Raw genomic sequence first — 56028 nt, forward strand, 5'->3', positions numbered from 1 at the left:
GGTGAAACCTCTAGCCTATCCGGTGTGTGCGGGTAAAGGTTCCCTGAACTCGGCGTCCGCAATCCGCCAAACGTGGCTCGTCGTTCCCCCGGCGCATGGGCGGTTTCGGGTGGTCCAGCCCGGTCATGCCTTGCTCATGCCTTGCGGCAGTCATGGATCCGGGCGCCGGTGGCACGCCGCGGTGTCGTCAGCGTCTCTGTCTCCTTGACGCTGGACTTCCCTGCCGGGACGGAGACCTCCTTCTTCGCGAGGATCGCGAAGTCGGTGTCGTAGGCGTCCACCGTGCAGCGCACGTCGTCGCCCTTGGCCTTGGCCACCGTGAAGGTGATCTTCACCGAGGTGTCGGTGATGTCGTAGGCGATCGTCTGCGGGACGATCCCGGGGGTCTGTCCCGTGTGCGCGGCGAGGATCCCCATCCCGACCGCCATCAGCGCCGACAGCAGCCCGACGACCACCAGCCCGAACCGGCCGCCCCGCCGGGTCCCGGCGGGCGCCGCTGTTTTCGACACGCTCGTCGTCATGGCGGGGAATCTCCGTGCGGTGGGCGGACGTTGTCAGGGACAATTCTCGTCTGTGCCGGCGCGTGCCTCGAACCGGGGGCCGCAAAGTGAGTCCCGAGAGGAAGAACCGTGTCCGAGGTCATCGACGGTACGACGCTCGACCGGCAGTGCGGTGGCGATGGGCCGCTGCGGCTCATGGCGGTGCACGCCCATCCCGACGACGAGTCCAGCAAGGGCGCCGCCACGATGGCCAGGTACGTCGCGGAAGGCGTCGAGGTCCTCGTCGTCACCTGCACGGGCGGGGAGCGCGGCGACATCCTGAACCCGGCGATGGACCGCCCGGAGATCAAGGCGGACATCGGCAAGGTCCGCGAGGCGGAGATGGCGCGGGCCCGCGAGATCCTCGGCGTCGAGCAGCGCTGGCTCGGCTTCGTCGACTCCGGCTTCCCGGAGGGCGACCCGCCGCCGCCGCTGCCGGAGGGCTGCTTCGCGCTGGAGCCGCGGGAGACCGCGGCCGAGCCGCTGGTGCGCGCCGTCCGCGACTTCCGTCCGCATGTGATGCTCACCTACGACGAGAACGGCGGGTACCCCCACCCCGACCACGTGAAGTGCCACGAGGTGTCGGTCGAGGCGTTCGAGGCCGCGGGCGACCCGGAGCGCTACCCGGGCACGGGCGAGCCCTGGCAGCCGCTCAAGCTCTACTACCACATGACCTTCAACAAGGGACGCATCCTTGCCCTGCACGCCGCCATGGAGAAGGCCGGCCTGGAGTCGCCCTACGCCGACTGGCTGAAGCGCTTGGAGGAGGAAAAGCGCCCCAAGTGGGAGGTGACCACACGCGTCCCGTGCGCCGACCACTTCGAGACCAGGGACCGCGCCCTGCTCGCCCATGCCACCCAGATCGACCCCGACGGCTTCTGGTTCGTCGTCCCGATGGACGTCCAGCGCGAGGCATGGCCGACCGAGGACTACCATTTGGCCAGGTCCCTCGTCGATACCGAGGTGCCGGAGGACGACTTGTTCGCCGGTATCCGGGAGAAGGTGTGTCTGTGATGTCTCCGCTCATCGCCTTGCCGCTGAACGATGACACGGTCAGTCCCGGCTTCCTCGGTTTCGGGGTCTTCCTCGCCCTGCTGGCCGCGACGGTCTTCCTGATCCGCTCGATGAGCAAGCAGATGAAGAAGATCCAGGCGCCTCGCGAGGAGGACCTCAGGCAGCAGGAATGGGAACGCACCCAGGCGAAGAAGAGCGGCGCGGCCACCGGGCCCGACGGCGACGACGCCTGACCGCCGGCCGGGCGCGGGCCCCGTGCCCGGCCGGTTCGATCCGGCCGCGTCCGGGGAGGACCCCGACGTGCGCGCGAACTTCGAGGACGCCTACCGGGAGCTCGACCCGGCGGCGGCCCGGCTGCTCCGGCTGCTGAGCCTGCCGCCCGGTGACGAGTTCGGGCCCGCGGCGGCCGGCGCCCTCGCGGGCGTCCCCGGGACCGAGGCCCGCGAACTGCTGGAGACGCTGACGGCACGCGGGCTCGTCACGGCGTCCGGCGACCGGTTCCGGCTCCCCGAAGCGGTGCGCGGCCACGCGCGGCGGCAGGCCGACCGTGCGGAGACCGAGGCGGAGCGGAACGCCGCGCTGCACCGCCTCCTCGACCACGCCCTCGCCTCCGCGACCGCGGGCGGCGAACCCCGGAGCCTGGCTCTGCTGGACCGCGAACGCTGGTCGGAGGCGGCCGAGGTGCTGGAGGAACGCCTCCGCGACACCGAAGCCGGCGGTGACCCGTACGAGATCCTGCCGGCCCGCCACGATCTCGCCCGCGCCCTGGTCAAGACGGACGAACTGGAGCGCGCCATCGAACTCCTCGGCCCGCTCCCGGGTGAGTTCGCCGCCCTCCCCGAACCGGACCAGCACAACCGCGCCCGCGCCCTGACCACCCTGGGCGAGGCGTACCTGCGCGCACACCGCCCCGTTGCGGCCGTCAACTTCTTCGGGCAGGCCCTGGAGATCCACCGGAAACGGGGCGCCGCCGGCGACCAGGCCGCCATGTTCGTCCGCATGGCCGACGCCGCCCGGCAGCGCGCCGACCGCGCCGCCGAATACGCCGCCCTGCTCCGCGCGATGGACCTGTGCGGCCCACCGCCCCCCGGCACGTGACCACTACACCTTGCGGTGGTCCCAGCTGACGATGCGGTCGGGTTCCATGACGATGAGGACGCGCTTGGCGAGAGCCTGCTCGATGCCCTCGGCGATGACCGGGTCGACGGGTTCGCCGATCTCGGGGACGGGGAGGCCCGCCATGCGGGAGCCGACGACCATGCCGACCTTGCTGCGGGGGCCGGGGTCCTCGACGATGAGGCCGCGGCCGTAGAGGGCGACGCCGCGCAGTTCGTTGTACTCGACGCCGTCCTCCACCAGGCAGGTCATGGTGGGGTTGCGGCGCAGGTTCACCACCTTCTGCGACGACTTGTAGGTGGTGAAGGCGATCTTGCCGTCGAGCAGCGCGTAGAACATCGCGACGAGGTGCGGTTCGCCGTCCTTGCCGATGGTGGCGACCTGGACCTTGAAGTTGTCGGCGAGATAGGACGCCACCTCGTCCGGCGTCATCTTGATCTTGTCGCGCTTGCTCCCGGCCAACGGGCTCTCCCTTGTTCGCCTGTATCGCGCACAGAATAACCAAGCGCTTGCCCGCCGCCTCACCCGACACCATGGAGGGATGTCGGTTCGCGAACTCGTTGTCCTCGGCTCCGCCAGCGCGGTGCCCACCAAGGCCCGCAACCACAACGGGTACCTGCTGCGCTGGGACGGCCACGGGGTGCTGTTCGACCCCGGCGAGGGGACGCAGCGGCAGATGGCGCACGCGGGGGTGTCGGCGAACGACGTGACGTGGATCTGCGTGACGCACTTCCACGGCGACCACTGCCTCGGCGTGCCCGGCATCGTCCAGCGCATCGCGCGTGACGGCGTCGAGCATCCGGTGGACGCGGCGTTCCCGGCGAGCGGCCGGCGGTACTGGGAGCGGCTGCGGCACGCGGCCGTCTTCCGGGACACCGGCGTGATCCGCGAGCGGCCCGTGTCCGGCGAGCGGATGCCGCTCGACACCGGCGACGCCCCGTTCCGGCTGGTCGCGCGGAGGCTGTCGCATCCGGTCGAGGCGTACGGGTACCGGCTGGAGGAGCCCGGCGGCCGGACGATGCTGCCCGCCGAACTCGCCGCCCGGGGCGTCCGGGGGCCGATGGTCCGGCGCCTCCAGGAGGAGGGCCGGGTGACCGCGCGGAACGGCCGCACGGTCACGCTTGAGGAGTGCAGCGTCCCCCGGCCCGGGCAGAAGGTCGCGTTCGTCATGGACACCCGGCTCTGCGACGGCGTCCGCGAACTGGCCGACGGGGTGGACATGCTCGTCATCGAGTCGACGTTCCTGCACGAGGACGCCGCGCTGGCCACCGAGTACGGCCATCTCACGGCGGCGCAGGCGGGCGCGGTCGCGGCTGAGGCGGGCGTCCGGCACCTGGTCCTCACGCACTTTTCCGAGCGGTACCGCGCCGAGGACGAGCACCGCTTCCTGGACGAGGCGTCCGCCGTGTTCAGGGGCCGCCTGTCCCTGGTCCACGACCTTGATCGGATTCCGCTGCCGCCGCGCCGCGCCGGCCGGGGAAGTGCAGCGGCGGCCCGATCGGGCAGGATCGGGACATGAACCGGCTCAAGGACGCGACCAGCCCGTACCTGCTCCAGCACGCCGGCAACCCGGTGGACTGGTGGGAGTGGAGTGACGAGGCGTTCGCCGAGGCCCGGCGGAGGGACGTCCCCGTCCTCCTTTCTGTTGGATATGCCGCTTGCCACTGGTGCCACGTGATGGCTCATCAGTGCTTCGAGGACGATGAGACCGCGCACGTCATGAACGAGCGGTTCGTGAACATCAAGGTGGACAGGGAAGAGCGGCCGGACATCGACGCCGTCTACATGGAGGCGACCCAGGCCATGACGGGCCAGGGCGGGTGGCCGATGACGGTGTTCATGACGCCGGAGGGGCTCCCGTTCTACTGCGGGACGTACTTCCCGCGAGCGCAGTTCCGGGCGCTGCTGCAGGCCGTGCACAAGGCGTGGACGGAGCAGCGCGACGAGGTGGTGGGGCAGGGGCGGCAGGTCGTCGCGGCGCTCACCTCGCGCGGGTCCGGCCTGGTCGGGACGCAGGTGCCCGGGGAGGAGGCGCTCGCGCACGCGGTGAAGGTGCTCGCCGGGTCCTACGACGCGGTGCGCGGCGGGTTCGGGGGCGCGCCCAAGTTCCCGCCGTCGATGGTGCTGGAGTTCCTGCTGCGGCACCACGCGCGGACGGGGAGTGAGGAGTCGCTCGCGATGGCGTCCCACACCCTGGAGGCGATGGCCAGGGGCGGGATGTACGACCAGATCGGCGGCGGGTTCGCGCGGTACTCGGTGGACGCGCAGTGGGTCGTCCCCCACTTCGAGAAGATGCTCTACGACAATGCGCTTCTGGCGCGGGTCTACGCGCACTGGTGGCGGCTCACCGGGACGCCGTTCGCCCGGCGCGTCGCACTGGAGACGTGCGACTGGATGCTGCGCGACCTGCGGACGGACGAGGGCGGTCTCGCCTCGGCCCTGGACGCCGACAGCGAGGGCGTCGAGGGCAAGTACTACGTGTGGACGCCGGAGCAACTGCGCGAGGTGCTCGGCGAGGAGGACGGCGCGTTCGCGGAGGGCCTCTTCGAGGTGACGGGGACGTTCGAGCACGGGACGTCCGTCCTGCAACTCCTGGGCGACCCGGCGGACACCGAACGGTACGAGCGCGTGCGGACGGCCCTGCTGTCGGCGCGTGCGCACAGGGTTCCGCCCGCGCGGGACGACAAGGTGGTGGCGGCGTGGAACGGGCTCGCCATCGCCGCGCTGGCCGAGTGCGGCGCCCTGTTCGACCGGCCCGACCTCGTCCGGGCGGCCGAGGAGGTGGCGCGGCTGCTGCTGGACGTGCACGAGCGTGACGGGCGGCTGACGCGGACGTCCAGGAACGGGACGGCGGGCGAGAACGCGGGCGTCCTGGAGGACTACGCCGACGTGGCCGAGGGCCTGATCGCCCTGCACGGGGTCACCGGCGACCCGCATCATGTGCGGATGGCCGGCGCGCTGCTGAACACCGTCCTCGAACGGTTCGCCGACGGCGGCGGCGGGTTCTACGACACGGCCGACGATGCGGAGCGGCTGTTCCGGCGCCCGCAGGACCCGACCGACAACGCGACGCCGTCCGGGCAGTTCGCGGCGGCGGGGGCGCTGCTGTCGTTCGCCGCCCTCACCGGCTCGGACTGGCATCGGCTGGCGGCCGAGGGGGCGCTCGCCCTGGCCGGGACGCTCGCCGACAGGCACGCGCGGTTCGCGGGCTGGGGGCTGGCGGTGGCGGAGGCGCACGCGGCGGGCCCGGTGGAGGTCGCGGTGATCGGTGATCCCGGCGACGAGCGCACCGGGGCGCTGCACCGGACGGCCCTCATGGCGGTCGTGCCGGGCGCGGTGGTGAGCGTCGGCGGCCCGGACGCGGAGGGCGTCCCGCTGCTGGAGGGACGCGGCCTGGTGAACGGCGCCCCCGCCGCGTACGTGTGCCGGGGGTTCGTGTGCCGGCTGCCGGTGACGACTCCCGCCGAGCTGGCCCGCGAACTGCGGCGGCAATTGGACTGATGGTCCACTTTGTGACAGCGTGACCTTGATCTCGTTCCCGTCTGGTGTTACCAATGAGTAGACGAGGCGGAACTGACCCGATGGGGTGCGGCGGACGAGGGTGCCGGATGGCGTGCCGGGTATCTGGACGGTGGCCGGCCATCTGAGTCATAGTCGAGTCCGGGGCACGGTCGGGAACCCGTGCAGGGCGACCTTTCGAGGAGTGTGGCAGTGGGAAAGCCGAACCGCCGGGTCCTACCGACGATCATCGGCGTTTCAGTGCTCACCACCCTCGCCGCCAACGGCGCCGTCCTCCTCGCGCATGGCGGCACCCCGGCGGACGGCCGGCCGGACGAGAAGCGCGCCCAGTACGTGGCCGCGTCCGGCAGCACCGGCCTGTCGCCGTCGGCGGTCGCGCCGCTCGGCAAGCGCCTCTCCCCGCACGTGCTGGTGGCGGCGCCGTCCACGCTGCCGGCGGACGTCGTCCAGAAGGTCCGCGGCGCCAGGGGCGTGCAGGGCGTCGAGATCGTGGACGCCGTGCAGGGCATGGTCGCGGGCAAGCGGGTCGGGTTGATGGGCGTGAACCCGTCCACGTTCCGCAACTACACCCCGAAGCCGACCGCCAAGTCGGACGCGCTCTGGCGCAACATCGCGTCCGGTGACGTCGCGATCTCCTTCACGATGGGCAGCGACGGCGGCGTCGCGCTCGGCAGCCAGGTGCCGGCCGGCGGCCGGCGGCACCAGTCGCAGCTGCGCGTCGGCGCGTACGCGACGATGGGCATCGGCGACGTCGACGCGGTGATCTCGCACGCCACCGCGCAGGCCCTCGGGATGCCGAGCGGCAACGCGATGCTGATCAGCGTCCCGAAGACGAAGCCGAAGGCGTTCATCAAGAGGCTGCGCAAGGTGCTGCCGAAGAACGTCAAGGCCGTCGCGGTGAACCCGGAGATCGACTTCCCGAAGACCGGGGACGTGCCGGCCGCCGGCGGCCGGGTGATGACGGCCAGGCAGGTGCGGACGGTGATCCGCGCGGCCTACACGCGGCTCGGCTGGCCGTACGTGTGGGGCGGCGAGTCCGAGGCCGAGGGCGGCTACGACTGCTCCGGCCTGATGCAGTACGCGTTCGGCAGGGCGGGCATCCGGCTGCCGCGCGTCGCCGCCGACCAGGCCCGCGCCGGCTGGGTCATTCCCTACAGCAAGGCCGAGCCGGGCGACATGCTCATCTGGGCCAACGACCCGACCGCCCCCGGCTACATCTCGCACATCGCCCTCTACCTGGGCGGCGGCAAGATGATCGCCGCGCCGCGCCGGGGCACGGTGGTGCAGGTCCAGGACGTCTACACCCGCAACATGCGCGGCGCCGTCCGCGTCAGCCCGGGGACCGCCGCCCGGGTCGCCGCCGCCATCGGTGGCTGACCGGCGCAGGCGGGCTTCCAGGGGGCACCCCCGGAAGTTCAGAGCGGGCAGCCGCGGCTGAGGAACTCCAGGTTGTGGTCGAGGAGGTCCGGGAGCTCCTCGTAGGTGACCTTGCCTTCCATCACCCGGTACATCGTGGCCTGCATGACGCCGAGGACGGCCCAGCTGAACGCCTCGACGTCCGGGTCGTCGGGCGCGCGGCCCGTCCGGTGCCCGATGACGTCGCTCAGCATCGTGAACGTGCCCTCGCGCATCGCCTCGAACACGTGGGCGCGCACGGCGGGAATGTTCGCGATGAGCCGCATCCGGGCCTTGACGACCTCCAGGTCGGACTCGAACACCTGGGGGAGGAGCTCGCGGAGCATGGTGCGGATCGCCTCGATCGGCGGCAGCTCGCGCGGCAGGCCGCGGGCGATCTCCGCCATGATCGGGTCGTACTCGTCGGTGACCACGACGTCTTCCTTGGTGGGGAAGTAGCGGAAGAACGTGCTCGGCGAGATCTCCGCCGCCGCCGCGATCTGCTCCACCGTCGTCTCGTCGTACCCCTGCTCGGCGAAGAGCCGGAGGGCATGGTCCTGGATCGCCCTCCGGGTCCTCAGCTTCTTGCGCTCCCGCAGCGGCAGCCGGGAGAGCTGCTCCTCCAGCCGGTCGATCGCATGCTCAGGGGACGGCGTTCTCATGAGCCGATTCTCCGACATCGGCGGCGGGGACCGCATCCCCGCGCCCCTGGCCGGGCATGAACAGCCACAGCAGGACGGCCACGGCGAGGGTGGCGGCCCCGCACGCGGCGAACACCGCGTCCATGCCGTGGACGTAGGCGGTGCGCGCGGACGCGAGCAGCCCGTCGTCGTGCAGCCGCCCGGCGACCTGGGCCGCGCCGCCGATGGAGCCGCGGGCCGCGTCGGCCGCCGCGGCGGGCAGGTGCCCGGTGGAGACGCGGTCGCGGTAGACGGCGGCGAGGAGGCTGCCGAGGCCCGCGACGCCGAGCGTGCCGCCGGTCTGGCGGAGGGTCTGGACGAGCCCGGAGCCGCGTCCGGCCTCCTCGGGCGGGAGGGCGGCGAGCACGGCGTCCATCGCGGGGATGAGGGTGAGGCCGGCGCCGATCCCGATGACGACCAGCCATGGGGCGGTGGCGCCGTAGCCGTCGCCGGTGCCGGTGGACGCGGCCCAGCCGAGGCCGGCGGCGAGGACCAGCAGGCCCACCACGATGATCGGCTTGTGCCCGGCGCGGGCCGCGACCCGGTCGGTGGCGATCGCGCCCGCCAGCAGGCCGGCCAGCATGGGGGTGATCCTCAGCCCGGTGCCGAGGACGTCGCTGCCCTGGACGGCCTCCAGGTACTGCGGCAGGACGAACAGGAGCCCGCCCAGCACGAGGTTGGCGGCGACGGCGGCGATGACCGCCCACACGAACCCGCGGTTCTGGAACAGCCGCATGTTCAGCATCGGTTCCCCGGTCCGCCGCTCCGCGAGCACGAACCCGGTGAGCAGGAGCACGGCGAGGGCGAACGAGCCGAGTACGAGGGGGTCGGTCCAGGCGCGCACGGGTGCCTCGATCACCCCGTAGACGAGCGCGACGAGCCCGCCCATCGACAGAAGCGAGCCGGCCAGGTCGACGCGCGGGGCCGCGGGGTCCTTGGTCGCGGGCAGCAGGAGCGCGACCGCGCCGCCGCCGACCACCACGAACGGGACGTTGACCAGGAAGATCGAGCCCCACCAGAAGTGCTCCAGCAGCCAGCCGCCGAGCAGCGGGCCGAGCGGCAGCCCGAGCGCGGTGGCGGCCGACCAGATCGCCACGGCCCTGGTCCGCTCCTCCGGCGGGAAGATCGCCGGCAGCATCGACATGGACAGCGGCAGCACGATCGCCGCACCGAGCCCCATGAACGCGCGGGCGGCGATGACCTCGCCGGTGCCGCCCGCCAGCGCCCCGGCGAGCGAGGCGGCCCCGAAGATCCCGAGGCCGGCCAGCAGCAGCCGCTTGCGGCCGAGCCGGTCGCCGAGCAGCCCCGCGGGGAGCAGGACGGCCGCGAAGACGAGCAGGTAGGAGTCGACGATCCACTGCAGTTCGCTGGTGCCGGCGTGCAGGTCCTCCGACAGCGTGGTCAGCGCCACGTTGAGGATCGTCATGTCGAATCCGAGTGCCAGCATGCTGAGCGCCAGCGCGCCGAGCCCGAGCCAGCGGCGCGCGTGTCCCACCGACATGGTATTCACCTCCAAATGAGTCTGGCTATGAAATGAGAGTAACTCTCAAAAGGTTGTGAATGTCAATCCCGATGGGAGGGTGGCGCCACGACAGAGGAACGTTGTAATTTTGATTACATGAATACCGAAGCGGCGGAGGAGCTGCGCGGCTGGTTCGCCGGGCGGCTGCCCGGTGGGTGGTTCGAGGGCGCACCCGAGGTCGTCCTCGACCGCGAGGAGGTCAGCGTCATCGGCCGGCTGCCCGTGCCGCAGGCCGCCACGGGGGTGTCCGATGCCGAACGGGCCGGGTTGATCGCCGGGCACGTCCAGCGCTTCCGCGAGGAGACCCGGGAGCGGCGCGTCGCCATCGCCCGCGAGGCCGAGCACCGCTTCGGGCACAAGGTCTCCTGGGGCGTCGAGTGCGGCGGCGAGCGGGAGATGTTCACCCAGCTGTCGGTGCCCGTCATGACCCGGCTGCGGCAGCCCGAGCGCCGCGTCCTGGACACGCTCGTGGACGCCGGCGTCGCGCGCAGCCGCAGCGACGCGCTCGCCTGGTGCGTCCGGCTGGTCGGCAAGAACACCGACGAGTGGCTGTCGGAACTGCGCACCGCCCTGCAGCATGTGGAACGCGCCCGCGCCGCCGGCCCCAGGGCCTGACCCCCCTTCACGACCAGGATCGACGCAGGCCTATGCGGGCCAAACGCCCCCTTTCGAACCGGCTCCCGCACTACCCTGGCTGCACCGCGACCGGCGGGAGAAGTGTCGCCGCCAGGCCATAATTGAGCGTCCTCCCGCCAGGGCCAGGTCGCTCGAAGGGAAGCCCATATGGGGGTTCGGCGTACGGGAAGGCCGCGTAGGGCGATGCCCCGCGGCGGGCGGAGCGAGGGCGCGCGCCGCCGTCCAGCCGAGGGCGGGCGGCTGGTGTCCGCCATCCGCCGCAGCGGTCCGTACGCGGCCGTACGCGACGTCGTCTACCGGCTGTACGAGCGCCGCGTCGAGGCCGACCTGCCGACCGACATCACCCCCCGGCATGTCGGCGTCATCCTGGACGGGAACCGGCGCTGGGCCAGGTCGATGGGGCTCGCCGACGTCAACTCCGGGCACCAGCGCGGCGCGGCGAAGATCTCCGAGCTGCTGCAGTGGAGCGCGGAGGCGGGCGTCGAGGTCGTCACGCTCTGGCTGCTGTCCACCGACAACCTGAACCGTCCCGCCGCCGAGCTGGATCCGCTGCTGGAGATCATCGAGAACACCGTCCGCAAGCTCGCCGCCGACGGCTGGCACGTCAAGCCCGTCGGCGCCCTCGACCTCCTGCCCGATAAGACCGCGCGCGTCCTGAAAGACGCGGCTGAGACCACATCCGGCGCTCCCGGCCTGATTGTGAACGTCGCGGTCGGGTATGGAGGTAGGCGTGAGATCGCTGATGCGGTGCGCTCACTGCTCATCGAGCAGGCGAGCCGTGGCACCAGCATCGAGGAACTCGCCGAGTCCCTCGACGTGGAGCACATCGCGGAGCATCTCTACACGCGCGGCCAGCCGGACCCGGACCTGGTCATCCGCACCTCGGGGGAGCAGCGTCTCTCCGGCTTCATGCTCTGGCAGAGCGCCCACTCGGAGTTCTACTTCTGCGAGGTCCACTGGCCGGACTTCCGCAAGGTGGACTTCCTCCGGGCCATGCGCTCCTACGCCGCGCGGCACCGGCGCTACGGCACCTGACCGTCCCCTGCGGACCACCGCCCCCTGGGCGGCTCTCTTCTGGGGGGACGATCCCCCAGGCTCCCCGCGGAAGGGCGTTCGGGACCTGGGCGCCACCGATAGGTTCCCCATAGTCAGGGAGATCGAGTGGCCACATCCTCCGCGCGCCGTCCCGGCACGTCCGGGAGCATGTCCGGGACGCCCGTTCCGGCCCGGCGCACGTACGTCCTCGACACCAGCGTCCTGCTCGCCGACCCGGGGGCGCTGACCCGGTTCGCCGAGCACGAGGTCGTACTCCCCATCGTCGTCATCTCCGAGCTGGAGGCCAAGCGGCACCACCCCGAGCTCGGGTACTTCGCCCGGCAGGCGCTGCGCACCCTGGACGACCTGCGGCTGCGGAACGGGCGGCTGGACGAGCCCGTGTCGGTCGAGGGGCCGAACGGGGACCAGGGCGGCACGCTCCGCGTCGAGCTGAACCACTCCGACCCGAGCGTCCTGCCGGCCGGGTTCCGGCTCGGTGACAACGACACCCGGATCCTGTCGGTGGCCGGCTGGCTGGCGCACGAGGGACGGGACGTCGTGCTCGTCTCCAAGGACCTGCCGATGCGGGTGAAGGCGTCCGCGGTGGGGCTCGCCGCCGAGGAGTACCGGGCGGAAATGGCCGTCGTGGAGTCCGGCTGGACCGGCATGCGCGAGCTGGAGGTGCCGGCCGGGGCCGTCGAGGAGCTGTACGAGTCGGGAAGCGCCGATCTGGAGGAGGCCAGGGACCTGCCCTGCCACACCGGGCTGCGGCTGCTGTCGGAGCGCGGCTCCGCGCTCGGCCGGACGCGGCCGGACAAGTCGGTGCGGCTGGTGCGCGGCGACCGCGAGGTGTTCGGGCTGCGCGGCCGGTCCGCGGAGCAGCGGATCGCGCTCGACCTGCTGATGGACGAGGACGTCGGCATCGTCTCGCTCGGCGGGCGGGCCGGCACGGGCAAGTCGGCGCTCGCGCTGTGCGCGGGGCTGGAGGCCGTCCTGGAGCGGCGCCGGCACCGCGAGGTCGTGGTGTTCCGCCCGCTGTACGCGGTCGGCGGCCAGGAGCTCGGCTACCTGCCCGGCTCGGAGAACGAGAAGATGTCGCCGTGGGCCCAGGCGGTCTACGACACGCTGTCGGCGGTGACGACGCCGGAGGTCATCGAGGAGGTCCTGGAACGCGGCATGCTGGAGGTCCTGCCGCTGACGCACATCCGGGGCCGGTCGCTGCACGACGCGTTCGTGATCGTGGACGAGGCGCAGTCGCTGGAGCGCGGCGTGCTGCTGACCGTCCTGTCGCGGATCGGCGCCGGGTCGCGGGTCGTGCTGACCCACGACGTGGCGCAGCGCGACAACCTGCGGGTGGGACGGCACGACGGCGTCGCGGCCGTGGTGGAACGGTTGAAAGGCCACCCGCTGTTCGCGCATGTGACGCTGACCAGGTCGGAACGCTCGCCGATCGCCGAACTGGTGACCGACATGCTCGGTGACGTGGGCGTGTAAGGCGACGGGCGGAGCATGCGAAACCCCGGCCGGGACCTGGCGGAACCGGCCGGGGTTTCGTGTCTCAGAACACGGGTGTTGTTCCCTACGGAATGTGATCATCAAACCTCGTAGCGTGGACTTGTGATTAAGGTCACATGAACGCGGCGAGTGGCGAAGAAGCCCAGCCTGGTCGGGGGTTTCGCCGGTCTTCCGGGGAGTTGACAACGGCCCCACCCGCCGCAATCATCCCGTTTCGGTTGCGAAGCAGCCCTCGGGCTCCGGCATTGTGTCTGCTCGTAAGCACCCCCGAGCGGTGCCAGGCCGGAGCGCGGCCCCCTGACGACGCGCGCCGGACACGGCGCCGGCCCGGGCCCGGAGCCGCCCGGCCTGCCGGCGGACCGCCGGGCCGGGGGTGGAAACAGCTCGTGCGCGTGTCCATGCGCGTGCGACCGTCGGAAGGACCGCCTTGTACGGAGACCGCCCCGGGTCCCCTAGGCGAGACGATCGACAGAACTTCGACCCCCCGGCCCCCGCCGTCGACGCGATGGCCGCCTTCGAGCCGCCGTCCCCGGCGCAGGCACCCGCGCCGCACGGGCAGGCCCCGCACGAGGACGACGTGCGGGTCGCCGGCACCGACCGCACCCAGGTGGGCGCCCCCGCCGGTGACACGCTCGGCTTCGGTGCCGTCCCGCCCGAGCCGCCGCACACCGGCGTCTCCGCCGGGGGGCCGCGCGATGAGATCGCGTCGGACCGGCGCGGGCCGCGCGCCCGCCAGGGCGGTTCCGGCAAGCGGGGCGGCACGCGGATCGCCGCGGTCGCCGCGGGCGCGGCCATCGTGCTCGGCGGCGGCGGCGCCGTCGCCGGGTTCGTGCTGACCGGCGGGTCCGGCGACGAGGGAACGACCGTCAAGCCGACCAAGCAGCTGGCGGAGGCGGCCGTGCCGAAGGCCGACCCCAGGGTCCTGGAGCAGCAGCGGCGCGAGCTGGCCCTCAAGCGCGCCTCCCGCGCGACCCGCGAGGACGACGGCAAGGGCCCGTCCCTGCGTCCCAAGGGCGCGCCGATCCCGACCAAGAAGCCGGAAAAGAAGAAGACCCCCACCGGCGGCGGTGGCGGCGGCGGCACGGTCAGCGACCCCGTCCCGGCGGGCGAGGCGCAGAAGATCGCGAAGGAGCTGATGCCGAGCTACGGGTTCACCGGCGACGGCCAGTTCGGCTGCCTGGTGAAGCTCTGGAACAAGGAGAGCGGCTGGAACACCCACGCCGCCAACCCGTCGTCCGGCGCGTACGGCATCCCGCAGGCCCTGCCCGGCTCCAAGATGTCGACGGCCGGCCCCGACTGGCAGAACAACGCCACCACGCAGATCAAGTGGGGCCTCGGCTACATCAAGAGCCGCTACGGCACGCCCTGCGGCGCCTGGTCGCACTCCGAGTCGGTGGGCTGGTACTGAGCCCGGCGCGTCCCGGCGTCCGGAGCGGGCGCCGGGACGCGCGCGGCCGTCAGCCGCGGGACGAACCGGTCATCCCCAGCACGTCGAGCGCCGCGTCGAGCTGCTCGACGGTCAGCCTCCCGTCGTCCACGTAACCGCGTTCGAGCACGACCTCGCGGATCGTCCTGCGTTCCCTGAGCGCCTGCTTGGCGACCTTCGCCGCCTCCTCATAGCCGATGTAGCGGTTCAGCGGCGTGACGATCGACGGCGAGGACTCGGCGTACTCGCGCATTCTGTCCACGTCGGCCTCGATGCCGTCCACGCAGCGGTCCGCGAGCAGCCGTGACACGTGCGCCAGCAGGGAGATCGACTCCAGTACGTTGCGGGCCAGCATCGGCAGCATCACGTTCAGCTCGAAACTGCCGGACGCGCCGCCGAACGCGACCGCCGCGTCGTTCCCGATGACCTGCGCGGCGACCTGCGTGACCGCCTCGGGGATCACCGGGTTCACCTTCCCCGGCATGATCGACGAGCCGGGCTGCAGGTCGGGCAGCCGGATCTCGGCGAGCCCGGCGCGCGGGCCGGACCCCATCCAGCGCAGATCATTCGCGATCTTGTAGAGGCTCACCGCGATGGTGCGGAGCGCGCCGGACGCCTCGACCAGGCCGTCCCTCGCCCCCTGCGCCTCGAAGTGGTCGCGGGCCTCGGTCAGCGGCAGCCCGGTGACCCGTGCGATCTCCGCGATGACGCGGGCGGCGAAACCCTCTGGGGTGTTGATCCCGGTGCCGACCGCCGTCCCGCCGAGCGGCAGTTCCGCGAGCCGCGGCAGCACGGCCTCCAGCCGCTCCACGCCGTGCCCGACCTGCGCCGCGTACCCGCCGAACTCCTGGCCGAGCGTCACCGGCGTCGCGTCCATCAGGTGAGTGCGGCCCGCCTTCACCACGGTCGCGAACTCGGCCGCCTTGCGCGCGAGCGCCGCCTCCAGATGCCGCAGCGCGGGGATCAGCTCGTTCAGGACGGCCCCGGTCGCCGCGATATGGATGGAGGACGGGAACACGTCGTTGGACGACTGAGAGGCGTTCACGTGGTCGTTCGGGTGGACCGGACGGCCGAGCCGCTCCTGCGCCAGCGTCGCCACGACCTCGTTGGCGTTCATGTTGGACGACGTCCCGGACCCGGTCTGGAACACGTCGATGGGGAACTCGGCGTCCCACCGCCCGTCCGCGACCTCCCGGGCCGCCTCGGTGATCGCGGCGGCGAGGTCGGAGCCGAGCACGCCGAGTTCGGCGTTGACGACCGCCGCCGCGGCCTTGATCTGGCCGAGCGCGGCGATGTGCGCGGCCTCCAGCGTCCGTCCCGAGATCGGGAAGTTCTCCACCGCCCGCTGCGTCTGCGCGCGCCACTTGGCCGCCACCGGCACCCGGACCTCGCCCATGGAGTCGCGCTCGACCCGGAACTCCTGCTCGGACATGGAAGCCTCCCGCCTGGATCTTCGGCCGTCCTTCATGGCAGCCCGTCAGGCGGCTCCCGCATTCCCCGGGGTGGGCACTCTCACTCCTTGCCGGGGCTCATCCCTTGTTCAGCGTGTAGGTCTGCCGCTCGCCCGGCCTGCCGGGCGGTTTCTGCTGCCCGTTCACCCACACGTCGCAGGCGGACGTGTCGTAGATCACCGCGTTGAGGCGGGGCTGGTCGTACTGCCGCGCGTCGCCCATGTGCAGCGTCTCGTCGCTGAGCACGGTCATCGCGTCGCCCGGCACCGACACGAAGATCTTGCACGTGTCGGTGCGGGCCCGGACGACCAGGGTGCTGGTCGCGACGCCGGGCGGGGTGGCGGCCTGGGCGGAGCCCGGCGGGCTGGACGCCGTGGCCGTGGGGGACGGGCCGGGCTTCTCCCGCATCATGCCGACGATGAGCGCGGTGGCGCCGATCCCGCAGGACGCGGCGGTCGCGGCGACCAGCCCGATCACGATCATCAGCCGGTAGCGGGGGGTCGGCGGGCGGCGGCCGGACCGCGGCCCGGTGAGCGCCCGTTCGAGCCGGTCGACCGCACGGGCGTGGCTGAGCCGCCGGGTCGGGTTCTTCTCCAGCAGCCCGGTGATCACGGGCGCGAGCGCGCCCGCGTTCTGCGGGGGCGGGATCGACTCGTTCGCCAGCGCGGACAGCGTCGCCATCACGTTCTCGCGCTCGAACGGAGGACGTCCCTCCAGCGCGGCGTACAGCGTCGCGCCGAGCGACCACAGGTCGGACCGGGGGGTGGCCTTCTCGCCGGCGGCGACCTCGGGCGCCACGTACGCGGGCGAGCCCATGAAGTGGCCCGTCTTGGTCAGGCTCGCCGAACCCGAGGAGAACGCGAGGCCGAAGTCGGTGAGCACGACCCGGTCGCCGTCCAGCAGCACGTTGCTGGGCTTGAGGTCGCGGTGGACGATCCCGGCCTTGTGCGCGGTGTTGAGGGCGTCCAGCAGCGCGCGGCCGATGTGGGCGACGCGTTCGGGCGGCAGCGGACCCGAACGTTCGATGAGCTGTTCGAGGCTGGGCGCCTCGATCATTTCCATCACGATCCAGGGGCGGCCCTGCTCGATGACCACGTCGTACACCTCGACGATGGAGTGCGTGCGCAGCTGTGCGGGCGCGCGCGCCTCCCGCAGGGTACGGCGGTAGAAGACCACCCGGTCGTCCTCGGCGAGGTTCTCGGGGAGCCGCAGCTCCTTGATCGCCACGGCGCGATCGAGGAGCTCGTCATGCCCTCTCCAGACGGTACCGTTGGCACCCTGACCTATTTCCGAGACCAGCCGGTAGCGCGTCGCGAGAACGAGGCGCTCTGACTGAGACATGGCGGAAAAGATACCGGAGTGGCCGGGCGGTCATTGGGGAGACCTCAGCAGGAACCGAGTTTTCGGCTCAATACTGTGACCTACCGATGAGAAACCGCAGGGAGCGGGCGGCCGACGCCCCCTGCGCCAGGGCCGCCGGACGCCTGCGCCCGCCGAGGGTCAGCGCCTGCCGATGGACAGGACGGGGCCGGTGGTGTCGGCGAAGAAGTCCCCGCCCTTGTCGTCCACCACGACGAACGCGGGAAAGTCCTCGACCTCGATCTTCCAGACGGCCTCCATCCCCAGTTCGGGATATTCCAGGACCTGCACCTTCTTGATGCAGTCCTGGGCGAGGCGGGCGGCGGGGCCGCCGATCGAGCCGAGGTAGAACCCGCCGTGCTCCTTGCAGGCGTCGGTGACCTGCTTCGAGCGGTTGCCCTTCGCCAGCATGACGAGCGAGCCGCCGGCGGCCTGGAACTGCTCGACGTAGGAGTCCATCCGCCCGGCCGTGGTCGGGCCGAACGAGCCGGACGCGTACCCCTCCGGGGTCTTCGCCGGGCCCGCGTAGTAAACGGCGTGGTCGCGCATGTACCGAGGCATCGGCTCGCCCGCGTCCAGCCGCTCCTTGATCTTGGCGTGCGCGATGTCGCGGGCCACGACGAGCGGGCCGGTCAGCGACAGCCGCGTCTTCACCGGGTACTTGGTCAGCTCGGCGCGGATCTCGTCCATCGGGCGGTTGAGGTCGACCCGGACGACCTCGTCGTTCAGGTGCTCGTCGGTCGTGTCGGGCAGGTACCGCGCCGGGTCGGTCTCCAGCCGCTCCAGGAACACGCCCTCCGCGGTGATCTTGGCGAGGGCCTGCCGGTCGGCGCTGCACGACACCGCGAGCGCCACCGGGCAGGACGCGCCGTGCCGCGGCAGCCGGATCACCCGCACGTCGTGGCAGAAGTACTTGCCGCCGAACTGCGCGCCGATGCCGAGCTTCTGCGTCAGCTCGAACACCTGGCGCTCCAGCTCCAGGTCGCGGAAGCCGTGCCCGAGCGGCGAACCCTCGGTCGGCATCGTGTCGAGGTAGTGGGCGGAGGCGTACTTGGCGGTCTTCAGCGCGTACTCGGCCGACGTCCCGCCCACCACGATCGCCAGGTGGTAGGGCGGGCACGCGGCGGTGCCGAGCGAGCGGATCTTCTCCTCCAGGAAGGACATCATCCGCTTCGGGTTCAGGACGGCCTTGGTCTCCTGGTACAGGAACGACTTGTTCGCGCTGCCGCCGCCCTTGGCCATGAACAGGAACTTGTAGGCGTCCCCTGGCGCGGCGTACAGCTCGATCTGCGCGGGCAGGTTGTTGCCGGTGTTCTTCTCGTCCCACATGGTGACCGGGGCCATCTGCGAGTAGCGCAGGTTCAGCTTCGTGTACGCGTCGTACACGCCGCGCGAGATGTGCTCCTCGTCCCTGCCGTCGGTGAGGACGTGCTGGCCGCGCTTGCCCATCACGATCGCGGTGCCGGTGTCCTGGCACATCGGCAGGACGCCGCCGGACGCGATGCCCGCGTTCTTCAGCAGGTCCAGGGCCACGAAGCGGTCGTTCGGGGATGCTTCGGGGTCGTCCAGGATGCGGCGGAGCTGAGCCAGGTGCGCGGGACGCAGCAGGTGCGCGACGTCGTGCATCGCGGTCTCGGTGAGCAGCCGCAGGGCCTCCGGCTCGACCCGCAGGAACGTCCGCCCGCCCGCTTCGAACGTGGACACGCCGTCGGAGGTCAGCAGCCGGTAGTCGGTCTCGTCCGGGCCGAGCGGGAGCAGGTCGGTGTAGGAGAATTCAGGCATCTCAGGCAGATCCTCGCGCGATTCCGATGGGGGCCGCCTCACAGGGTACGGGCTCGCCGTCCGGCCGCTCACCGGGTGGTGCGGCGGGCGTCCGGAGCCCGGCGACGACGCCCGCCGCGACCAGCGCCGCGCCCGCGAGATCGGCCGGTCCGGGCCGGCCGACGCCGAGCACGACCGTCGCGATCACCGCGCTGACCGGGATCAGGCCCGCGAACAGTCCCGCGCGGTCGGCGCCGAGCCGCCCGATGGCGTCGTACCAGAGCAGGAACGCGATCGTGGTGACGACCACCGACAGGTAGGCGAAACCCGCCAGTTCGGGGGCGGTCGGGGTGCGGAGCACCCCCGTGCCGTCCACGGCGACGCCGGCGGCCAGCAGCATGGGGGCGGCCAGCGCGGCGGAGTACGCGGAGACCCGCAGCGGGCCCAGCCCGGGCAGCAGCGGGACGGCCAGCAGCGAGAAGCACACCTCCCCGGCGAGCGCGCCGAGCGAGAACAGCAGACCGCGCACGCCGCCGTCGCCGAGCCCGTTGGCCAGCGCCGCGCCGGCCGCGACCACGCACGCGGACAGCACCGTCGCCGGGGCCGGGCGGCGTCCCTCCAGCAGCGGACCGGCCAGCGCGAGGACGATCGGGGCCGTCGCGATCACCGTGCCGATCGTGGCGGGGCTCGTGTCCCGGGTCGCCTCGACGACGCAGATGTTGAACGCGACCAGGCCCGTCGCCGCCAGCGCCGCCAGCAGGAGCCAGTCCCGGAGCGAGGCGTGCCGCGCCGGCCCGCCGCGCAGGCGGACCGCGGCCAGCAGGATGACCGCGGCGACCGCGTACCGGACCGCCTGGCCGCCGAGGACGGGATAGCCGGAGATGGCCGCCGACACGGCGGCCAGCGAGCCGACCAGGAACATCGCGGACCCGGCACCGGCCGTCCCGCGCCTGTGGGAAGCGTTCATGGACGGAACGCTAGGAGCCCATTGGTTTGCTCAACAGGGCCAATCAGTGTGCCAGATCATGGACCAAAGCGGTTCCCGTGACGCTCGCGCCACCTCCTGACGCTGAGTGTCATGTGACCGACCTTCACCTTCCCCTCGACCGGTCCACCGGCCGGCTGGCGGCACAGATCGCCGCCGGTTTCCGCGCGGCCGTCCGCTCGGGCCGGCTGACCGCCGGGACCCGGCTGCCATCGAGCCGCGATCTGGCCCGCGATCTTGACGTCTCCCGCGGCGTCGTCGTCACCGCCTACGAGCAGCTCACCGCCGAGGGCTTCCTGGTCGCCCGGCGCGGCGACGGTACCCGCGTCGCGCCGCTGGCCCGTCCCGACGAGGGGGCCGCGCCGCGTCCCGACGCGCCGCCGCGGCCGAGGGACCCAGAACCCCCGCCGCCCTACGACCTGACACCCGGCCGGCCCGACCTGTCGGCCTTCCCCCGGGAACGCTGGATCACCGCCGCCCGCGCCGCGCTGCGCACACTCGCGCACGACGCGCTCACCTACCCCGACCCCGCCGGCGTCCCGGAGCTGCGCGCCGAACTGGCCGGCTACCTCGGCCGGGTCCGCGCCGCGCACGCCGACCCCGACCGGGTCGTGATCATGAACGGGGTGGCGCACGGGCTGTCCGCGCTGCTGGCGCTGCTGCGCGCCGGCCGGCACACGGCGCTCGCGGTCGAGGACCCCACCAGCGTCCGGCAGTTGCCGATGCTGGCGTCCGCGGGCGTGCGGATCGTCCGGGTCCCGGTGGACGGCGAGGGCCTGGACGTCGCGGCGCTCGCCCGGTCCGAGGCGTGCGCCGTGCTGGTCACGCCCGCGCACCAGTACCCGACCGGCGTCGTGCTGTCCCCGGCCCGCCGCGCCGCGCTGATCGCCTGGGCGCGGGAGGTGGACGGCCTGATCCTGGAGGACGACTACGACGCGGAGTTCCGCTACGACCGCGACCCCGTCGGCTGCCTGCAGGGCGTCGACCCGGACCGGGTCGTCCTGCTCGGCTCGGTGAGCAAGTCCCTCGCCCCCGCGCTCCGCCTCGGCTGGGCCGTCGCGCCGCCGTCCATCGCCCGGCGGCTGCGCGAGCACCGCGCCAACAGCGACCTGGGCGCGCCCGTCCTGGAGCAGTACGCGCTGACCGAGTTCCTCCGCGGCGGCGGGTACGACCGGCACCTGCGCACGATGCGGCGCCGGTACCGGGGCCGGCGGGACGCCCTCGCCGAGGCGCTGGAGGCCCACCTGCCCGACGCGACGGTTCGCGGCGTGTCGGCGGGCATCCACCTCTATGTGGAACTGCCGGCCGGATGTGACGAGGACGAGGTCGTGGCCCGTGCCGCGCAGGAGGGGGTCGCGGTCACCGGCGCCCGGACCATGTGGTCGGCCGAACGCGCCGGTGACGCCCCGCCCGCGCTCGTCCTCGGCTACGCCGGGTTGTCGGAGACCCGCCTGGTCAAGGCCGCGGAACTACTGGGCCGCGCGGTTACCCACGGTGCTGAGGGGTAAGACCGACATCCCCCGGTGTAGGAGGTATGTATGAGTCTGGATGAGGCCGCGCGGCAGCTGAAGATGGCCGGCCACGACGCGCAGGTGGCCTTCGACTGCATCGGCCTGGGCGACCTCGAAAGGGCACAGGAGCACGCGGTCACCCTGCGGGCGGCGGCCGATGCCGCCGAGGTCGCGCTCAGCCGCGCGTTGGAGGACCTGACGCCGGAGCAGGCCCAGGCCGAAGGCGAGAAGGCCATCCGTTCCCTCGAAGACGCCTGACCGGCTTCAGGGCGCCCCCGGACGCGCCCGACGCGGCCGGGGGCCGGCACGGTCAGGCCATGGGGCGTTCCATGGCGGGGGCGTCCGGGCGGGCGCCCTCCACGGGGGCCGGGGCGAACCCCTTCGCGGTGATGAAGACGATCAGGATCAGGACCGTCGGGACGGTGAACGCGATGCGCAGGCCGTGGCCGGCGCTGAGCGGGGCGATGGCGCCGACGACGGCGGCGCCCAGGACGAACCCGACGTAGTTGAAGATGTTCACGCGGGACACCGCCACGCCGAGGCCCGTGGGGTCGACGCGTCCGGCGGCGGAGAAGGACACCGGGGCGATCACGCTGAGGCCGAGCCCGGCCAGCGCGAACGCGGCGATGGCGAAGGGCGCGGACGGCGCCGCGACGACTCCGACCATGCCGGCGATGCCGACCAGGCCGCCGAGCCGCACGACGCGCACGGCGCCGGAGCGCCGGACGGCGAAGTCCGCGACGCCCCGGCTGATCACCATCGTGATCTGGTAGGCGACGTAGCCGAGCGGCGCCACCCAGTCGCTCGCGGAGAGCTCGTCGTCCAGGTACTTGGCGCCGTAGCTGGAGATGGCCGCGTCGGCGAGGTAGGCGACGGCCATCGCGGTGCCGACGATGAGGATCGGACGCCACGGGACGCTGCGCCCGGCGGCCTTCAGCTCCTCGGCGGTCGGCCCGTCGCCCTCCTCCGCGCGGCGGTACAGACGGGGGCCGGTGGTGAGGGACGCGGCGATCCCCACGGCCGCGGCGATCGCGAACCCGGTGAACAGCGACAGGTCGAGCCGGTTGGTCAGGGCCGCCCAGAGCCCGCCGAGGATGCCCGCGACGCTCCACACCGCGTAGAAGCCGGTGATCAGGCTGATCCCGTACCGGCGCTCGACGGCGACCGCCTGGGCGTTCATCGACGCGTCCACCGCGCCGACGAACAGGCCGAACAGCGCGACCGCCGTGTACAGCGCGACGTCTTCCGCGATCGCCGGGGGCCTGGGGAGCGTCCCCCCGAACGACAGGTCGCCGGTGAGGCCGATCAGCGCGATCGTGACGGCCACCGCCGGCTGCGACACCCGCAGCACCGGGCCGCTGCCGAGCCGCTGGAACAGGGCGCCGGACACGACGCTGCCCACCCCGGCGACCAGCGGCACCATCAGCAGCACCAGTGAGAGCGTCGCGTCGCTCAGATGATGCGCCTTCTGTATCTGCGGTACCTGTGTCACCAGCGAGGCGAAGCAGAGCCCCTGGACGGCGAACGCGGTGTACGCGGAGATCCGGGCCTGCCGGTCCCGTGCGGTGATGCCCTGGCTCATGGGCCCGACCTCTCTGCGCTACGCAATGTGAAGAAGATTCGCGTCAGCGTAGGGACAGGGGGACCGGTCGGTCAATCGTCCCGGGGCGGTCAGTCGATGAGACGCCTGCGCATACCGCGGACGGCGATGAGCCACATCAGCGCGGCGAACGCGACCAGGCCCGCCAGATGGCCGAGGTCGGCCAGCGGGCGCAGGCCGAACACCGCGTCCCGGACCAGCTCCACGCAGTGGTAGAGCGGGTTCAGGTACGAGACGTTCCGGGCCCAGTCCGGCAGCGCCCCGACCGGGAAGAACGTCCCGGCGATCAGGAACAGCGGCGTCACCACACCGGTGATCACATAGTCGAACGAGTTGATCGACGGCACCACCGAGGACGTCCACATCCCGAAGAGGCCGAAGCCGAGCGCGGTGAAGAACGTCACGAACGGCACCAGCAGCATCCCGAACGAGGGGTCGAGGCCGAAGAACAGCGCCACAACGATCGGCGTGCACGAGTACACCGCCGATTTGGCCGCGATCCACAGCGCCTCGGCCGTCACCAGTTCGTGGACGTCCACGGGCGCCGCCAGCATCCCGTCGTAGGTGTGCTGGAACACGCGCCTGATGTAGCCGTTGAACATGCCCGGGAACACCGAGGTGAACAGGGCCGCCGTCCCGACGACGCCGGTCGCGACGAAGTCCAGGTACCGGTAGTGGCCGATCATCGCGACCATCGAGCCGAACCCGTAGCCGAACGCGAGCAGGAAGAACGTCGGCTCCACGATCGAGGCGAACGACTGCGACTTCCAGTACCTCTTGTAGAGGGCCAGCTCGTGCCGCCAGACGCCGCGCACCGGCGCCATCTCGAAGCGGCGCAGGCGCGGCGCCCGCTCCGCAGGGACGGCCTCCGCCCGAACCGTCATTCCACACGCTCCCCGGTCAGCACCACGAACACGTCCTCCAGGCTGGCGGCGCGGCGCACGCCGCCGGGGCCCAGCTCGTCCTCCAGCGACGGGGGGATCGTCTCCGCCTTCAGCACCGACACCGACGGGCCGGTGCGGCGCGTCGGGAGCCCCGCCGCCTTCGCCAGCCGCTCCACCTCCGTCAGCCGGTCGGGCGGCCCGTGGTGCTCGACGACCCGGGCGCCCGCGTACTCGGCGACGAGGTCCGCCGGCGAGCCGCGGGCGATGACCCTGCCGTGCGACATGAGCGCGCACTCGTCCGCCAGCCGCTCGGCCTCCTCGATGTAGTGCGTGGACATCAGCACCGTCGTGCCCCCGGCCCGCAGCCCGTCGATCAGCCCCCACAACTCCGCCCGCACCTGCGGGTCGAGGCCCACGGTCGGCTCGTCCAGCAGGACGAGCGCGGGCCGGTGCACCAGCCCACGCGCGATCAGCAGCCGGCGCCGCATGCCGCCGGACAGGTCGTCCACCTTCGTCCGCTGCCGCTCGGTCAGGTGCGCGATCGCCAGCGCGTCGTCCACCGCCTTGCGCCGTGCCTTGCGCGGCACCCGGTACAGGTACGCGAACACCTCCAGGTTCTCGCGCGCGGTCAGCTCTTCGTCGAGGTTGTCCTGCTGCGGGACGACGCCCATCGCGGCCCGCGCGCGTTTGGACTCCCTCGGGACGCTGAAACCGAGGACGTGAATGCTGCCCTCGTCGGCGATCGCCTGCGCGGTCAGCATCTTCATCGTCGTCGACTTCCCGGCGCCGTTCGGGCCCAGCAGCCCCAGGCAGACCCCGGCCGGGACTTCGAGGTTCAGCCCGTCCACGGCGGTGAAGCCGCCGAACCGCTTCACCACGCCGCGAAGGCTGATCGCCGCCGCGCCCGCCGCGTCCTGGACATCGGTGATCCGGGCCCGTTGCAAGGTCATGACCTCACACTAGGAAACCCGGGGAGCGAATCCCCAACGGTTTTCCGGCGGGCCCGTCCTGACCTCGGGCTACTCTCTAGACGTGGACGTCCCCCATCGCCCCGCCGCCGAGAAGGTCACCCGTGTGCGCGACCTGCGCGCCTCCGACGCCGACCGGGAACGCGTCGTCGCCGTGCTCGGCGAGGCGCTCGCCGACGGGCGGCTCACCATGGAGGAGCACTCCGAGCGCACCGCCCGCGCCTACGCCGCCCGCACCCTGGGCGAGCTCACCGGCCTCACCGGCGACCTCAGCCCCGAGGAGGCGCAGCCCATCCTGGTGGACGACCGGCCGGTCTCGGTCTTCTTCGGCCGCACCCGCCGGGAGGGACGCTGGGTCGTCCCGGTGAAGCTGCAACTCCTCGCCCTGTTCGGAACGGTCGAACTGGACCTGCGCGAGGCCGTGCTGCAGCGTCGGCACATCGTGGTCGACTCGCTGGTGCTCGGCGGCCGGATCCGGCTCCTCGTCCCCGAGGGCGTCCGCGTGCACGTCACCGGCCGCACCATCCTCAGCACCCGCGACCTGCGGGCCCGTCCCGTCCAGGACGGGCCCACGGTCGAGGTCGGCGGCATGATGATCTTCGGCTCGGTGCGCGCCCGGGCACCGAAGCGGTCGCTGCGCACCCGCGTCCGGAACCGGCTCGGCCGCGGCCGCTAGACCGCCGTGTCGAAGTTGATCGCGCTGTAGGCGCGGAGCTTGCTCAGCTGGTGCTCGCTGGAGATCGTCCGGATCGTCCCGCTGCGCGAGCGCATGACCAGCGAGTGCGTGACCGCGGTCCCCTTGCTGTAGCGGACGCCGTCCACCAGTTCCCCGTCGGTGATCCCGGTGGCGGCGAAGAACACGTCGTCGGACGTGACCAGGTCGTCGGTCGTCAGCACCCGGCCCAGATCGTGACCGGCGTCGAGCGCCTTGCGCTTCTCCTCGGCGTCCTGCGGCCACAGCCGGCCCTGGATCACCCCGCCCATCGCCTTGATCGCGCACGCCGCGATGATGCCCTCCGGGGTGCCGCCGATGCCGAGCAGCAGGTCGACGCCGGTGCCCGGCCGGGACGCCATGATCGCGCCGGCGACGTCGCCGTCCATGATGAACTTGATCCGCGCGCCCGCCTCCCGGACCTCCTTGACGATGCCCTCGTGCCGCGGACGGTCCAGGATGCACACGGTCACGTCGTGCGGCGAAGAGCCCTTCGCGCGGGCGATCGCGCGGATGTTGTCGGCGATCGGACGCTCGATGTCGACGGCGTCGGCCGCCTCCGGGCCGGTCACCAGCTTCTCCATGTAGAACACCGCGGACGGGTCGAACATCGACCCGCGCGGCGCCACCGACAGCACCGCGATCGCGTTGTTCATGCCGAGCGCGGTCAGCCGCGTCCCGTCCACCGGGTCGACCGCGACGTCGCACTCGGCCCCCGACCCGTCCCCGACCTCCTCGCCGTTGAACAGCATCGGCGCATGGTCCTTCTCGCCCTCGCCGATCACGACGACGCCCCGCATGGACACCGTGTTGATCAGCTGGCGCATGGCGTTCACGGCGGCCCCGTCGGCGCCGTTCTTGTCCCCCCGGCCGACCCAGCGGGCCGCGGCCATCGCGGCGGCCTCGGTCACCCGGACCAGCTCCATCGCGAGGTTGCGGTCCGGTGCGGCCGGCTCGGTGGTGAGCGGCGAGGAAACGGTGGTCTCATCGGACATGACGGGGCGGCCCCTTCGTTCGGTGGTGCCTAGAATTCTCCGTGGACCGGACTGCGGGCCACAAATTGGACCAGACCAGCCGCGGCACGGATCGTACCGGCACCCGTGGTACCAGTCCCGCGCGGCACCGGGATTTGACGGTCACGCGGACAAGGGATCGTTTCCCCATGGGAGAGGGCGTAATCTCAGGCGTCATGAGCAGCGACATCGACGTCTCCTCCGACGAGGTGGCACCGAACGGGGGCGCGCGGTCCGCCGAACCCCCCGCGCGGACCTCCGACCGCGGTGCCGCCACGCGCGGCGCCCTGCTGGCCGCCGCCCGGGACGTCTTCTGTGAGGCCGGGTTCGCCCAGGCCGCGGTGACCGACATCGTCGCCAAGGCGGGTGCCAGCGTCGGCAGCCTCTACCACCACTTCAACGGCAAGGCGGACCTGTACCTGACGCTGTTCGAGGACTTCCAGGGCCGGCAGCAGGAACGCACCCGGGAGGCGATCAACGCCGTCCGGGAGGCGGGCGAGACCGACCCCATGCGGCAGTTCATCGCCGGCGCGGGCGCCTACCTGAGCGGCTGCCTCGACGAGCGGGACGTGGCCCGGCTGTTCATCTCCGGCGACGGCCCGCCCGGGTTCGACCGCGTGATGCGGCAGCGGCTCAACAAGTGGGCGCGCCGCAACGCCGCCCTGTTCCACACCGCCGACGGCGGCGTGGACGAGGCCCTCGTCACCGTGCTGACCGGCGCGATGGCCGGTGCCGTGTCCGAGATCTCACTGCTGGACGACGAGGACGCCGCCCGCCGGCTCGCCGACGAGATCATGGCCATCGTCGGCACGATCCGCAACCCCCGTACGGAGCAGAGCTGACCGTGGGGGATGCTGGAGGGGTGACGGAGAAGACCCCTTCCGCCGAGGAGACCGCGGCCGCCGAGGAGACCGCGTCCGCCGAGGAGACCGCGGATGGCCGGGACGCCCCGCGCGAGGACACGCCGGCGGAGCCGGACGCGCCGGCGGCGCGGCCGACGATCGAGGTCAGCCCCGCCGTGCACAAGCGGCTGACGACGGGGCTCGGCGGCTTCACCCTGGCGATGGCCGCGTGCCTGCTGCTGGTGCTCGCGATCTACCTCGTGTCGCCGCGCGGTGGCAAGGAGGTCCTGCGGACCATCGACTACAGCTCGCAGCTGTGGGCGATGCGCGGCGACGCGCCCTACACCGTGTACGCGCCCGAGGGGCTGCCCGGCACGTGGCGGCCGAACAGTTCCCGGGTGACCGGCCTGAACTCCGGCGGCAGGGAGCCCGTCGCCTGGCACCTCGGGTTCGTGACACCGGCCGACGAGTACGCGGCGCTGGAGCAGAGCGACGAGAAGGCGTCCGAGTACGTCCCGCGCATGACGAACAGCAGCAATCCGATCGGGACGCAGCAGGTGAACGGCGTCACCTGGACGAAGTACCACCGCAAGGACAAGAAGGCGAACTCCCTCGCCCGCACCCTGCCGGACGGCCTGAGCATCGTGGTGACCGGCACCGCGTCCTACGAGGAACTCGCGATCCTGGCGGCGTCGCTCAAGCCGCAGAGCAAGGGCGGCGCGACGCCGGCCACCTCGGCATCGCCCACGCCCGCCGCTTCCTGAGCCTCAGAACGGGGCGGCCTGAGCCTCAGAACGGGGCGCCGTCGCCGTCGCCGGGACGGTCGAGGGCGGCGGCCAGCCGCGCGCGGGCCCCCTCCAGCCACTCCTCGCAGATCTCGGCGAGCCTCTCGCCCCGCTCCCACAGGCCGAGGGACTCCTCCAGCGTCAGCCCGCCGGCCTCCAACCGCTTGACGACCTCGGTCAGCTCATCCCGCGCCTGCTCGTACGACGGCTTTTCCGCCGTCCCCTTCTCATCCGCCACCTGCCTACCCTCTCACTCCGGGGGACGCCCCCAGGCTCCCTGCGAAACCAAGGCTCACTCCCGCTCGGTCACGGTCACGCCGAGCCGGCCGCCGGCCAGCCGGACGTGGAGGCGCTCCCCGTCCTCGACCGCCCCGGCTCCCCGCACCACGGTCCCGTCCGCCCGCTGGACGATCGCGTACCCGCGTTCCAGCGTCGCCGCGGGGGAGAGGGCCAGCAGCCGGGCACGGGTGTGCGACAGCTCGTCCCCGGCCCGGTCCAGCGCGCCGGACAGGCACCGCCGCGTCCGCTCCCGGAGCGCCGCGACCTGCTCGGACTGCCGCTCGATCTCCCGCACCGGGTCGGCCAGCGCGGGCCGCGACCGCACCGCCCGCAGCCACGCCAGTTCCCGCTCCAGGCCGCCCGCCAGGCAGCGCCGGCCCCGGTCGCGCAGCTGCCGGACGAGCTGCAACTGCTCCCGCACGTCCGGGACGGCCTTCTTCGCGGCGTCGGTCGGGGTGGACGCCCGCACGTCCGCGACCAGGTCGAGGAGCGGACCGTCCTGCTCGTGCCCGATCGCGCTGACCACCGGGGTGCGGGCCGCGGCGACCGCGCGGACGAGCGCCTCGTCGCTGAACGGCAGCAGGTCTTCCATCGCGCCCCCGCCCCGCGCGATGATGATCACATCAATCTCGGGATCGGCGTCCAGCGTCCGCAACGCCTGCATGACCTCGCCGACCGCGTACGAGCCCTGCACCGCGGTGTTCTCCACCCGGAACGCGACCGCGGGCCAGCGCCGCCGGGCGTTCTGCAGGACGTCGTGCTCGGCGTCGGAGTCGCGCCCGCAGATCAGCCCGATCTTCCCCGGCAGGAACGGCAGCGGACGCTTGCGCTCGGGCCGGAACAGCCCCTCCGCCGCGAGCACCTGCTTCAGCCGCTCCAGCCGGGCCAGCAGCTCGCCGACGCCGACCGGCCGGATCTCCAGGACGCTCAGCGAGAACGTCCCGCGGTTGATCCAGAAGTCGGGCTTGGCGTGGACCACGACACGGGCACCGTCGATCACCGCCGGGCCGGCCGCCTCGAACACGGCGCGCGGCCCGACGACCCGCACCGACATGTTCGCCACCGGGTCACGGAGCGTCATGTAGACCGTCCCGCCACGCGCGTTCAGGTCGGTGATCTGGCCCTCCACCCAGATCCGGCCGAGCCTGCCGATCCAGCCGCTCACCGCCTGCAGGACCGTCCGCACCGGAACCGGGGATTCGGCCGTGGTCTCCATCGCCATGCAGGAACACTACTGACTACGACCCCGAGGAGAACGACCGTGACCGCATCCGAACGCGAGCTCGCCGAACAGCTCAACCTGCGCCTGCGTCACGTCGTGCTGATGCTGCGGCAGGTGAGCGCCGACCAGCCGATCACCAGCCGGCAGCTGTCGGTGCTCGGCTCGCTGGAGCACGGCCCGCGCCGGATGACCGAGCTGGCCGCCGAGCAGGGCGTCCGGCTGCCGACCATGACCGCGCAGATCAACCGGCTCGAACGGGACGGGCTCGTCGCGCGCGGCAGGGACGGCACCGACGCCCGCGTCGTCACCGCCCGGATCACCGGGCCCGGCCGCGACCGGCTGGCCGCCGGGCGGGAGCGCCGGCTCGCCTTCCTCGCCGAACGGCTCGCGGGCCTGACCGAGGAGGAGCGTGCGACGGTCGCCGCCGCGCTGCCCGCCCTCGACAAGCTGTGGGGTAGGCCCTGACATGGACGAGTTCCCCCGGAGATGGAAAAGGACATGGAAAAGCCCCCGGCTCCGGGCCGGGGGCTTTTCTTCGTGGTCGGCCGAGGTCAGCCGAGGCCGTTGAGCTTGGCGATGCGGCGCTCGTACATGCGGATGACGTCCTCACGGGCGGCGTGCTTGCGCTCGTACTCGCGCAGAAGCTTCACCTGTTCGACGGACAGGCCGCGCAGGCGCGCGCGCAGTTGCGGCATTGTGGCGGTGTCGTAGTTCGGCACCGGCAGGTCCTCCGCGATGTGCGCGGCCTCCGCCGGGGCGGCCGGCTTGGTCTCCGGCTTCGGCTCGAACGCCTTCTCGTCCTTGGCCACCGCTTCCCTGGTGATCTCGTCCGTGGCCTCCGTCAACTCGGGCTCGGCGGGCGTCTTGGGCTCCACCTCCGCGGGCTGCTCGGGCTCCGGCTCGGCGGCCTCGGGCTCGGTGGGCTTCGCGGGCTCGGTGGGCTTCGCGGGCTCGGCCGGTTCCGGGGCGGGGGCGGGCTCGGCCTGCGGTGCGGGCTCCGGCCTCGGCTCCGTCGGCTCCGGCTTCGGGGCGGGCTCGGCGACCGGCCCGGCCTCGTCCTCCGGCCTGGCGTGCCGGCGGCCCAGCGCGCCCGGCTTCGCGGGCCTCGGCGGCGGCCCCGGACGGGCGTGCTTCGGCGTGTGCCGTGGTTCGGTGGCGGGCTTGCCGACCGAGATCTCCGAATCGGTGGCGCGCGTGGCGGCCGGCCGCGCGGGCCGGGTGCGGTGCACCGGCTCGGGCTCCTCGCCGTGGCCCCGCCCGGCCACCCGTCCGATGACCTTCCCGGCCGTGTGCTGGACGTCGGCGCGCAGCCGTTCGACCACCGGCTTCACGCCGCCGCCCTCGGTGATCTCCTTGTAGTCCCTGGTCACCCGGTCGCTGATCAGCAGCGCCCGGCCGACACCGAACATGGCCAACCGGACGGCGTGCAGCGGGAGATCGCGAATCTGCTCGCCCACCGTGTCCTTGACCTGCTCCTTGAGGCGGCGCGGCGATTTCGTCATCGGCTCTTCCTCTTCCTGCCTCGTCTCGTCGAACCTCACTCTGCCCCATGAGTGCGAGAATGGTCACCCCGAGTTAATGGATTTCTGTCCAAAGACACCGTGGAGTGAGTCACAGCCGGGTCACTCGTACGATAGGGCCATGACCGCCAACAGCCAGCGCCGTGTCCTGCTCGCCAAACCGCGTGGTTACTGCGCGGGCGTCGACCGGGCCGTGCAGACGGTCGAGATCGCCCTGGAGAAGTACGGGGCCCCGATCTACGTCCGCAAGCAGATCGTGCACAACGTCCACGTCGTCAAGACGCTGCAGGAACGCGGCGCGATCTTCGTGGACGAGACCGAGGAGGTCCCCGAGGGGGCGATCGTGGTGTTCTCCGCGCACGGTGTCGCGCCCGCCGTGCACGAGGAGGCCGACGGCCTGAACCTGCGCACCATCGACGCGACGTGCCCGCTGGTCACCAAGGTCCACAAGGAGGCCGTGCGGTTCGCCGCGCAGGACTACGACATCCTGCTCATCGGCCACGAGGGGCACGAGGAGGTCATCGGCACCACCGGCGAGGCCCCCGACCACATCCACCTCGTGGACGGCCCCGACGACGTCGCGGGCGTCCAGGTCCGCGACCCCGAGAAGGTCGCGTGGCTGTCCCAGACCACGCTGTCGGTCGACGAGACCATCGCCACCGTCGAGAAGCTCCGCGAGCGGTTCCCCCAGCTGATGGACCCGCCGTCCGACGACATCTGCTACGCCACCCAGAACCGGCAGACCGCCGTGAAGGAGATGGCGGCCCGGGCACAGCTCGTCATCGTCGTCGGGTCCACGAACTCGTCCAACTCCGTGCGGCTCGTCGAGGTCGCCAAGGACCACGGCGCCGACGACGCCTACCTCGTCGACTACGCCGAGCACATCGATCCGGCCTGGCTGGAGGGCGTCACCACGGTCGGCGTCACCAGCGGCGCGTCCGTCCCGGACGAACTGGTCCAGGAGGTGCTCGCCTGGCTGGCCGAGCGCGGCTTCGGCGAGGTGGAGGAGATCGAGTCCGTCCCCGAGCACATGCGCTTCGCCCTCCCGAAGGACCTCCGCAAGGACCTCCGCATCACGCCCGTCTAGGGCGCTTACCGGACGTGACGGCCGAGGTCGCCGAGGCTTTCGGCGATGATGCCGGTCAGCAGCCGGGCGTACCGGCCGTCGGGGTCGAGATCGGGATCGAAGATGCAGACCTCGGCCCCGGCCGCATCGGCCGCCAGCCCGCCGAGCAGCGCGGTGAGCTGCCGGGGATCGAGTCCGCCCGGGTCGGGACTGTCCACGGCGGGCATGAACGCCGGGTCGAGGACGTCCACGTCCACGTGGAGCCAGTAGCCGTCGAGGCCGTCGGCGGCGACGATCCCGCGGATGGCGTCGAGCGCGCCGGCGGGGTCGCCGATCCACCGGCTCGCCGGGACGACCATGGCCAGGACCCGCTCCGCCTCGGCGAGCGCCTCGTCGTCCTGCCGGCAGCCGACGTGCACGACATGCTCGGGGGCGAAGTAGGGAGCCAGTCCCTCGATGTCGGACAGCGCGGGCAGGTGCAGCCCGACGGCGGCGGCGAGGTCCTCCCCGGCGACGCTCGCGTACCGGCTGGAGTTGCCGGGGTGGCGGAAGTCCGTGTGACCGTCGATGTGGACGAGGCCGTACCGGCCCCTGCGGGCGAGCGCGAGTCCGGCGCCGAGCAGCACGCTGCAGTCGCCGCCGAGGACGAGCGGCGCGCGCCGCCGTTCGAGGAGCGCGCCGAGCCGGGCGGCCAGCCGCATCGTGTGGTCGATGAGGGCGTCCTGGTTGCGGACCCGCCCCGAGCCGGTGGCCAGGTCGTCGACGTATCTGCCCGCGAGGACGACGCCCTCGTCCCGGGCGCCCCGCGCGAGCAGCCGCGAATGCAGCCCTGCCTCGCGCAGCGCTTCGGGCGCCTTCGCGCACCCGGGGACGCTGGTCTCCTGCGGCGGCCGCAGGCCGAGATTCGTCGGGGCGGCGAGAACGGAGATCATCGCTGGGCCTCCAGGTGCGTGCGCGGGCGGGGTGCGGCGGATTCCGGTCTTCCGAGGTCGCGGAGGAAGCCGCGGAGCGCCTCGCCGATCTCGTCCGGGGAGTCCTCCTGCAGATAGTGGACGCCCTCGACGGTCACCTCGCGCTGGTTGGGGAAGGTGCGGGCGAACTCCGCGGCCCGGCCGACGAGCAGGGCACCGGGGTCGGCCGCGATGAACAGTTTGGGCACGGGCGCCGTGGAGAGCCAGCGGCCGTAGGACTCGACGATCTCGGCCACGTCCCGCGGCGTCCCGTCGATCGGGAGTTCGCGAGCGAAGGCCAGCGTGGGAAGGCGCGACCCGGGGGTGCGGAACGGGGCGCGGTAGGCGTCCATCTCCTCCTCGGTCAGGGAGCGCAGGACACTGCGGGGCAGGACCGTCTCGACGAAGAAGTTCTCCTCCAGCACCAGCTTCTCGCCCCGCTCCGAACGCATGGCGCGGAACAGGTCGTCCCGTCCGGGCGGGAAGTCCGTCCACAGGCGCGGCTGGACGATGGCCTCCATGTAAGCGATCGCCTTGACCCGGCCGGGGTTGCGCGCGGCCCAGTGGAAGCCGAGCGCCGATCCCCAGTCGTGCAGGACGAGGGTGACGTCCGAGGTCAGGCCCATGGCGTCGAACCAGGCGTCGAGATGGCGGGCGTGGTCGGCGAAGCGGTACGCCGGCGCCGGGCCCGAGCGCCCCATGCCGACGAGGTCGGGGGCGAGGCACCGGCCGAGGTCCGACACGTGGGGGATGACGTTCCGCCACAGGTAGGACGAGGTCGGGTTGCCGTGCAGGAAGACGATGGGATCGCCGGTGCCGGATTCGGAGTGGTGGATCGTGGTTCCGAGTACGGAGGTCAGGGGCATGGCTCTCCCGGTCATCGGAGGACCGTCGTGAAGACGACGTCCTTGAAGTGCTGAAGGGGTTCGGGGCTGCGTTCGACCTTCATGCGCAGGATCGCGCCCTGCCAGGAGGCCAGCAGGAAGTCGGCCAGTTCCTCGGGGGGAACGGTGAGGGTGATCCGTCCCTGCGCCGCGGCCTGTTCGAGGCAGCGGGCGAACGGCGGCCGCCACTCCGCGAAGATCCCGGCGAGCCGCGTCCGGATGGCCTCGCTGTGCTCGGCCGACTCCAGGCTCATGTTGCCGATCAGGCAGCCGTGCTGCCAGCCCCGGGCCTCCAGCCGGTCACTGATCGCGTCGAAGTAGCCGCGTAGCCGCTCGATCGGGTCGCCCCCGGTGTCGAGCGTCTCGGCGACGAGCGACCGCACGCTCCCGAAGTAGCGGTCGAGGATCTCCAACCCGAACGCCTCCTTGGAGGCGAAGTGGTTGGTGAACGATCCCTGGGGCACCGACGCCGCGGAGGTGATCTCTCGGACGCCGGCGGCCGAGAATCCGCGCCGCCGGACCACTTCGAGACCCTCCCGCAAGATCTGTTCCTTGTTCGATGGTCTGGGCACCGGTTCAATATGTACGAACGTATTAAGCCTGTCAAGCGGATGGACGGTTTTCGCGCGCCCTGCGCGGGGGTCCGGGTCAGTCCACCTCGCCGTGATGGAGCCGGTGGCGCTCCTGCGTCGTGCCGGGGGACTCGTCCCACCGGACGGGGTTCTCGTTCTCCTCCTTCTCGAAGAGACGCACCCCGACGAGCTTGTCCCGCAGGTCGCGGACGTTCTTCATGAGGCCCCGCGCCAGGCAGATCACCAGGACCAGCAGTGTCGCGAAGAACAGCCACGGCGCGGTGGCCGCCAGCGCGGTCAGGACGCCGACCGTGAGAGCGCGCACCAGCGAGCCGTGGCCGAGCGCGGTCGTGAACACGACCAGGACCGTGGCGACGAAGAACACCAGCGGCGGGCTGACGACGAGCGTGAGCAGGTCAGCGGGACGGGTGGCGAACGCGGCGAGCACGCAGCCGATCGCGAACCCGGCGCCCGCGAGCAGCGGCACCCCGAACCAGTGCGACAGCAGCCCGCACAGCAGCCCGGCGGCGAACATGACGACGATGCCGCCGCGCCCGGTCAGCGTGATCGGGCCCGCGCCGGCGGCCGAGCGCGATCGCGGAGCGGCGGCGCCGCGCTGACGTCCCACTGAACCCCCCGGAGCCGGCGGGGCGCCGCTGGACGCGCCGCGTGCCGTCGATGAAGTCATCGCCACCTCTTCCCTGTGGGGGCCGGCCCCCCACACCCCCCGGTTCGCCTCGCTCGTGAGTGATGCGCCGGTCGGTCTGGTCGGGGATGGCCTGCGGGTCGAAACCTATCGCTTCCGAGGCCGCGTCGGGCTCCGCTGGCTCGTCGTCGGGGCGGTGGCCGTCCGCGGTCAGTTCGGCCGCAGAGAGCGCGCGGGGGCTTTCCTCCACCGGACGGGGGCCGTCCAAATCCTCATCGACCACGCCCAGGTCGTTCAGCTTGCGCGCGCTGACGAGCACGCGTGTTTCGAGCGATCCGACCGTCCGGTTGTAGGACTTGATGGCGCCGGTCAGCGCGCGCCCCAGCTCGTCGACGTGCTGACCCATCGTGCCGAGCCGCTCGTACAGTTCCTTGCCCAGCTCGAAGACCGCGCGGGCGTTCTGCGAGAGGGCGGCCTGCTGCCAGGCGTAGGACGCGGTCCGCAGCATCGTGATGAGGGTCGTCGGCGTGGCGATGTGCACCCGGCGCCGCATCGCGTACTCCAGCAGCCCTGGGTCGCGGTCAAGCGCGGGCGCGAGAAACGCCTCGCCGGGGATGAACAGGACAACGAACTCCGGTGCGGGGCTGAACGCCTGCCAGTACGACTTGGCCGCCAGACGTTCGACATGGTCGCGCAGATGACGGGCGTGCGCGTCCAGGCGCACCGGATCGCCGCTCTCAGCGGCCTGTAGGTACGCGGCAAGGGAGACCTTGGAATCGACCACGATGCTCTTGCCGCCGGCCAGCCGCACGACCATGTCGGGACGGACCGTGCCGTCCACCGTGACGGAGCTCGCCTGCTCGTCGAAATCGCAGTGATGCGTCATTCCGGCCAGCTCGACGACCCGGCGGAGCTGGAGCTCGCCCCACCGCCCCCTGGCCTCGGGCCGTTGCAGTGCCCGGACCAGCGACTGGGTCTCGCGGCGCAGCTGATCGGAGCTCTGCCGGACGAAGTCGACCTGCTTGGCCAGCATCGCGTGCGACTCCCGGCGGCCCGTCTCGACCTCGCGGAGCTGCTCCTCCACCTTGGCGAGCGTCTCCTTGAGCGGTGCGACCAGGTGCTCGACGGCCTGCTGGCGGCGCTGCAGCTCGCCCGCCGCCTGCACGCCCGCCGCCTTGAGGCGCGCGTCCGCCAGCTCCAGGAACCGCTGATTGCTGGCGTCCAGCGCCTTCGCGGACAGGTTCTCGAAGTGCTCGGCCATCCGCTCCTCGGCGTAGGCGAGCTTCTCCTCCGCCGCCCGCGCCCGCGCGATCAGCGCGCCCTGCCGGCCCGTCGCGAGCGCGTACCCGGCGACGGCGCCGAAGACGGCACCGACGAGCAGGCCGGCGAACAGCGCGAGGTCCATCCGTTCATCGTGGCAGCGCGGCGGCGAAGCGCGACCGCGACGCGCCGGTATGGCCCGGACGCCCCATTCCGGACATTCGGCGGTCCGACGGAGGTTCCAGACAGCCCGAGGGGTCCGCGGGCGCCCATAAACTTGACGGCCGTGAGCCTCTCCATCGGAATCGTCGGGCTGCCCAACGTCGGCAAGTCCACCCTGTTCAACGCGCTGACCAAGAACGACGCGCTGGCCGCCAACTACCCGTTCGCGACCATCGAGCCCAACGTCGGGGTGGTCGGGGTGCCCGACCGGCGCCTGCACACGCTCGCGGAGATCTTCGGCTCGCAGAAGATCCTCCCCGCGACGATGGAATTCCTCGACATCGCGGGCCTCGTCAAGGGCGCGTCCGAGGGGCAGGGGCTCGGCAACAAGTTCCTCGCCAACATCCGGGAGACCAACGCGATCTGCCAGGTGATCCGCGCGTTCGAGGACCCGGACGTCACGCACGTTGACGGCGATGTCGCCCCGGCGCGCGACATCGAGACGATCAACACCGAGCTGATCCTGGCCGACCTCCAGACGATCGAGAAGGCGCTGCCGCGTCTCGACAAGGAGGCCCGCACAAAGAAGGACAAGGACAAGCTCGCCGTCGTCGACGCCGTCAACGCCGCGCAGAAGCTCCTGAACGACGGCGTCACGCTCTTCGCGGGCGCGGACCAGGCCGGCATCGACCTGACGCTCCTGCGCGAGCTGCACCTGCTCACCGCCAAGCCGTTCCTCTACGTCTTCAACCTCGACGAGAGCGAGCTGACCAACGAGGCTCTGCGCGCGCGCCTGCGCGACCTGGTCGCTCCCGCCGAGGCGATCTTCCTGGACGCCAAGATCGAGGCGGAGCTGATCGAGCTGCCGGACGACGAGGCGCTCGAACTGCTGCAGAGCATGGGCCAGGAGGAGTCGGGCCTGTCGCAGCTCGTCCGGATCGGCTTCGACACCCTCGGCCTGCAGACGTACCTGACGGCCGGTCCCAAGGAGGCGCGGGCCTGGACGATCCGCAAGGGCGCCACCGCGCCGGAGGCCGCCGGCGTCATCCACACCGACTTCCAGCGCGGCTTCATCAAGGCCGAGATCGTCTCGTTCGACGATCTGGTGGAGGCCGGCTCCATGGCGGCCGCCCGGACCGCCGGCAAGGTCCGCATGGAGGGCAAGGAGTACGTGATGCAGGACGGCGACGTCGTGGAGTTCCGCTTCAACGTCTGACCCCCGGCGTGACCTGTGTGATTTTGGCAACAGCGGGTCTCTGTGCGGCGCGCGAGGCCGCTGAGCTGGGTGTTTTGTCGTGAGATGTCGCGAACACGACAGTTTGTCGGTTTCTTTCGGGAGCGGAGGGCGGCCGTCGCCGTCACCCGGTAACGAAGCAACCGCCGGGTCGCGTCGCTTGTCCGGATCCTGGACCTGCGCACTCTTCGGAGCCTTGGATAGGGGATCGTCACCGTTTGGCAATCTTTCCCGTTCCTGCCGAGGTGGATTGCATTATCCACAGCCGCGTGCCGGGGCTGTGATTCGCTGCGATGCGCTGGAACAATTGACGCCCGTGGTTACCCTGGGCCCGAGGTGGGTTCAGAAAACCACCGGAACATGACCAGGCACACAGGAGCGCGCCGACCGGGGGCGAGGCGCGAGCGGAGGCAGGATGGCTCGCAGGTCGGCCGTGGGACGCGGCCGTGACACCGCCGTAGTCGACGAGACGGCGGCGCCCGGCGGGGCGCTCGCGTCGTCCGTCGACCCGTCGTGGGACCTGCCCGAGCACGACGGGCGCCGCGGCCGGTCCGGCCGCGGCGGCTCGCGGAACGGCGGCTCGCGCGGCGGCGGTCGCTGGGGCGGATCCGGCGGACGCTGGTGGGTGTGGGTCGGGCGCGCCGTGCTGTGGGCGCTGATCATCGTCATCCTCGTCAACGGCGTCCGCGCCCCGTTCGAGCGCTTCACCGCCGACGACCCCTCCGGCGGCGCGGCGACCGCGTCCAGGCCGCCGAAGAACGCCGGATTCCCCAGCAGTGCCGCGGGCGCGTTCGCCCTCCAGTTCGCCAACGTCTATCTCAACTTCGACCAGAAGGCCGCCCCCGCCCGCGAGGCGCAATTGCGCACCTTCCTGCCCGACGGCGCCGACGCCCAATTCGGCTGGAACGGTGTCGGGAGGATGCAGGTGCAGTCCGTCCAGGTCGCCGGAGTGGACGCCCGCGACGCGAACAACGCGACCGTGACGCTGCTCGCCCGCACCGCCGACCGGTGGCTGCGGCTCGCCGTTCCCGTGTACGCCGACAAGAGCGGCTCCCTGGTCGTGTCAGCCCGTCCCGCCCTGCTTCCCCCGCCGGCCAAGGCGCAGCTTCCCCAGGACGGCGTCCAAGACCGCGACAGCGCGCTCGAAAACGAGCTCCAGCCCTTCCTCGGCACCTTCTTCCAGGAGTACGCGACCGGCAATCAGGCGGCCCTGTCCCGCTTCTCCGACGGGACGACCATCGCCGGTCTCGCCAATTCCGTCACGTTCGTGCAGGTCAAGGAGGTCATAGCGCCGAAGGGTCCCGAGGGCGGGCGCACCGTCACCGCGACGGTGGTGTGGCAGCCCGCCGGGGGCGGCGGCGGTGAGCTGGAGCAGACCTACCAGCTCGCGATGGTCAAGAAGGGCACGACCTGGCTCGTGCGCAGCATTCGCGGCACCACGGAACCGAACGCGTCATGAGAGGCCGCGAATTGAACAACCCAACCCCCGAATCAGCCGACCAAGGAAGGTAGTCAGTCGATGCTGCATCACCTCATGGCGTCGATTCCGCACGAAATCCTGGCGGCGCCCGACGACGAACTCAAGACCGACCAGCTCGCCGACTGGCTCCGCCAGATATTCGGTCCGCTGTTCCTCGTGATCGTCTCCATTGTGGCGATCTTCTTCCTGTTCACCCGCGAGATCACGCGTTTCGTCCAATTCATCGTGCTGGCGATCGGAATCGGAGTGGTCTTCTACGTGCCCAACATCATCGAGACCACGGCCAAGGCGATAGCCAAGGCCCTCGGCGTGGACGTCTCCTGACCCGAGGGAGGCACGGCGCTCGCAGTTAGGGGAGCAGGGGCGTGGATCTACCCACGTACACGAACATCTGGCGCATCGAGAAGCGGCTCTACAAGCTGTACGACCTGCGGCTGCCCATGCCGCTGCCGCTGGTCCAGATCGGCGTGTTCCTGGGCGTGTTCGTGCCCTGGATCCTGCTGCTCAGGCTCATCGGCGTCCCGTTCGAGTCGCCGTGGCACGTCCTGTACATCGTCCCGCCCGGCGTCCTGACCTGGCTGGCGACGCGCCCGGTGATCGAGGGCAAGCGCCTCACCGAACTGCTGCTCTCGCAGAGCCGCTACCTCGCCGAGCCGCGCACCTGGTGCCGCCTCACCCCGATCCGCGAACCCCGCGAAGTGGTGATCGTCGCCCGGGTCTGGCGCCGCGCCGAGGCCCCCGTCCCGGTCGCCGCGGGGGAGCGGGCCGCGATCAAGTCCCGGCGCAAGCGCGGGCAAGAGGCCGAACCGACCCCCCTTCCGGCCCGCATGCCCCGCCCCTCGGCCGCCGCGGCACCCCCGCACCTGGACGAGTACGCCGCGGCCGCCGACCCCACCGCGGCCGCCGACCCCGTCGCGGTGCCCGAACCCGTCGCGCCCCGCAAACCCTGGCGCCGTACCAGCCGCGACATCTCCCACGAGGACGATGTCCTCCCGATCCCGGCCGCCGACCTGGAACATCCCCCGGCGACCCCCTTGCTGGAGACACCGGCGCCCGGCTCCGGCAAGCGTGCCCTCGCCTCCGGCGTCCGCCGCCCCGGCGCCCCGGCCGAGATCTGGCGGGCCGCCCCGCCCACCCCTCCCGACATCCGCAGAACCGCGGAGGAAATAGCGAACGGCCCCCGGCCCGTCACCGACGCGGGCACACCGGCCGCCGCCCGTGAGACGGCGCCTTCGGCGCCGTCCACCGCGGCCGACCCCGGCGCCCCGGGGCGGGGGGGCGCACAGCGCCCGCAGACGCCCGGGGAGCAGCCCGGCACCCAGGTGGCCGGCCCCGCATCGGCCGGGGACACCGGGCGGGCGCGGCCGGGTGAGCCGCATCCGCCCGAGCCGCCGCACGCTGCGCCGCGGCCGCCGGGAGCCGCGGGCGATCCGGCCGATGCCCGCGTGGCCGGTCCTGCGGCTGCGGGCCCGGCGCCGCAGGGTGCGGAGTCCGAGCGTGCGCCTGCGGGTGAGGCCCGGCAGGACGTCGCGCAGCGGTGGCCCGGACCTCCGGGCGTGCCGTTCCAAGGCCGGATTCCCGGGCGCGCGCATCCGAGCGGGCAGCAGGGTGCTGCGTCGGAGCCGCGTACACCCGCTGACGCTCCGGTCGCCGGGCGTGAGGCCGCGACCGAAGTGCCCGGTGGGGCACGGCAGGACGTGCCGCGGCGGCAGACGGGGGCGCCCGGTGAGCCCGTCCAGGGGCGGGTGCCCGAGCGTGCGGCCGATGGCCGGGGTAACGGGGAGGCCGGAGACAAGAAGGTCGCCGGGGCGAGGACCCCGGCGCCGCCTCCGTGGGTGCGGCCGCCCGTGACGCGGCCCGATGTCCCCATGGTGCCCGGGGCCTTCGGGACCCAGCCGCCCCAGCCGCCCGCACCGCGGCGGGAGCCGCCCAAGCCCTGGTCGGAAGGGCTGGCCAGGCCGCGGCCCGCGGCCGACGAGCCCGTCCGGCCCGCCGCACCGCAGCCACCCGCCACGCCCCAACCGCCAGCCGTGCCGCAGCCACCCGCCGTGCCGCAGCCGGCGGCCGAGCAGGCGCCGCCGCGGGACGTGCGGTCGCAGCCGGCGTCACCCGTGCGGCCGCGGCCGTTGCCGCCGCCGCCGGCACCACCGCCGTCCGGGCCGGCGATCACGCCGCCCGGGCCTGAGCACGAGGTCACCACCGGCGGGCTGCGGCGGCTCATCCACGCCGTCGGCGGCGGGCACGGTGAGGCCGACGCCGAATACCAGCAGCGGCTGCAACAGCCGTTCCACGGGACGCGGCATGTGGTGGTGCTCGGGTGCACGGGTGGGGCGGGCCAGACCGTCACGGCGTTGATGCTCGGGCACACGTTCGCGCAGCACAACGGGGAGCCGGTCGTCGCGATCGACGTGAATCCGGGGCCCGGTGCGCTGGCGCGCAGGACGCGGAGCGAGACCAACGAGACGCTCACCGGGCTCATCACGCGCGCCGACCAGGTCGGCAGCCTGACCGCGATGCGCCGGTACACCTCGCAGGCCAAGTCCGGGCTCGACGTCATTGCGGCGGGCAAGAACCCGCTGCAGGCGCTCGACGACAGGGACTACGCCCTCGCGATCCGGACCATCGACAAGTTCTACTCGGTGACGCTGCTGGACGCGGCGGCGGCCGTGGTCGCGCGCGTCCTGCCGTACGCCGACCAGATCGTGCTGGTCGCGCCGGCCAGTTCGGACGCGCCGCGCGCGGTCGCGATGACGTTCGAGTGGCTGGACGGTCACGGATACGAGGAACTGCGGTCCCGCGCGGTGACCGTCATCAACGGGGTGAGCCGCCGCAGCATGGACGATGTCGAGCAGGCCGAGGCCGTGGCGCGGGGGCGCTGCCGGGCGCTGGTGCGCATCCCATGGGATGATCACCTGAGCATGGATCGCGCGCCCCGCAACGAGCTGAAGTCGTTGCGCACGCCGACGCGGCGTGCCTATCTCGCCCTCGCCGGTGTGGTCGCCGGCGGGTTCACCGTCGTGCCCGAGCGTTACCAGGAGCTTCAGCAGGAGCAGGAGGCCACCCGATGAGCGCCCCTCGCGGGCATCGAGCGGAGACCCAAGTGAACCGGGCACCCCTGGCGGATGGGCTTGACGTTCATGACCGTCCGGACCGCAAAGACTCTCCCCGGCAGTCCTGCGCGGCGGCCCGTCCGACGGGAGAATCTCCACCGGGCGGCCGTGTCCGCCGGGATGACGGGCACTCGCTGGTCGGGAGGGCGGCATGAGCAAGTCCAGTCGGCTGGCCGTCCGGTACTTCGACGACCGCGTGCTGCTCACCGACAGCGCGGCCTGGGCGTACTTCCGGCTGCCCACGGTGTCGTACGAGTTCACCACCGGTGAGGAGCGCGAGGCGCTCGCCACCAACATCACCATCGCGCTGGCGGGCATCCGGATGCAGGACGCCGAGGTGCACCTGCGGATCGCGCACCGGACGTACCCGGCGGCGGAATGGGCGCTCGCCTTGGACCGGACGTCCGACGGCGGGCCCGGATGGCGGGAGTACCTGGAGGAGACCTACGCGCACGTGTGGGCGAAGGACTTCTGGACCAAGGAGGTCTACCTCGGGGTGCGGCTCGGGCCGCGCGGCATGGGCGCGCACCTGTCGGGCGGTGTCCTGTCGCAGTTGCTGGGCTTCTACAGGCGCAGCGAGAACGTGCTCGGCGTCCACGACGACGCGATCGACAAGAAGGAGATCGCGCGCTGGACGGAGCAGGCCGAGCGGATCGGGCGCGCGCTCGGCGGGTCGGCCCTGTACGCCAGGCACGCCACCTCCACGGAGGTGGCATGGCTGTTCCAGCACGCGGTGACGGGGTCGCTGGCCGATCCGCCGCCGTCGGCCGTCCCGCGCAGGACGTGGGGCAAGGGCGAGATCGAGTCGCTGGTCGAGGGCGCCATCCACAACGGGCGCTCGTATCTGCGGATCGAGCAGCCCAACTTCACAGGTGCGGGCGGCGGCGCCACGGCCGCGTCGTATGTCGCGTACCTGTCGTTCGCCCGGTTCCCGGACATGATGCCGTTCCCCGACGGGGAGCCCTGGTTCCACTACGCCGACGCGCTGCCGTTCCCGGTGGAGATCAGCGCGCGGATGAAGCTGATCTCGCCGGCGAAGGCGTCCAAGGACGTCTCGCGGAAGCTGGCGCACGCCCGCGACATGGACCAGCACATCCGGGAGGCCGGCGCGGAGGCGCCGATCGCGCTCGCGGAGCAGATCGACGCGGCGCGGATGCTGGAGCACGGCATCACCAAGGAGCGGCTGCCGTTCGTGTACGGGTGGCATCGGCTGATCGTGTCCGCGCCGACCGAGGAACTCCTCGCCCAGCGGGTGGACGCCGTCGTCGAGCACTACCGCGACATCGGCATCGACGTCGTCAACTCGACCGGCGACCAGTTCTCGCTGTTCCTGGAGTCGCTGCCCGGTGACCAGATCCGGCTCAACGCCTACGCGCAGCGCCAGCCGCTGCGGACGATCGCGGGCGGCATGCCGACCGCGACCGTCGACCTCGGCGACCGCCCGGCCGACAACGAGGAGGGCTGGATCGGCCCCTACATCGGCGAGACGCTCGGCCGGGCCCGGTCCATCGTCCACTTCGACCCGCTCGTCGCCGCGGCCCGCAACCGGCCGACCGCGGTGGCGATCACCGGCGAGCCCGGCGGCGGGAAGACCACGCTCGCGCTGCTGCTGATCTACCAGATGGCGCTGCGCGGCGTGACGATCGCGGCGATCGACCCGAAGGGCGACGCCGAGTCGCTCGTCGAGCTGCTGAGGGCGCGTGGCCGCAAGGCGCGCGTGCTGCCGCTCGGCTCGGCGGCGCCCGGCCTGCTCGACCCGTTCTCGTTCGGCGACGACCTCGCCACGATGAAGACGATGGCGACCGAGACGCTGCGGCTGCTGCTGCCGCGGATGTCGGAGGAACGCGAGTCCGCGATGATCCAGGCGGTCGGCGCGGTCGCCAACGGCGAGCGGCCCTCGCTCGGACGCGTGGTCGACCACCTGGAGAGCGCGGACGATCCCGCGTCCAAGAACCTCGGTGCGGTGCTCCGCTCCATGTCGGAGATGCGGCTCGCGCGGCTGTGCTTCGACCCGTCCGGCGGCGAGCGCATCGACACCGAGGGCTGGACCACCGTGTTCACGCTCGGCGGCCTCACCCTGCCCGACGTCGCGATCTCGCGGGAGGACTACTCCTACGAGCAGCGGCTGTCGGTGGCGCTGATGTACCTGGTGTCGCAGTTCGCGCGGCGGCTCATGCACGGCCTCGACCGGCGGCTGCCGAAGGCCATCTTCCTGGACGAGGCGTGGGCCATCACCTCGACACCCGAGGGCGCGAAACTGGTGCCGGAGGTGTCCCGTATGGGACGCTCCCGTAACACCGCACTGATCCTGGTCTCCCAGAACGCGGGGGACCTGTTGAACGAACAGGTGACGAACTGCCTGTCGTCGGTGTTCTCGTTCCGTTCCACCGAACGGGTCGAGGTCGGCAACGTCATGTCGCTTCTCGGGGTGGAGACGTCCGACGAGCACAAGGCCGTGCTGCGCAACCTCGGCAACGGCGAATGCATCTTCCGTGACCTCGACGGCCGAGCGGGGCGCATCGGCGTCGACCTGATCTCCGAGGAACTGCAGCGTTGGCTGGACACCAACCCGACCCGGTCACGTCCGGGCCCGTCCGAACTCACCACCGCGGGGGCCGAGGTCGAGGAGGTCAGTCGATGAAGGCTCCCCGCCACGGGACGGCGCGCCTGCAGCGTTCGCCCGGGGAAGGGCTCGACCGCGCGGTCCTCGACCGCCCGGGGCGCCGCCGGTGGCGGCCCCGCCCGCGCACCCGCCGCCCGGTCCTCGTCATGCTGGTGGCGGCCCTGTTCATGGTCGTGCTGTCCCCGATGGCGAGCGCGAACCCCATCTTCCCGTCGCCCAACGACGCGTGCCGTCCCGCGGACACACCGCCGCCGGAGCAGTACGGGTCGGGGACGGACGGCATGATCAAGCCGCCCGACTACCCGAACGAGAAACTGCAGAAGACGCCCGTCGAACGGCTGACGTACTACGACCGGTACGGCACCGCCGGTCAGACCTGGTACGCGGTCGACATGGGCTGCTCGGACGCGATGGCGCTCATGGGCAACGCCCTCGCCAACACCACGTTCACCGTCGTCCGGGCGGTCGACCGGACGACGATCAGCGTGTACCAGGCGGCCGCGTCCGACTCGCTGCTCGGCTGGCTGAAGGACACGGTCGACGGCGTCATCAGCGACATCGGCAAGACGTTCAACGCGCGCTACTGGTCGTGGGTCGTCATCCTCGGTGCGATGTGGCTCGCCTGGTGGGGGCTGGTCCGCAAGCGGGCGAGCAAGGTCACCGAGGGCGTGATCTGGATGGTCGCCGCGATGGTGGCGCTGATCTGGCTGATCGCGCGGCCCGCGGACTTCACCACGCTCGGGACGAAGACGTCCGAGGCGACCAGCGTCGCGTTCAATGCGGCACTGCCGCAGAGCGACACCAAGGGTGGGGCATGCATCCCCAGACCGGACGGCAAACCCGATCCGGCGACGTCGCAGAACCTGGACGCGACGACCCGCAACGCCAACGGGCTGTGGGTGGCGCTGGTCTGCAAGCCGTGGCTGCAGGGCGAGTTCGGCACCACCGACCCCAACGCCAAGATCGTCAAGGAGAACGCCGACAAGCTGCTGTGGTCGCAGGCGGTCGATCTCCCGGAGACGTACGGCACCAACAAGGTCGATCTGGGCAAGAAGGCCGACGCCTACAAGGACGTCACGAAGAACATCAAGGACAACCACCCGCAGACCTACGCGCTGTTCCAGGGCAAGAACTGGCAGAACCGGCTGGCGGTCGCGTTCGGCGGGCTGTTCGCCGCGCTCGTCGCGGGGCTGCTCATCATGGTCATCGCGATCGCGCTGATCGTCGTGAAGATCGCGTTCCTGCTGCTGCTCGTCGCCGGGCCGATCTTCCTCGGCATCGGGATACATCCCGGCATCGGGCGGGTCATCGCCGTCCGATGGCTCGAACTGCTGCTGTCGATGCTGCTCAAGCAGGCGGCACTGATCGGCGTGCTGTCGCTGCTGCTGTGGGCGTACGGCCTGATCCTCGGCGAGACGCTGCCGTGGGGTCTGCAGGTGCTGCTCATCGCGCTGGTGACGTTCGCGGCCTTCATCTACCGCAAGCCGTTCCAGCACCTGTTCTCCGCCGTCGGCTACTCGGCGGTCGGGTCGCGGGAGAAGAGCGAGGCGCACCTCGACAAGTCGGTCGCGGAGGCGCGCAGGAGCACGGCCGGGGTCGCGGGCGCGGTCGTGCCCGGTGCGGCCGGCTACCGGCTGGCCCGCCGGGCGAAGCGCGAGGCGACCTCCGAGGGCGTCGGAGCCGGGGCCCAGGGCGATGGGTCGCCCGGCACCGCGGTCGCCGGCGCCGACCGGCGAGCGGCCGGGGCCGGGGAGGGCCCGTCGCCGGAGGAGGCGCCGGTGCTTGCGGCGAAACCGCGCGGCGCGGGTGCCGTGGCGGCCTCGCAGGGACGGGCCCGGCGGGGCGCACCGCCGCTGAACCTGCCGTCCCGCGCGGGCGGGCTCGGCGACCGCCGGACGGACGGCGGCGCGGCGGCGACGACCCGGCCGGGCGGTGTGTCCGGCGCGCCGGTGGCGAAGGGCGGCGGCGCGGACAGCGGCGCGGCGGCCGGCGGCGGGAAGCCATCGTCCGGCACGGGCTCCGGCACGGGCACGGTGCGGCCGTCCTCCTGGACGGGCCGCGGCGGCTCCGGCGGAGGCGGCGTCACCAATGGCGGCGGCTCGGGCGGCAGCGGCGGCTCGGGCGGCGGTAACGGGAAGGGCGGCGGCAACGGCTCCGGCGGGGGCGGCGGCTGGCTCAGCGGCGGCGGACGTTCGTCCGGCTCGGCCGGGCGCGGCCGTGGCCGCGCGGGCGGCGGCTCCAGCGGTTCGGGCGGCAGCGGTGGTTCGGGCGGTGGGTCCGGTGCCGGGGCGCCCGCCGGGAACGTCCCCAGGCAGCGTGACGGCGCGGGCGGCGGCCCGTCCAGCGGCGAACCGCCGGCCCAGGGGCCGGGTGGGCGGCAGCAGCCGCCGCCGCTGTGGGACAGGCGCGGTTCCGAGGCGGGCCCGCCGATCCCGTTCTGGCTGCGTCCGGTGGAACGCCCGTCCGGGGAGCCGGAACGGGACGAATGATGAATCTGGACGACCGGCGGCGCAAGCTGCTGTTCGCGGGCCTCGTGGTGGTGCTGGCCGTCGTCGGCATCTATCTCACGGTCGCCGCACCCGAGCACGAGACGGACCGGCCGGACGCGCGTCCGAGCGCCGCGCCCACGCCGACCGGTCCGGCGTCCCCGCCCCCCGGGATCCAGAACGCCGTGAACCCCGGCGATTTCGACATCTACCGGCTGCTGCCGTTCTCCCGGCAGGAGTTCGCCACGGCCGCGGATCTGGCTCAGCGGTTCGTCGCCGCCTACGGGACGTACCGCTACGACGAGACCCCCGAGACCTACACGGGACGGCTGTCCGGTCTCGCCACCGACGAGCTGGCGCGGCGGCTCGGCGGGGACGCGGCGACGCCCGGCCTGCTGGAGGAGCGCCGCCGGGAACAGGTCGTCGCCCAGGGGTCGGCGTCGCTCGACCAGGTCCGCGACATCGAGAACAACTCGATCATCTTCCTGGTGACGGGCCGGCAGCAGCTCACCAGGAGCGGCAAGGAGAGCAGCGACAGCAAGCAGTACGCGGTGACGGTGGCGCGGGACGGCGGCTCGCTGAAGGTGTACTCGTTCCAGCCCTCGGACGCCGGTCAGGCGGGTGACACCGGATGAGCCCGCGCCGCTTGCTGTTCGCCGGCGGCCTCGGTGTCGCCGCGACCCTGTTCGTCGCCCTGGTGTTCGTCCCGATCCTGTTCGGCGCGAGCCAGTTCATGTTCGGCGGCGGGGTCGGCGGTGCCGCCGGCTGCGTGGACGTCGCCGACGCGGGCGTGCAACCCGCGGCGGCGGACGACGCCAAGGCGGTCCCCGCGAACTACCTGGCGCTCTATCAGGACGCGGGGAAGAAGTACGGCATCCCATGGAACGTCCTGGCCGGTATCGGCAAGGTGGAGACCGACCACGGCCGGTCGAAGCTGCCCGGCGTCAGCAGCGGGGAGAACTACGCGGGCGCGGGCGGGCCGATGCAGTTCCTGGCCGCGACGTTCAAGGAGTTCGCGGTCGACGGGAACAAGGACGGCAAGAAGGACCGCTACGACCCGCGGGACGCGATCCCCACGGCCGCCGCGTACCTCAAGCACAACGGCGCCCCGGAGCGGATGAAGACCGCGATCTTCCAGTACAACCACTCGTGGGACTACGTGAACCTCGTCCTCGACTGGGCGAAGCGCTACGTCGGCGGCGACTTCAAGGTCGTCCAGGCGAACGGCGTCAACTGCGAGGACAACGAGCTGCCCCCGAACGTCGGCGGCCTGGTCCAGAAGATCATCGAGTTCGCGCTGGCGCAGCGCGGCAAGCCGTACGTGTTCGGCGCGACCGGGCCGGACGCGTGGGACTGCTCCAGCCTGCTCCAGGCCGCCTACCGGCAGGCGGGCCTGGACATCCCGCGCACGACGTTCGAGCAGTGGCCGTTCGGCGTGAAGATCGCCAAGGGCAGGGAGCTGCCCGGCGACCTGGTGTTCTTCAACTCAGGTCCGGGGACGTCGACGAACAGTCCCGGCCATGTCGGCATGGTCATCGGCAGGGGCAAGATGATCGTGGCGAGCTGCTCGACGTGCGTGCCCGCGATCGGCGTGAAGACCTACAAGCGGTCGGACTGGGTGGGGACGACCCGTCCGCTGGCCCGGCCCGACTTCAGGAAGAAGGTCGGCGAGCTGGCCGTCCGGCAGCCGGGGAACTGATCACCGGAACCGGCGGATGATCCGGCGAGGATCGTCGTCGGCGCGTGGCATGCTGATCGGCGTGGAGTCCGAGATTACGATCCGCGTCGCCGACGAGTTGCTGATGTTCCTGCCCGCCACGAGGCGGGACACCGCGAACCGGGTGCCCTACGACGGGACGTCGACGCTGGGACATATCGTGGAGTCGCTCGGCGTGCCGCTGCCGGAGGCCGGGCCGATGTCCATCGGCGGTGAGCCCGCCGGGCCGTCCACCCGGCCGGACGACGGCGACGAGGTGCGCGTGGCGGCGGTGCCGCGTCCGCAGCCCGTCCCGCTGGAGCCGGGCCAGGACGCGCCCCGCTTCCTGCTGGACGTGCACCTCGGCACGCTCGCCCGGCGGATGCGCCTCCTCGGCCTCGACACCGCCTACCACAACGACATGGACGATCCGGCGCTGGTCGCCCAGGCCAATGCGGAACGCCGCGTCCTGCTCACCCAGGACCGCGGGCTCCTGCGCCGCCGCGCGCTGTGGTTCGGCGCGTACGTCCGCGGCTCCCGCCCCGACGACCAGCTCCGCGACCTGCTGAACCGGTTCGCACCCGTCCTGCGGCCGTGGACGCGCTGCACCGCCTGCAACGGGGAACTCGCCCCGGTCGACAAGCAGGAGGTCGAACACGACCTGGAGGCGGGGACGCGCCGCAGCTACGACGCCTACGGCCGGTGCGCGGACTGCGGTCAGGTCTACTGGCGCGGCGCCCACGGCGACCACCTGGAGGAGATCGTCCGGGAGGCGACCGAGCTCGTCGAGGCCGTCCGGGGGAACGGGCGCACCGAAGCCGCGGTGTCGAAGAGATGAGGAGAGGGGCTGGTCGACATCGATCTCGTCGTGGTGGGAGCCGCGATCATCGCGGACGGACGGCTGCTCAGCGCGCAGCGGGCCGAGCCGCCGCACATGGCGGGCGGCTGGGAACTGCCGGGTGGGAAGGTCGATCCGGGCGAGTCGGATGAGGACGCCCTGGTACGCGAGTGCCACGAGGAACTGGCGATCAAGGTGCGGCTCGGCCGCCGGATCGGCGGCGACTGGCGGCTGAGCGAGCGGAGCCTGCTGCGCGTGTGGACGGCGGAGATCGTCGAGGGCGAGCCGCGGGCGCTGGAGCATCTCGCGCTCCGCTGGCTGACTCCGGGTGAGCTTTACGACGTGGCATGGCTGCCCGGTGACCGTCCGGTCATCGACGTCCTCGCCGCGCAGGGCCTCGGCTGAGGAGTGACGGGGGCTTCCTGCCGCGCCGCAGGAAGCCCCCGACGCCTGTGGTCCGCGTGCGGCGGACGGGGGAGCGGGTCAGGAGATGCGGTTGGCGCCCGCGTAGTCGGACCGGTCGGACAGGTTGGAGATTTTCACCACATCGCCGGTCTGCGGTGCGTGCAGGAACTTGCCGCCGCCGAGGTAGATGCCCATGTGGTGGAGGTTGCCGCCGAAGTACACGAGGTCGCCCGAACGCAGCGCGCCGCGCGAGACCTTCGTGCCCAGCGCGAACAGGTCACCGGTGTAGTGCGGCAGGCCGGGCTTGCCGACCTGGGCGTAGGCCCAGACGACGAGGCCGGAGCAGTCGAAGCTGCTCGGCCCGGCGGCGGCCCACACATAGGGGGAGCCGAGCTTGGTGAGCGCCTTGCGCGCCATCTTGGCCGGCAGGTCCGAGCCCTTCACGGTGGCGGTGAGGCCGGTGCGCGGGTCCTTGATGTGGGTGGTGGTCAGCTTGTCGAGCCGCTTCATCACCTCGGTGACCTTGGCCTTGGCCGCCGCGCGGGCGTTCTTGGCGTCCTCCGCGGCCTTCTTGACCTGCGCGGTCCTGGCCTCCGCTTCGCGCTGGGCGGCCTCGGCCTGCTCGATCTGCTTCTGCAGGGCGTGGACGGCGTTGGCCTGGTTCTGCACGAGGTACGCGCTGTCGGACAGCCCGCCCGGGGACCCGGTCGCGCCGAAGATGGTGTCGGGGGCACCGGCCATGTAGTTCGCGGCGGCCATCCGCCCGAGCTGCTCGCGGGCGGGCGCGGCCTGGTCGCGCAGTGTCGCCGCGGTCTTGGCGGCGGCCTGCTGGGCCTTCTGCGCCTTGCCCAGCTCGACGCGGGTCTTGTTGTACTTCTCGGTGAGGATCTCGGCCTCTTCGTTCAGCGCGTCCAGGCTCTTGCGCAGCCCCTGCTCCGTCGTCGGAGTCGGGCTCGGCGTGACCGGGGCCGTGGCGGCGGAGGGCCGGAAGGGAGACGCGGCGTGCGCGGCGACGGGTGCGGTGGCGCCGAGGCCGATCAGGAGCAGGGCGGCCGCGGTGGCGGTGGGTGCAGCGCGTCGCCAGTGGGGTTCCGGTGCCAAGCCGGTGTTCTCCTCTCCTCGGGCGCCTACCGGGTTAGCTGACGGGTTCGGGCCAGGAGTCGCCCTACGACGGGCGCCCTGCGACACGCGTCGATTCACCCCGGGAGTGTGGGTCCCCGGTTCTCCCGGCGAGCGGGAGATTCGGCGTTCCGGTCGCAGCCCCTGGGGGTGGGACTCCGGACGACCGGATCTCGGGCAGATTACAAAGGATGAGCAAAGTATGCGAATCGGGGCCCGTGTGAAGGTCCACGACGGGTGGTGCGCGGCGGCTCGGGATGGGTGGTACGCGGCGGCGCGTAGAATGGAGTGCTGCCGTGTTTCTGCGGCGACTCCCTGAAACCTCACGCAAGGTAACCCGCATGCCCATCTCCACGCGCGACGACCTCCGGAACGTTGCGATCGTCGCCCACGTCGACCACGGAAAGACGACGCTGGTGGACGCCATGCTCTGGCAGTCCGGGGCCTTTCGCGAGAACCAGGACGTCGACGACCGGGTCATGGACTCCAACGACCTGGAGCGCGAGAAGGGCATCACCATTCTCGCGAAGAACACCGCCGTCCGGCACGGCGGGCTGACCGTCAACATCATCGACACGCCGGGCCACGCCGACTTCGGCGGCGAGGTCGAGCGCGGGCTGTCCATGGTGGACGGCGTCGTCCTGCTGGTGGACGCCAGCGAGGGCCCGCTCCCGCAGACCCGGTTCGTGCTGCGCAAGGCGCTCGCCGCGCGGCTGCCGGTGATCCTGGTGGTGAACAAGACCGACCGTCCCGACGCCCGCATCGACGAGGTCGTGGACGAGACGTACGAGCTGTTCATGGACCTCGACGCCGACGAGGACCAGATCGACTTCCCGATCGTGTACGCGTCCGGCCGCGCCGGGCGGGCCTCGCTGGACAAGCCCGCCGACGGCGCCATGCCGGACAGCGCGGACCTGGAGCCGCTGTTCAAGGTCATCACCGAGACGATCCCGGCACCGTCCTACGACCCGGACGCGCCGCTGCAGGCGCACGTGACGAACCTGGACGCCTCCAGCTACCTCGGCCGGATCGCGCTGTGCCGCGTGCACGCCGGGACGATCAAGAAGGGCCAGCAGGTCGCCTGGTGCCGGCACGACGGCAGCATCGAGCGGGTCAAGATCACCGAGCTGCTGATGACCGAGGCGCTCACCCGCAAGCCCGCCGACGAGGCGGGGCCGGGCGACATCATCGCGATCGCCGGCATCCCGGAGATCATGATCGGCGACACCATCGCCGACCCCGACGACCCGCGCCCGCTGCCGCTGATCACCGTGGACGAGCCCGCGATCTCGATGACGATCGGCACCAACACCGGGCCGATGGCCGGTCGCGAGAAGGGCACCAAGGTCACCGCCCGCATGGTCAAGGACCGGCTCGACCGCGAGCTCGTCGGCAACGTCTCGCTCCGGGTGCTGCCGACCGAGCGCCCGGACTCCTGGGAGGTGCAGGGCCGCGGTGAGCTGGCGCTCGCGATCCTGGTCGAGAACATGCGCCGCGAGGGCTACGAGCTGACCGTCGGCAAGCCGCAGGTCGTCACCAAGGACATCGACGGCAGGAAGCACGAGCCGGTCGAGCGGCTCACCGTCGACATCCCCGAGGAGCACCTGGGCGCCGTCACGCAGCTCATGGCGGTCCGCAAGGGCCGCATGGAGCACATGACGAACCACGGCACCGGCTGGGTCCGGATGGAGTTCCTCGTCCCGGCGCGCGGCCTGATCGGGTTCCGTACCGAGTTCATGACGGAGACGCGGGGCACCGGGATGGCGCACCACGTCTTCGAGGACTACGAGCCCTGGTTCGGTGAGCTGCGCACCCGCCCGTCCGGGTCGCTGGTCGCCGACCGCGCCGGTGCCGCCACCGCGTACGCGATCACGAACCTGCAGGAGCGCGGCACGTTCTTCGTCGGGCCGACCACCGAGGTGTACGAGGGCATGATCGTCGGGGAGAACTCCCGCGCCGACGACATGGACGTCAACATCACCAAGGAGAAGAAGCTCACGAACATGCGGTCGTCCACCGGCGACGAGCTGGAGCGGCTCACCCCGCCGCGCATCCTGTCGCTGGAGGAGGCGCTGGAGTTCTGCCGCGAGGACGAGTGCGTCGAGGTGACGCCGTCCGCCGTCCGCATCCGCAAGGTCGTGCTGGACGCCAAGGAGCGCGAGCGCACGCGCGCCCGCACCAAGCGCGCCGCCGGCTGACCCGCCGCGGGCTGACAGGGCACACGAGAAGGGGCGGCCCCGGGGTTCTCAGAACCCCCGGGGCCGCCCCTTTCACGCTCCGGTCACTTCAGCTGGACGGTGCCCGTCACGTCGGCGGCCAGGCGGAGCTGGTCGCCGTCGCGGAGGGGCGCCTCCACACCGCGGGGGAGGCGCTCACCGTTGACGAACGTCCCGTTGGTGGAGCCTTCGTCCCGTACCCAGGCCGTCCCGGACGGGTCGAGCCACACCGTCGAGTGGCGCCGCGACACGTTGTCGTACTGCGTGAACGTGGACGCCACCGGCGACTGGCCCGCGTCCCGGCCGAGCACGAGATGCTGGCCGACGGACACCTTCAGCTCACCCGTGGGGAACTGCACGCGCAGGACGGGGGTGCCCTGCTTCGGCAGGGGACGCAGACAGGAGTCGCACTGGGCGGCTCCCGGGTTGCTCAGCACCGCCTCGCAGTACGGACACATGAACGCCGTGCTGTCGGGGGCGGGACGCTGGCCCTGGTTGTGGTCGGGCGGCAGGAGCGTCGCCTCGCGGCCATGCGGCGGCAGCGGCGGCTGGCCCCCGTGCTGGGGACCTCCGTGCTGGGGACCTCCGTGCTGAGGCGCCCCGTGCGGCGGACCCCCGTGCTGGGGTCCGCCATGCGGGATCTGCCCGTGCTGCTGCTGCGGCGGCGGGCCGAACTGGTGGTCCGCCGGGCCGGGCTGCGGCGCGCCGTACTGGTCCTGCGGCGGCTGGTACTGATCCTGCGGCGGCTGGTACTGATCCTGCGGTGCACCGCCGTACTGGTCCTGGGGCTGGTACTGGTCGCGCGGCTGGTACTGCGGCTCGCGCGGCTGGTACTGGTCCTGCGGCGGCTGGTACTGGTCGGGCGGCGGAGACTGCTGCTGTTGCGGCGCACCCCACTGGTCCTGGGGCTGTTGTTGCGGCGCACCCCACTGATCCTGGGACGGCTGGGGCATCCCCCACGGGTCGGCCGGCTGCTGCTGGTGCATCGGCGGCTGGCCCCCGTGCTGCGGCTGCCCCTGCTGGGGCTGCCCCTGCTGGGGCCCGCCGTGCGGTGGCTGGCCGTACTGCCCGTGCTGGGGCTGGCCGTGCTGGTCCTGCCCCTGGGGCATGGGCGCCCCCCACGCGTCCGGCTGCTGCGGCGCGCCCCACGGGTCCTGCGGCTGCCCGGACGGTCCCGGCTGCTGGTGCTGGGGGCCCTGCTGCCCGTACGGGTCGTGGGACTGCTGCGGTTGCCCGTACTGGGGCTGCCCCTGCTGGGGCTGCCCGTGCGGTGGCTGGCCGTACTGGCCCGGTCCGGGCGGCGGGGACATCCGCGGCGGCTGCTGGTCGTCGTACCCGCCCGGGCCCTGCCGGGGGGCACCGCCACCGCGCGCCAGATTGGCCCCGCAGTTCATGCAGAGCAGATCGTTCGGCTGGTGTGCTTCGTCACAGACAGGACAGTTCAAGGTCGCCATGACACATCCCCCGAGCGCACCCCGGCGCGGTCGAGCCTCGACGTGAGGTGCTCCATATCGCCCCTCCGCGGGATCCCGATGTAGTACACCCGCCTTCCCTCCGGCCCTTCGTCCACGGACACCTGTACTCGGGGCCCTGTTCCTTCTCCAGTCTTCCCGACGCCGGCCAGTGCCCCGTACCGCTCGTGCCCCAGCGGGGACAGCGGCACGACACGCTGGTTGGCCGACCCCCTCCAGAGTAGAGAGCCGTCCCCGGGGTGTCGCCCCCCGGGATTCAGCCGGTCGACGTACGGGCCCGTGATCACGGCATCGCACATGTCCAGGATCTCCCGTGTCTCGCCGCCCCGGGAGAGCCGAGAGTAGACATATCCGCTGTAAACCAATATGTCCACCGCAATCGTCTCACGGCCGGGGGCGTCCCGCCACGCGTGGACACCGCGCAGCAGGGCCGCCAGCGCGGCCGGCTGCTGGAACGGCTCACCACCGGAAATGGTCACTCCGTCCACCGGTCCCGGCAGGGACGCGAGCCATCCTAGGA

Annotated in this window: 52 protein-coding genes and 1 riboswitch (1 of these 53 running past the window's edge); of the genes, 29 read left to right on the top strand and 23 right to left on the bottom strand. The window is 72.1% G+C overall.

What is annotated here, in order from left to right; all coding sequences use genetic code 11:
- Nucleotides 1-134: 134 nt before the first annotated feature.
- Complete coding sequence (locus tag ACQP1N_RS07740) at nucleotides 135-521, bottom strand: DUF4307 domain-containing protein (RefSeq protein WP_067798975.1); 387 nt, start codon at nucleotides 519-521, stop codon at nucleotides 135-137.
- Nucleotides 522-695: 174 nt separating this feature from the next.
- Between ACQP1N_RS07740 and mca the strand changes: the two genes are divergently transcribed.
- The 3 genes from mca to ACQP1N_RS07755 are packed head-to-tail and all read left to right on the top strand — an operon-like array spanning nucleotide 696 to nucleotide 2651.
- On the top strand, nucleotides 696-1553 hold the full coding sequence (gene mca, locus ACQP1N_RS07745; RefSeq protein ID WP_067799008.1) for a mycothiol conjugate amidase Mca: 858 nt from the start codon (nucleotides 696-698) through the stop codon (nucleotides 1551-1553).
- The gene (locus tag ACQP1N_RS07750) at nucleotides 1553-1786 is read left to right on the top strand and encodes a hypothetical protein (RefSeq protein ID WP_433230009.1); all 234 of its coding nucleotides are present in this window, start codon (nucleotides 1553-1555) and stop codon (nucleotides 1784-1786) included. Before mca ends, ACQP1N_RS07750 begins: the two co-directional genes overlap by 1 nt.
- 22 nt (nucleotides 1787-1808) lie before the next feature.
- Complete coding sequence (locus ACQP1N_RS07755; RefSeq protein WP_433230012.1) at nucleotides 1809-2651, top strand: hypothetical protein; 843 nt, start codon at nucleotides 1809-1811, stop codon at nucleotides 2649-2651.
- A 3-nt stretch (nucleotides 2652-2654) separates the two neighbouring features.
- On the opposite strand, the gene ACQP1N_RS07760 is transcribed toward ACQP1N_RS07755, so the two are convergent.
- Nucleotides 2655-3131, bottom strand: a complete 477-nt coding sequence (locus ACQP1N_RS07760) for a pyridoxamine 5'-phosphate oxidase family protein (RefSeq protein ID WP_131732638.1) — start codon at nucleotides 3129-3131, stop codon at nucleotides 2655-2657.
- Between the two features lie 79 nt (nucleotides 3132-3210).
- Here ACQP1N_RS07760 and ACQP1N_RS07765 point away from each other — a divergent pair, with 79 nt between their 5' ends.
- The 3 genes from ACQP1N_RS07765 to ACQP1N_RS07775 all read left to right on the top strand — a co-directional run bounded on the left by ACQP1N_RS07765 (nucleotide 3211) and on the right by ACQP1N_RS07775 (nucleotide 7565).
- Nucleotides 3211-4188, top strand: a complete 978-nt coding sequence (locus tag ACQP1N_RS07765; protein WP_067798970.1) for a ribonuclease Z — start codon at nucleotides 3211-3213, stop codon at nucleotides 4186-4188.
- Nucleotides 4185-6170: a thioredoxin domain-containing protein gene (locus ACQP1N_RS07770; protein ID WP_067798967.1), complete on the top strand. Its 1986-nt coding sequence runs from the start codon at nucleotides 4185-4187 to the stop codon at nucleotides 6168-6170. The genes ACQP1N_RS07765 and ACQP1N_RS07770 overlap by 4 nt, the downstream gene beginning before the upstream one ends.
- A gap of 210 nt (nucleotides 6171-6380) precedes the next feature.
- The gene (locus ACQP1N_RS07775; protein WP_067798964.1) at nucleotides 6381-7565 is read left to right on the top strand and encodes a C40 family peptidase; all 1185 of its coding nucleotides are present in this window, start codon (nucleotides 6381-6383) and stop codon (nucleotides 7563-7565) included.
- Between the two features lie 38 nt (nucleotides 7566-7603).
- On the opposite strand, the gene ACQP1N_RS07780 is transcribed toward ACQP1N_RS07775, so the two are convergent.
- Entirely contained in the window at nucleotides 7604-8245 is a 642-nt protein-coding gene (locus ACQP1N_RS07780; protein ID WP_067798961.1) for a TetR family transcriptional regulator, read from the bottom strand.
- Nucleotides 8226-9764 (bottom strand): MFS transporter, encoded by a 1539-nt coding sequence (locus ACQP1N_RS07785; protein WP_433230019.1) that lies wholly within the window; start codon nucleotides 9762-9764, stop codon nucleotides 8226-8228. The genes ACQP1N_RS07780 and ACQP1N_RS07785 overlap by 20 nt, the downstream gene beginning before the upstream one ends.
- Before the next feature lie 117 nt (nucleotides 9765-9881).
- On the opposite strand from ACQP1N_RS07785, the gene ACQP1N_RS07790 reads away from it, so the two are divergent.
- The 4 genes from ACQP1N_RS07790 to ACQP1N_RS07805 all read left to right on the top strand — a co-directional run bounded on the left by ACQP1N_RS07790 (nucleotide 9882) and on the right by ACQP1N_RS07805 (nucleotide 14379).
- Entirely contained in the window at nucleotides 9882-10400 is a 519-nt protein-coding gene (locus ACQP1N_RS07790; RefSeq protein ID WP_433230022.1) for a hypothetical protein, read from the top strand.
- 204 nt (nucleotides 10401-10604) lie between these two features.
- Entirely contained in the window at nucleotides 10605-11456 is an 852-nt protein-coding gene (locus ACQP1N_RS07795; RefSeq protein ID WP_084262985.1) for an isoprenyl transferase, read from the top strand.
- 168 nt (nucleotides 11457-11624) lie between these two features.
- A complete protein-coding gene (locus tag ACQP1N_RS07800) occupies nucleotides 11625-12950 on the top strand; it encodes a PhoH family protein (protein WP_433232610.1) in 1326 nt (441 codons plus the stop codon).
- Nucleotides 12951-13476: 526 nt separating this feature from the next.
- On the top strand, nucleotides 13477-14379 hold the full coding sequence (locus ACQP1N_RS07805) for a lytic transglycosylase domain-containing protein (protein ID WP_067798948.1): 903 nt from the start codon (nucleotides 13477-13479) through the stop codon (nucleotides 14377-14379).
- A gap of 49 nt (nucleotides 14380-14428) precedes the next feature.
- Here the strand turns inward: ACQP1N_RS07805 and ACQP1N_RS07810 are convergent, their stop codons facing one another.
- The 4 genes from ACQP1N_RS07810 to ACQP1N_RS07825 all read right to left on the bottom strand — a co-directional run bounded on the left by ACQP1N_RS07810 (nucleotide 14429) and on the right by ACQP1N_RS07825 (nucleotide 19935).
- On the bottom strand, nucleotides 14429-15829 hold the full coding sequence (locus tag ACQP1N_RS07810) for a class II fumarate hydratase (RefSeq protein WP_433230026.1): 1401 nt from the start codon (nucleotides 15827-15829) through the stop codon (nucleotides 14429-14431).
- Between the two features lie 97 nt (nucleotides 15830-15926).
- Nucleotides 15927-17189, bottom strand: a complete 1263-nt coding sequence (locus tag ACQP1N_RS07815) for a serine/threonine-protein kinase (RefSeq protein WP_084262984.1) — start codon at nucleotides 17187-17189, stop codon at nucleotides 15927-15929.
- A gap of 159 nt (nucleotides 17190-17348) precedes the next feature.
- Nucleotides 17349-18989 carry a fumarate hydratase gene (locus tag ACQP1N_RS07820; RefSeq protein ID WP_433230030.1) on the bottom strand — a complete coding sequence of 547 codons (1641 nt, stop codon included), beginning with the start codon at nucleotides 18987-18989 and terminating at the stop codon, nucleotides 17349-17351.
- Nucleotide 18990: 1 nt separating this feature from the next.
- Nucleotides 18991-19935 carry a DMT family transporter gene (locus ACQP1N_RS07825; RefSeq protein ID WP_433230033.1) on the bottom strand — a complete coding sequence of 315 codons (945 nt, stop codon included), beginning with the start codon at nucleotides 19933-19935 and terminating at the stop codon, nucleotides 18991-18993.
- A 113-nt stretch (nucleotides 19936-20048) separates the two neighbouring features.
- Here ACQP1N_RS07825 and ACQP1N_RS07830 point away from each other — a divergent pair, with 113 nt between their 5' ends.
- Both ACQP1N_RS07830 and ACQP1N_RS07835 read left to right on the top strand, forming a co-directional pair.
- Nucleotides 20049-21461, top strand: a complete 1413-nt coding sequence (locus ACQP1N_RS07830; protein WP_067798940.1) for a PLP-dependent aminotransferase family protein — start codon at nucleotides 20049-20051, stop codon at nucleotides 21459-21461.
- Between the two features lie 30 nt (nucleotides 21462-21491).
- Nucleotides 21492-21722 (top strand): hypothetical protein, encoded by a 231-nt coding sequence (locus ACQP1N_RS07835; RefSeq protein WP_067798938.1) that lies wholly within the window; start codon nucleotides 21492-21494, stop codon nucleotides 21720-21722.
- A gap of 52 nt (nucleotides 21723-21774) precedes the next feature.
- On the opposite strand, the gene ACQP1N_RS07840 is transcribed toward ACQP1N_RS07835, so the two are convergent.
- The 3 genes from ACQP1N_RS07840 to ACQP1N_RS07850 form a co-directional block, all read right to left on the bottom strand.
- Nucleotides 21775-23046, bottom strand: a complete 1272-nt coding sequence (locus tag ACQP1N_RS07840) for an MFS transporter (protein WP_433230037.1) — start codon at nucleotides 23044-23046, stop codon at nucleotides 21775-21777.
- Nucleotides 23047-23135: 89 nt separating this feature from the next.
- On the bottom strand, nucleotides 23136-23948 hold the full coding sequence (locus ACQP1N_RS07845) for an ABC transporter permease (protein ID WP_067798933.1): 813 nt from the start codon (nucleotides 23946-23948) through the stop codon (nucleotides 23136-23138).
- The gene (locus ACQP1N_RS07850; RefSeq protein WP_174548857.1) at nucleotides 23945-24898 is read right to left on the bottom strand and encodes an ABC transporter ATP-binding protein; all 954 of its coding nucleotides are present in this window, start codon (nucleotides 24896-24898) and stop codon (nucleotides 23945-23947) included. The genes ACQP1N_RS07845 and ACQP1N_RS07850 overlap by 4 nt, the downstream gene beginning before the upstream one ends.
- Before the next feature lie 82 nt (nucleotides 24899-24980).
- Here ACQP1N_RS07850 and ACQP1N_RS07855 point away from each other — a divergent pair, with 82 nt between their 5' ends.
- Complete coding sequence (locus ACQP1N_RS07855) at nucleotides 24981-25592, top strand: DUF1707 SHOCT-like domain-containing protein (RefSeq protein ID WP_433230042.1); 612 nt, start codon at nucleotides 24981-24983, stop codon at nucleotides 25590-25592.
- Here ACQP1N_RS07855 and glpX read toward each other — a convergent pair.
- Entirely contained in the window at nucleotides 25589-26623 is a 1035-nt protein-coding gene (gene glpX, locus ACQP1N_RS07860) for a class II fructose-bisphosphatase (RefSeq protein ID WP_433230045.1), read from the bottom strand. The two genes, ACQP1N_RS07855 and glpX, sit on opposite strands and share 4 nt — an antisense overlap.
- 194 nt (nucleotides 26624-26817) lie before the next feature.
- On the opposite strand from glpX, the gene ACQP1N_RS07865 reads away from it, so the two are divergent.
- Together ACQP1N_RS07865 and ACQP1N_RS07870 are read left to right on the top strand one after the other, a co-directional pair.
- Nucleotides 26818-27483: a TetR/AcrR family transcriptional regulator gene (locus ACQP1N_RS07865; protein ID WP_084262981.1), complete on the top strand. Its 666-nt coding sequence runs from the start codon at nucleotides 26818-26820 to the stop codon at nucleotides 27481-27483.
- Between the two features lie 20 nt (nucleotides 27484-27503).
- Nucleotides 27504-28247, top strand: coding sequence for a DUF4245 domain-containing protein (locus ACQP1N_RS07870; protein ID WP_433230048.1), 744 nt, complete (start codon nucleotides 27504-27506; stop codon nucleotides 28245-28247).
- A 25-nt stretch (nucleotides 28248-28272) separates the two neighbouring features.
- Here the strand turns inward: ACQP1N_RS07870 and ACQP1N_RS07875 are convergent, their stop codons facing one another.
- Entirely contained in the window at nucleotides 28273-28506 is a 234-nt protein-coding gene (locus ACQP1N_RS07875) for an exodeoxyribonuclease VII small subunit (RefSeq protein ID WP_067798923.1), read from the bottom strand.
- Between the two features lie 54 nt (nucleotides 28507-28560).
- Nucleotides 28561-29769 (bottom strand): exodeoxyribonuclease VII large subunit, encoded by a 1209-nt coding sequence (xseA, locus tag ACQP1N_RS07880; RefSeq protein ID WP_433230051.1) that lies wholly within the window; start codon nucleotides 29767-29769, stop codon nucleotides 28561-28563.
- A 39-nt stretch (nucleotides 29770-29808) separates the two neighbouring features.
- Between xseA and ACQP1N_RS07885 the strand changes: the two genes are divergently transcribed.
- Nucleotides 29809-30234, top strand: a complete 426-nt coding sequence (locus ACQP1N_RS07885) for a MarR family winged helix-turn-helix transcriptional regulator (protein ID WP_242608818.1) — start codon at nucleotides 29809-29811, stop codon at nucleotides 30232-30234.
- A gap of 86 nt (nucleotides 30235-30320) precedes the next feature.
- Here ACQP1N_RS07885 and ACQP1N_RS07890 read toward each other — a convergent pair whose 3' ends face one another.
- Nucleotides 30321-31271 (bottom strand): hypothetical protein, encoded by a 951-nt coding sequence (locus ACQP1N_RS07890; RefSeq protein WP_433230055.1) that lies wholly within the window; start codon nucleotides 31269-31271, stop codon nucleotides 30321-30323.
- Between the two features lie 139 nt (nucleotides 31272-31410).
- Here ACQP1N_RS07890 and ACQP1N_RS07895 point away from each other — a divergent pair, with 139 nt between their 5' ends.
- Nucleotides 31411-32376, top strand: coding sequence for a 4-hydroxy-3-methylbut-2-enyl diphosphate reductase (locus ACQP1N_RS07895; RefSeq protein ID WP_067798904.1), 966 nt, complete (start codon nucleotides 31411-31413; stop codon nucleotides 32374-32376).
- A gap of 5 nt (nucleotides 32377-32381) precedes the next feature.
- Here the strand turns inward: ACQP1N_RS07895 and ACQP1N_RS07900 are convergent, their stop codons facing one another.
- From ACQP1N_RS07900 to rmuC, 5 genes are all read right to left on the bottom strand, one after another.
- Nucleotides 32382-33287 (bottom strand): arginase family protein, encoded by a 906-nt coding sequence (locus ACQP1N_RS07900; protein WP_084262980.1) that lies wholly within the window; start codon nucleotides 33285-33287, stop codon nucleotides 32382-32384.
- Entirely contained in the window at nucleotides 33284-34171 is an 888-nt protein-coding gene (locus ACQP1N_RS07905; protein WP_067798901.1) for a haloalkane dehalogenase, read from the bottom strand. Before ACQP1N_RS07905 ends, ACQP1N_RS07900 begins: the two co-directional genes overlap by 4 nt.
- Nucleotides 34172-34182: 11 nt before the next feature.
- Nucleotides 34183-34731: a TetR/AcrR family transcriptional regulator gene (locus tag ACQP1N_RS07910; RefSeq protein WP_207394049.1), complete on the bottom strand. Its 549-nt coding sequence runs from the start codon at nucleotides 34729-34731 to the stop codon at nucleotides 34183-34185.
- Between the two features lie 106 nt (nucleotides 34732-34837).
- Nucleotides 34838-35296, bottom strand: coding sequence for a DUF6542 domain-containing protein (locus ACQP1N_RS07915; RefSeq protein ID WP_433230061.1), 459 nt, complete (start codon nucleotides 35294-35296; stop codon nucleotides 34838-34840).
- Entirely contained in the window at nucleotides 35178-36812 is a 1635-nt protein-coding gene (gene rmuC / locus ACQP1N_RS07920) for a DNA recombination protein RmuC (RefSeq protein ID WP_433230064.1), read from the bottom strand. Before rmuC ends, ACQP1N_RS07915 begins: the two co-directional genes overlap by 119 nt.
- Nucleotides 36813-36953: 141 nt before the next feature.
- Between rmuC and ychF the strand changes: the two genes are divergently transcribed.
- From ychF to ACQP1N_RS07970, 10 genes are all read left to right on the top strand, one after another.
- On the top strand, nucleotides 36954-38045 hold the full coding sequence (gene ychF, locus ACQP1N_RS07925) for a redox-regulated ATPase YchF (protein ID WP_067798891.1): 1092 nt from the start codon (nucleotides 36954-36956) through the stop codon (nucleotides 38043-38045).
- A gap of 433 nt (nucleotides 38046-38478) precedes the next feature.
- Nucleotides 38479-39522, top strand: a complete 1044-nt coding sequence (locus ACQP1N_RS07930) for a conjugal transfer protein (protein WP_067798889.1) — start codon at nucleotides 38479-38481, stop codon at nucleotides 39520-39522.
- 60 nt (nucleotides 39523-39582) lie between these two features.
- Entirely contained in the window at nucleotides 39583-39867 is a 285-nt protein-coding gene (locus ACQP1N_RS07935; protein ID WP_067798886.1) for a hypothetical protein, read from the top strand.
- 41 nt (nucleotides 39868-39908) lie between these two features.
- Complete coding sequence (locus tag ACQP1N_RS07940) at nucleotides 39909-42611, top strand: TcpE family conjugal transfer membrane protein (protein WP_433230069.1); 2703 nt, start codon at nucleotides 39909-39911, stop codon at nucleotides 42609-42611.
- A gap of 193 nt (nucleotides 42612-42804) precedes the next feature.
- Nucleotides 42805-45294 (top strand): ATP-binding protein, encoded by a 2490-nt coding sequence (locus ACQP1N_RS07945; protein WP_433230072.1) that lies wholly within the window; start codon nucleotides 42805-42807, stop codon nucleotides 45292-45294.
- A complete protein-coding gene (locus tag ACQP1N_RS07950; protein ID WP_433230075.1) occupies nucleotides 45291-47765 on the top strand; it encodes a type IV secretion system protein in 2475 nt (824 codons plus the stop codon). Before ACQP1N_RS07945 ends, ACQP1N_RS07950 begins: the two co-directional genes overlap by 4 nt.
- On the top strand, nucleotides 47762-48397 hold the full coding sequence (locus ACQP1N_RS07955) for a hypothetical protein (protein ID WP_242608808.1): 636 nt from the start codon (nucleotides 47762-47764) through the stop codon (nucleotides 48395-48397). The genes ACQP1N_RS07950 and ACQP1N_RS07955 overlap by 4 nt, the downstream gene beginning before the upstream one ends.
- Nucleotides 48394-49461: an NlpC/P60 family protein gene (locus ACQP1N_RS07960; protein ID WP_067803398.1), complete on the top strand. Its 1068-nt coding sequence runs from the start codon at nucleotides 48394-48396 to the stop codon at nucleotides 49459-49461. The genes ACQP1N_RS07955 and ACQP1N_RS07960 overlap by 4 nt, the downstream gene beginning before the upstream one ends.
- A 49-nt stretch (nucleotides 49462-49510) precedes the next feature.
- Complete coding sequence (locus ACQP1N_RS07965) at nucleotides 49511-50296, top strand: Mut7-C RNAse domain-containing protein (protein WP_433230080.1); 786 nt, start codon at nucleotides 49511-49513, stop codon at nucleotides 50294-50296.
- Nucleotides 50297-50329: 33 nt separating this feature from the next.
- The gene (locus ACQP1N_RS07970) at nucleotides 50330-50701 is read left to right on the top strand and encodes a (deoxy)nucleoside triphosphate pyrophosphohydrolase (RefSeq protein WP_306451814.1); all 372 of its coding nucleotides are present in this window, start codon (nucleotides 50330-50332) and stop codon (nucleotides 50699-50701) included.
- A 78-nt stretch (nucleotides 50702-50779) separates the two neighbouring features.
- Here the strand turns inward: ACQP1N_RS07970 and ACQP1N_RS07975 are convergent, their stop codons facing one another.
- Nucleotides 50780-51802 (bottom strand): NlpC/P60 family protein, encoded by a 1023-nt coding sequence (locus ACQP1N_RS07975; RefSeq protein ID WP_067803392.1) that lies wholly within the window; start codon nucleotides 51800-51802, stop codon nucleotides 50780-50782.
- Between the two features lie 7 nt (nucleotides 51803-51809).
- Nucleotides 51810-51959, bottom strand: a riboswitch (cyclic di-AMP (ydaO/yuaA leader).
- Between the two features lie 202 nt (nucleotides 51960-52161).
- Between ACQP1N_RS07975 and typA the strand changes: the two genes are divergently transcribed.
- Entirely contained in the window at nucleotides 52162-54018 is a 1857-nt protein-coding gene (gene typA / locus ACQP1N_RS07980; RefSeq protein WP_433230083.1) for a translational GTPase TypA, read from the top strand.
- A gap of 83 nt (nucleotides 54019-54101) precedes the next feature.
- Here typA and ACQP1N_RS07985 read toward each other — a convergent pair whose 3' ends face one another.
- Nucleotides 54102-54473 carry an FHA domain-containing protein gene (locus ACQP1N_RS07985; protein WP_067803386.1) on the bottom strand — a complete coding sequence of 124 codons (372 nt, stop codon included), beginning with the start codon at nucleotides 54471-54473 and terminating at the stop codon, nucleotides 54102-54104.
- A 93-nt stretch (nucleotides 54474-54566) separates the two neighbouring features.
- Here ACQP1N_RS07985 and ACQP1N_RS07990 point away from each other — a divergent pair, with 93 nt between their 5' ends.
- Entirely contained in the window at nucleotides 54567-55574 is a 1008-nt protein-coding gene (locus ACQP1N_RS07990) for a hypothetical protein (RefSeq protein ID WP_433230087.1), read from the top strand.
- On the opposite strand, the gene ACQP1N_RS07995 is transcribed toward ACQP1N_RS07990, so the two are convergent.
- A protein-coding gene (locus ACQP1N_RS07995; RefSeq protein ID WP_084263256.1) for a 4Fe-4S single cluster domain-containing protein crosses the window boundary here: on the bottom strand, nucleotides 55478-56028 show its 3' portion. Its footprint extends 169 nt past the window's final position; only the last 551 of its 720 coding nucleotides appear in the window; the start codon falls outside the window, past its right edge; it ends in the stop codon at nucleotides 55478-55480. The genes ACQP1N_RS07990 and ACQP1N_RS07995 overlap by 97 nt on opposite strands.

This window comes from Actinomadura formosensis, from assembly GCF_050948385.1.
In the GTDB taxonomy this organism is placed as follows: domain Bacteria; phylum Actinomycetota; class Actinomycetes; order Streptosporangiales; family Streptosporangiaceae; genus Spirillospora; species Spirillospora formosensis.

Excerpts from the sequence above, each read along its gene's own strand:
- ACQP1N_RS07965 (WP_433230080.1), top strand. The coding sequence starts at position 49,511 with ATGCTGATCGGCGTGGAGTCCGAGATTACGATCCGCGTCGCCGACGAG.
- mca (WP_067799008.1), top strand. The coding sequence starts at position 696 with ATGGCGGTGCACGCCCATCCCGACGACGAGTCCAGCAAGGGCGCCGCC.
- glpX (WP_433230045.1), bottom strand. The coding sequence starts at position 26,623 with ATGTCCGATGAGACCACCGTTTCCTCGCCGCTCACCACCGAGCCGGCC.
- xseA (WP_433230051.1), bottom strand. The coding sequence starts at position 29,769 with ATGGCGATGGAGACCACGGCCGAATCCCCGGTTCCGGTGCGGACGGTC.
- ACQP1N_RS07930 (WP_067798889.1), top strand. The coding sequence starts at position 38,479 with ATGGCTCGCAGGTCGGCCGTGGGACGCGGCCGTGACACCGCCGTAGTC.
- ACQP1N_RS07900 (WP_084262980.1), bottom strand. The coding sequence starts at position 33,287 with ATGATCTCCGTTCTCGCCGCCCCGACGAATCTCGGCCTGCGGCCGCCG.
- ACQP1N_RS07815 (WP_084262984.1), bottom strand. The coding sequence starts at position 17,189 with ATGTCTCAGTCAGAGCGCCTCGTTCTCGCGACGCGCTACCGGCTGGTC.
- ACQP1N_RS07785 (WP_433230019.1), bottom strand. The coding sequence starts at position 9,764 with ATGTCGGTGGGACACGCGCGCCGCTGGCTCGGGCTCGGCGCGCTGGCG.
- ACQP1N_RS07835 (WP_067798938.1), top strand. The coding sequence starts at position 21,492 with ATGAGTCTGGATGAGGCCGCGCGGCAGCTGAAGATGGCCGGCCACGAC.
- ACQP1N_RS07960 (WP_067803398.1), top strand. The coding sequence starts at position 48,394 with ATGAGCCCGCGCCGCTTGCTGTTCGCCGGCGGCCTCGGTGTCGCCGCG.
- ACQP1N_RS07915 (WP_433230061.1), bottom strand. The coding sequence starts at position 35,296 with ATGTTCGCCGCCGGGCTGCTGTGCGGGCTGCTGTCGCACTGGTTCGGG.
- ACQP1N_RS07770 (WP_067798967.1), top strand. The coding sequence starts at position 4,185 with ATGAACCGGCTCAAGGACGCGACCAGCCCGTACCTGCTCCAGCACGCC.
- ACQP1N_RS07895 (WP_067798904.1), top strand. The coding sequence starts at position 31,411 with ATGACCGCCAACAGCCAGCGCCGTGTCCTGCTCGCCAAACCGCGTGGT.
- ACQP1N_RS07950 (WP_433230075.1), top strand. The coding sequence starts at position 45,291 with ATGAAGGCTCCCCGCCACGGGACGGCGCGCCTGCAGCGTTCGCCCGGG.
- ACQP1N_RS07945 (WP_433230072.1), top strand. The coding sequence starts at position 42,805 with ATGAGCAAGTCCAGTCGGCTGGCCGTCCGGTACTTCGACGACCGCGTG.
- ACQP1N_RS07740 (WP_067798975.1), bottom strand. The coding sequence starts at position 521 with ATGACGACGAGCGTGTCGAAAACAGCGGCGCCCGCCGGGACCCGGCGG.
- ACQP1N_RS07935 (WP_067798886.1), top strand. The coding sequence starts at position 39,583 with ATGCTGCATCACCTCATGGCGTCGATTCCGCACGAAATCCTGGCGGCG.
- ACQP1N_RS07750 (WP_433230009.1), top strand. The coding sequence starts at position 1,553 with ATGTCTCCGCTCATCGCCTTGCCGCTGAACGATGACACGGTCAGTCCC.
- ACQP1N_RS07845 (WP_067798933.1), bottom strand. The coding sequence starts at position 23,948 with ATGACGGTTCGGGCGGAGGCCGTCCCTGCGGAGCGGGCGCCGCGCCTG.
- ACQP1N_RS07800 (WP_433232610.1), top strand. The coding sequence starts at position 11,625 with ATGTCCGGGACGCCCGTTCCGGCCCGGCGCACGTACGTCCTCGACACC.
- ACQP1N_RS07765 (WP_067798970.1), top strand. The coding sequence starts at position 3,211 with ATGTCGGTTCGCGAACTCGTTGTCCTCGGCTCCGCCAGCGCGGTGCCC.
- ACQP1N_RS07905 (WP_067798901.1), bottom strand. The coding sequence starts at position 34,171 with ATGCCCCTGACCTCCGTACTCGGAACCACGATCCACCACTCCGAATCC.
- ACQP1N_RS07780 (WP_067798961.1), bottom strand. The coding sequence starts at position 8,245 with ATGAGAACGCCGTCCCCTGAGCATGCGATCGACCGGCTGGAGGAGCAG.
- ACQP1N_RS07790 (WP_433230022.1), top strand. The coding sequence starts at position 9,882 with ATGAATACCGAAGCGGCGGAGGAGCTGCGCGGCTGGTTCGCCGGGCGG.
- ACQP1N_RS07840 (WP_433230037.1), bottom strand. The coding sequence starts at position 23,046 with ATGAGCCAGGGCATCACCGCACGGGACCGGCAGGCCCGGATCTCCGCG.
- ACQP1N_RS07820 (WP_433230030.1), bottom strand. The coding sequence starts at position 18,989 with ATGCCTGAATTCTCCTACACCGACCTGCTCCCGCTCGGCCCGGACGAG.
- ACQP1N_RS07825 (WP_433230033.1), bottom strand. The coding sequence starts at position 19,935 with ATGAACGCTTCCCACAGGCGCGGGACGGCCGGTGCCGGGTCCGCGATG.
- rmuC (WP_433230064.1), bottom strand. The coding sequence starts at position 36,812 with ATGGACCTCGCGCTGTTCGCCGGCCTGCTCGTCGGTGCCGTCTTCGGC.
- ACQP1N_RS07890 (WP_433230055.1), bottom strand. The coding sequence starts at position 31,271 with ATGACGAAATCGCCGCGCCGCCTCAAGGAGCAGGTCAAGGACACGGTG.
- ACQP1N_RS07865 (WP_084262981.1), top strand. The coding sequence starts at position 26,818 with ATGAGCAGCGACATCGACGTCTCCTCCGACGAGGTGGCACCGAACGGG.
- ACQP1N_RS07955 (WP_242608808.1), top strand. The coding sequence starts at position 47,762 with ATGATGAATCTGGACGACCGGCGGCGCAAGCTGCTGTTCGCGGGCCTC.
- ACQP1N_RS07805 (WP_067798948.1), top strand. The coding sequence starts at position 13,477 with ATGGCCGCCTTCGAGCCGCCGTCCCCGGCGCAGGCACCCGCGCCGCAC.
- ACQP1N_RS07795 (WP_084262985.1), top strand. The coding sequence starts at position 10,605 with ATGCCCCGCGGCGGGCGGAGCGAGGGCGCGCGCCGCCGTCCAGCCGAG.
- ACQP1N_RS07990 (WP_433230087.1), top strand. The coding sequence starts at position 54,567 with ATGCGGCGGCAGCGGCGGCTGGCCCCCGTGCTGGGGACCTCCGTGCTG.
- typA (WP_433230083.1), top strand. The coding sequence starts at position 52,162 with ATGCCCATCTCCACGCGCGACGACCTCCGGAACGTTGCGATCGTCGCC.
- ACQP1N_RS07850 (WP_174548857.1), bottom strand. The coding sequence starts at position 24,898 with ATGACCTTGCAACGGGCCCGGATCACCGATGTCCAGGACGCGGCGGGC.
- ACQP1N_RS07810 (WP_433230026.1), bottom strand. The coding sequence starts at position 15,829 with ATGTCCGAGCAGGAGTTCCGGGTCGAGCGCGACTCCATGGGCGAGGTC.